The organism is Micromonospora sp. NPDC000316 (genome assembly GCF_042898885.1).
GTDB lineage: Bacteria > Actinomycetota > Actinomycetes > Mycobacteriales > Micromonosporaceae > Micromonospora.
The window spans coordinates 56,017-112,146 of record NZ_JBIAZG010000010.1 but is presented as its reverse complement, the minus strand read 5'-3'; the positions used below and the strand labels follow the sequence as shown (position 1 = coordinate 112,146).

At 71.1% G+C, this 56,130-nt stretch carries 56 protein-coding genes (2 of these 56 cut by a window edge); 31 read left to right on the top strand and 25 right to left on the bottom strand.

Annotated elements, in window-relative coordinates; all coding sequences use genetic code 11:
- From ACFY2Q_RS20205 to ACFY2Q_RS20180, 6 genes are all read right to left on the bottom strand, one after another.
- Positions 1–2,682: the 5' portion of a PQQ-dependent sugar dehydrogenase gene (locus ACFY2Q_RS20205; RefSeq protein ID WP_387132354.1), read on the bottom strand. 147 nt of this gene lie to the left of the window's left edge; 2,682 of the gene's 2,829 nt are visible here — the first part of the coding sequence; the start codon lies at positions 2,680–2,682; the stop codon falls past the left edge of the window.
- A gap of 87 nt (positions 2,683–2,769) precedes the next feature.
- Entirely contained in the window at positions 2,770–3,906 is a 1,137-nt protein-coding gene (locus ACFY2Q_RS20200) for a ThuA domain-containing protein (RefSeq protein ID WP_387132523.1), read from the bottom strand.
- Between the two features lie 330 nt (positions 3,907–4,236).
- The gene (locus tag ACFY2Q_RS20195) at positions 4,237–5,052 is read right to left on the bottom strand and encodes a type II CAAX prenyl endopeptidase Rce1 family protein (protein ID WP_387132352.1); all 816 of its coding nucleotides are present in this window, start codon (positions 5,050–5,052) and stop codon (positions 4,237–4,239) included.
- 37 nt (positions 5,053–5,089) lie between these two features.
- On the bottom strand, positions 5,090–5,833 hold the full coding sequence (locus ACFY2Q_RS20190) for an SAM-dependent methyltransferase (RefSeq protein ID WP_387132350.1): 744 nt from the start codon (positions 5,831–5,833) through the stop codon (positions 5,090–5,092).
- A gap of 184 nt (positions 5,834–6,017) precedes the next feature.
- The gene (locus tag ACFY2Q_RS20185; RefSeq protein ID WP_387132348.1) at positions 6,018–6,533 is read right to left on the bottom strand and encodes an SRPBCC family protein; all 516 of its coding nucleotides are present in this window, start codon (positions 6,531–6,533) and stop codon (positions 6,018–6,020) included.
- On the bottom strand, positions 6,530–6,892 hold the full coding sequence (locus tag ACFY2Q_RS20180) for an ArsR/SmtB family transcription factor (protein ID WP_387132346.1): 363 nt from the start codon (positions 6,890–6,892) through the stop codon (positions 6,530–6,532). The genes ACFY2Q_RS20185 and ACFY2Q_RS20180 overlap by 4 nt, the downstream gene beginning before the upstream one ends.
- Positions 6,893–7,004: 112 nt before the next feature.
- Here ACFY2Q_RS20180 and ACFY2Q_RS20175 point away from each other — a divergent pair, with 112 nt between their 5' ends.
- The 4 genes from ACFY2Q_RS20175 to ACFY2Q_RS20160 all read left to right on the top strand — a co-directional run bounded on the left by ACFY2Q_RS20175 (position 7,005) and on the right by ACFY2Q_RS20160 (position 10,860).
- Entirely contained in the window at positions 7,005–8,105 is a 1,101-nt protein-coding gene (locus ACFY2Q_RS20175) for a calcium:proton antiporter (RefSeq protein WP_387132344.1), read from the top strand.
- Positions 8,106–8,235: 130 nt separating this feature from the next.
- Positions 8,236–9,036, top strand: a complete 801-nt coding sequence (locus ACFY2Q_RS20170) for a neutral zinc metallopeptidase (RefSeq protein WP_387132342.1) — start codon at positions 8,236–8,238, stop codon at positions 9,034–9,036.
- Between the two features lie 121 nt (positions 9,037–9,157).
- Complete coding sequence (locus ACFY2Q_RS20165; RefSeq protein ID WP_387132522.1) at positions 9,158–9,820, top strand: HAD family hydrolase; 663 nt, start codon at positions 9,158–9,160, stop codon at positions 9,818–9,820.
- A 254-nt stretch (positions 9,821–10,074) separates the two neighbouring features.
- Positions 10,075–10,860 carry a hypothetical protein gene (locus ACFY2Q_RS20160; protein WP_387132340.1) on the top strand — a complete coding sequence of 262 codons (786 nt, stop codon included), beginning with the start codon at positions 10,075–10,077 and terminating at the stop codon, positions 10,858–10,860.
- Positions 10,861–10,929: 69 nt separating this feature from the next.
- On the opposite strand, the gene ACFY2Q_RS20155 is transcribed toward ACFY2Q_RS20160, so the two are convergent.
- The 4 genes from ACFY2Q_RS20155 to ACFY2Q_RS20140 form a co-directional block, all read right to left on the bottom strand.
- Positions 10,930–13,485, bottom strand: a complete 2,556-nt coding sequence (locus tag ACFY2Q_RS20155) for an ABC transporter permease (protein ID WP_387132338.1) — start codon at positions 13,483–13,485, stop codon at positions 10,930–10,932.
- Positions 13,485–14,252 (bottom strand): ABC transporter ATP-binding protein, encoded by a 768-nt coding sequence (locus ACFY2Q_RS20150; protein WP_387132336.1) that lies wholly within the window; start codon positions 14,250–14,252, stop codon positions 13,485–13,487. The genes ACFY2Q_RS20155 and ACFY2Q_RS20150 overlap by 1 nt, the downstream gene beginning before the upstream one ends.
- 351 nt (positions 14,253–14,603) lie before the next feature.
- The gene (locus ACFY2Q_RS20145; RefSeq protein ID WP_387132334.1) at positions 14,604–15,335 is read right to left on the bottom strand and encodes a response regulator; all 732 of its coding nucleotides are present in this window, start codon (positions 15,333–15,335) and stop codon (positions 14,604–14,606) included.
- Positions 15,336–15,484: 149 nt separating this feature from the next.
- On the bottom strand, positions 15,485–16,399 hold the full coding sequence (locus ACFY2Q_RS20140) for a RecB family exonuclease (RefSeq protein ID WP_387132332.1): 915 nt from the start codon (positions 16,397–16,399) through the stop codon (positions 15,485–15,487).
- Between the two features lie 79 nt (positions 16,400–16,478).
- Between ACFY2Q_RS20140 and ACFY2Q_RS20135 the strand changes: the two genes are divergently transcribed.
- The 3 genes from ACFY2Q_RS20135 to ACFY2Q_RS20125 are packed head-to-tail and all read left to right on the top strand — an operon-like array spanning position 16,479 to position 19,244.
- Complete coding sequence (locus tag ACFY2Q_RS20135) at positions 16,479–17,633, top strand: site-2 protease family protein (RefSeq protein WP_387132330.1); 1,155 nt, start codon at positions 16,479–16,481, stop codon at positions 17,631–17,633.
- Positions 17,630–18,631: a tRNA (adenine-N1)-methyltransferase gene (locus ACFY2Q_RS20130; RefSeq protein WP_387132328.1), complete on the top strand. Its 1,002-nt coding sequence runs from the start codon at positions 17,630–17,632 to the stop codon at positions 18,629–18,631. The genes ACFY2Q_RS20135 and ACFY2Q_RS20130 overlap by 4 nt, the downstream gene beginning before the upstream one ends.
- Before the next feature lie 40 nt (positions 18,632–18,671).
- Entirely contained in the window at positions 18,672–19,244 is a 573-nt protein-coding gene (locus tag ACFY2Q_RS20125; protein ID WP_387132326.1) for a hypothetical protein, read from the top strand.
- A gap of 50 nt (positions 19,245–19,294) precedes the next feature.
- On the opposite strand, the gene ACFY2Q_RS20120 is transcribed toward ACFY2Q_RS20125, so the two are convergent.
- A complete protein-coding gene (locus ACFY2Q_RS20120) occupies positions 19,295–19,588 on the bottom strand; it encodes a ferredoxin (protein WP_387132323.1) in 294 nt (97 codons plus the stop codon).
- Between the two features lie 179 nt (positions 19,589–19,767).
- Here ACFY2Q_RS20120 and arc point away from each other — a divergent pair, with 179 nt between their 5' ends.
- From arc to prcA, 7 genes are all read left to right on the top strand, one after another.
- Positions 19,768–21,552 carry a proteasome ATPase gene (gene arc / locus ACFY2Q_RS20115; RefSeq protein WP_387132321.1) on the top strand — a complete coding sequence of 595 codons (1,785 nt, stop codon included), beginning with the start codon at positions 19,768–19,770 and terminating at the stop codon, positions 21,550–21,552.
- A gap of 143 nt (positions 21,553–21,695) precedes the next feature.
- Positions 21,696–23,660: a hypothetical protein gene (locus ACFY2Q_RS20110; RefSeq protein ID WP_387132319.1), complete on the top strand. Its 1,965-nt coding sequence runs from the start codon at positions 21,696–21,698 to the stop codon at positions 23,658–23,660.
- Positions 23,661–23,768: 108 nt separating this feature from the next.
- Positions 23,769–25,286 carry a depupylase/deamidase Dop gene (dop, locus tag ACFY2Q_RS20105; protein ID WP_387132317.1) on the top strand — a complete coding sequence of 506 codons (1,518 nt, stop codon included), beginning with the start codon at positions 23,769–23,771 and terminating at the stop codon, positions 25,284–25,286.
- A 104-nt stretch (positions 25,287–25,390) separates the two neighbouring features.
- Positions 25,391–25,606: a ubiquitin-like protein Pup gene (locus tag ACFY2Q_RS20100; protein WP_030332902.1), complete on the top strand. Its 216-nt coding sequence runs from the start codon at positions 25,391–25,393 to the stop codon at positions 25,604–25,606.
- Between the two features lie 186 nt (positions 25,607–25,792).
- Positions 25,793–26,314 (top strand): endonuclease VII domain-containing protein, encoded by a 522-nt coding sequence (locus ACFY2Q_RS20095; protein WP_387132314.1) that lies wholly within the window; start codon positions 25,793–25,795, stop codon positions 26,312–26,314.
- On the top strand, positions 26,233–27,072 hold the full coding sequence (gene prcB, locus ACFY2Q_RS20090; protein WP_387132312.1) for a proteasome subunit beta: 840 nt from the start codon (positions 26,233–26,235) through the stop codon (positions 27,070–27,072). The genes ACFY2Q_RS20095 and prcB overlap by 82 nt, the downstream gene beginning before the upstream one ends.
- A gap of 61 nt (positions 27,073–27,133) precedes the next feature.
- Positions 27,134–27,964 carry a proteasome subunit alpha gene (gene prcA, locus ACFY2Q_RS20085; RefSeq protein ID WP_387132310.1) on the top strand — a complete coding sequence of 277 codons (831 nt, stop codon included), beginning with the start codon at positions 27,134–27,136 and terminating at the stop codon, positions 27,962–27,964.
- A 100-nt stretch (positions 27,965–28,064) separates the two neighbouring features.
- Here prcA and ACFY2Q_RS20080 read toward each other — a convergent pair whose 3' ends face one another.
- From ACFY2Q_RS20080 to rfbB, 9 genes are all read right to left on the bottom strand, one after another.
- Positions 28,065–28,841: a sulfite exporter TauE/SafE family protein gene (locus ACFY2Q_RS20080; RefSeq protein WP_387132308.1), complete on the bottom strand. Its 777-nt coding sequence runs from the start codon at positions 28,839–28,841 to the stop codon at positions 28,065–28,067.
- A gap of 69 nt (positions 28,842–28,910) precedes the next feature.
- On the bottom strand, positions 28,911–29,498 hold the full coding sequence (locus tag ACFY2Q_RS20075; RefSeq protein ID WP_387132306.1) for a rhodanese-like domain-containing protein: 588 nt from the start codon (positions 29,496–29,498) through the stop codon (positions 28,911–28,913).
- 36 nt (positions 29,499–29,534) lie between these two features.
- Positions 29,535–30,923, bottom strand: a complete 1,389-nt coding sequence (locus ACFY2Q_RS20070; protein WP_387132304.1) for a rhodanese-like domain-containing protein — start codon at positions 30,921–30,923, stop codon at positions 29,535–29,537.
- A 323-nt stretch (positions 30,924–31,246) separates the two neighbouring features.
- The gene (locus ACFY2Q_RS20065; RefSeq protein ID WP_387132521.1) at positions 31,247–31,498 is read right to left on the bottom strand and encodes a metal-sensitive transcriptional regulator; all 252 of its coding nucleotides are present in this window, start codon (positions 31,496–31,498) and stop codon (positions 31,247–31,249) included.
- 351 nt (positions 31,499–31,849) lie between these two features.
- On the bottom strand, positions 31,850–33,157 hold the full coding sequence (locus tag ACFY2Q_RS20060; protein WP_387132302.1) for a polysaccharide biosynthesis protein: 1,308 nt from the start codon (positions 33,155–33,157) through the stop codon (positions 31,850–31,852).
- Complete coding sequence (locus ACFY2Q_RS20055) at positions 33,154–33,855, bottom strand: glycosyltransferase family 2 protein (protein ID WP_387132300.1); 702 nt, start codon at positions 33,853–33,855, stop codon at positions 33,154–33,156. Before ACFY2Q_RS20055 ends, ACFY2Q_RS20060 begins: the two co-directional genes overlap by 4 nt.
- Positions 33,848–34,219 carry a DUF2304 domain-containing protein gene (locus tag ACFY2Q_RS20050; RefSeq protein WP_387132298.1) on the bottom strand — a complete coding sequence of 124 codons (372 nt, stop codon included), beginning with the start codon at positions 34,217–34,219 and terminating at the stop codon, positions 33,848–33,850. Before ACFY2Q_RS20050 ends, ACFY2Q_RS20055 begins: the two co-directional genes overlap by 8 nt.
- Complete coding sequence (locus tag ACFY2Q_RS20045) at positions 34,216–34,482, bottom strand: hypothetical protein (RefSeq protein ID WP_387132296.1); 267 nt, start codon at positions 34,480–34,482, stop codon at positions 34,216–34,218. Before ACFY2Q_RS20045 ends, ACFY2Q_RS20050 begins: the two co-directional genes overlap by 4 nt.
- On the bottom strand, positions 34,479–35,480 hold the full coding sequence (rfbB, locus tag ACFY2Q_RS20040; protein ID WP_387132294.1) for a dTDP-glucose 4,6-dehydratase: 1,002 nt from the start codon (positions 35,478–35,480) through the stop codon (positions 34,479–34,481). Before rfbB ends, ACFY2Q_RS20045 begins: the two co-directional genes overlap by 4 nt.
- 90 nt (positions 35,481–35,570) lie before the next feature.
- On the opposite strand from rfbB, the gene rfbA reads away from it, so the two are divergent.
- From rfbA to ACFY2Q_RS20020, 4 genes are all read left to right on the top strand, one after another.
- Positions 35,571–36,458, top strand: a complete 888-nt coding sequence (gene rfbA, locus ACFY2Q_RS20035; RefSeq protein ID WP_387132292.1) for a glucose-1-phosphate thymidylyltransferase RfbA — start codon at positions 35,571–35,573, stop codon at positions 36,456–36,458.
- Complete coding sequence (gene rfbC / locus ACFY2Q_RS20030; protein WP_387132290.1) at positions 36,455–37,078, top strand: dTDP-4-dehydrorhamnose 3,5-epimerase; 624 nt, start codon at positions 36,455–36,457, stop codon at positions 37,076–37,078. The genes rfbA and rfbC overlap by 4 nt, the downstream gene beginning before the upstream one ends.
- A 68-nt stretch (positions 37,079–37,146) precedes the next feature.
- Positions 37,147–38,505 (top strand): Pup--protein ligase, encoded by a 1,359-nt coding sequence (gene pafA / locus ACFY2Q_RS20025; RefSeq protein WP_387132288.1) that lies wholly within the window; start codon positions 37,147–37,149, stop codon positions 38,503–38,505.
- Positions 38,506–38,572: 67 nt separating this feature from the next.
- A complete protein-coding gene (locus ACFY2Q_RS20020) occupies positions 38,573–38,767 on the top strand; it encodes a hypothetical protein (protein ID WP_387132286.1) in 195 nt (64 codons plus the stop codon).
- Here the strand turns inward: ACFY2Q_RS20020 and ACFY2Q_RS20015 are convergent.
- Both ACFY2Q_RS20015 and ACFY2Q_RS20010 read right to left on the bottom strand, forming a co-directional pair.
- On the bottom strand, positions 38,744–39,886 hold the full coding sequence (locus ACFY2Q_RS20015) for a DUF3866 family protein (protein ID WP_387132284.1): 1,143 nt from the start codon (positions 39,884–39,886) through the stop codon (positions 38,744–38,746). The two genes, ACFY2Q_RS20020 and ACFY2Q_RS20015, sit on opposite strands and share 24 nt — an antisense overlap.
- A 53-nt stretch (positions 39,887–39,939) precedes the next feature.
- Entirely contained in the window at positions 39,940–40,947 is a 1,008-nt protein-coding gene (locus tag ACFY2Q_RS20010) for a cation diffusion facilitator family transporter (RefSeq protein ID WP_387132282.1), read from the bottom strand.
- A gap of 129 nt (positions 40,948–41,076) precedes the next feature.
- Between ACFY2Q_RS20010 and ACFY2Q_RS20005 the strand changes: the two genes are divergently transcribed.
- The 6 genes from ACFY2Q_RS20005 (at position 41,077) to ACFY2Q_RS19980 (ending at position 45,969) form a co-directional block, all read left to right on the top strand.
- Entirely contained in the window at positions 41,077–42,075 is a 999-nt protein-coding gene (locus ACFY2Q_RS20005) for a helix-turn-helix transcriptional regulator (protein WP_387132280.1), read from the top strand.
- Entirely contained in the window at positions 42,072–43,175 is a 1,104-nt protein-coding gene (locus ACFY2Q_RS20000; RefSeq protein WP_387132278.1) for a helix-turn-helix transcriptional regulator, read from the top strand. Before ACFY2Q_RS20005 ends, ACFY2Q_RS20000 begins: the two co-directional genes overlap by 4 nt.
- Positions 43,176–43,185: 10 nt before the next feature.
- Positions 43,186–43,431: a hypothetical protein gene (locus ACFY2Q_RS19995; protein WP_387132276.1), complete on the top strand. Its 246-nt coding sequence runs from the start codon at positions 43,186–43,188 to the stop codon at positions 43,429–43,431.
- Positions 43,432–43,635: 204 nt separating this feature from the next.
- Complete coding sequence (tatA, locus tag ACFY2Q_RS19990) at positions 43,636–43,950, top strand: Sec-independent protein translocase subunit TatA (protein WP_387132274.1); 315 nt, start codon at positions 43,636–43,638, stop codon at positions 43,948–43,950.
- An 18-nt stretch (positions 43,951–43,968) separates the two neighbouring features.
- Positions 43,969–44,922, top strand: coding sequence for a twin-arginine translocase subunit TatC (gene tatC, locus ACFY2Q_RS19985; protein WP_387132272.1), 954 nt, complete (start codon positions 43,969–43,971; stop codon positions 44,920–44,922).
- A gap of 108 nt (positions 44,923–45,030) precedes the next feature.
- A complete protein-coding gene (locus ACFY2Q_RS19980) occupies positions 45,031–45,969 on the top strand; it encodes a diacylglycerol kinase (RefSeq protein WP_387132270.1) in 939 nt (312 codons plus the stop codon).
- Here ACFY2Q_RS19980 and ACFY2Q_RS19975 read toward each other — a convergent pair.
- Positions 45,932–46,843 (bottom strand): DMT family transporter, encoded by a 912-nt coding sequence (locus tag ACFY2Q_RS19975; protein WP_387132268.1) that lies wholly within the window; start codon positions 46,841–46,843, stop codon positions 45,932–45,934. The genes ACFY2Q_RS19980 and ACFY2Q_RS19975 overlap by 38 nt on opposite strands.
- Positions 46,844–46,960: 117 nt before the next feature.
- Between ACFY2Q_RS19975 and ACFY2Q_RS19970 the strand changes: the two genes are divergently transcribed.
- On the top strand, positions 46,961–47,266 hold the full coding sequence (locus ACFY2Q_RS19970; RefSeq protein ID WP_387132266.1) for a hypothetical protein: 306 nt from the start codon (positions 46,961–46,963) through the stop codon (positions 47,264–47,266).
- On the top strand, positions 47,263–47,661 hold the full coding sequence (locus tag ACFY2Q_RS19965) for a hypothetical protein (protein WP_387132264.1): 399 nt from the start codon (positions 47,263–47,265) through the stop codon (positions 47,659–47,661). The genes ACFY2Q_RS19970 and ACFY2Q_RS19965 overlap by 4 nt, the downstream gene beginning before the upstream one ends.
- Positions 47,662–47,677: 16 nt before the next feature.
- On the opposite strand, the gene ACFY2Q_RS19960 is transcribed toward ACFY2Q_RS19965, so the two are convergent.
- Complete coding sequence (locus tag ACFY2Q_RS19960) at positions 47,678–48,355, bottom strand: HAD family hydrolase (RefSeq protein ID WP_387132520.1); 678 nt, start codon at positions 48,353–48,355, stop codon at positions 47,678–47,680.
- Between the two features lie 179 nt (positions 48,356–48,534).
- On the opposite strand from ACFY2Q_RS19960, the gene ACFY2Q_RS19955 reads away from it, so the two are divergent.
- On the top strand, positions 48,535–51,336 hold the full coding sequence (locus ACFY2Q_RS19955) for a DEAD/DEAH box helicase (RefSeq protein ID WP_387132262.1): 2,802 nt from the start codon (positions 48,535–48,537) through the stop codon (positions 51,334–51,336).
- A gap of 164 nt (positions 51,337–51,500) precedes the next feature.
- A complete protein-coding gene (locus ACFY2Q_RS19950) occupies positions 51,501–52,382 on the top strand; it encodes an MHYT domain-containing protein (protein WP_387132260.1) in 882 nt (293 codons plus the stop codon).
- 100 nt (positions 52,383–52,482) lie between these two features.
- Here the strand turns inward: ACFY2Q_RS19950 and ACFY2Q_RS19945 are convergent, their stop codons facing one another.
- Entirely contained in the window at positions 52,483–53,715 is a 1,233-nt protein-coding gene (locus ACFY2Q_RS19945; RefSeq protein ID WP_387132258.1) for a trypsin-like serine peptidase, read from the bottom strand.
- Positions 53,716–53,877: 162 nt separating this feature from the next.
- Here ACFY2Q_RS19945 and ACFY2Q_RS19940 point away from each other — a divergent pair, with 162 nt between their 5' ends.
- The 3 genes from ACFY2Q_RS19940 to ACFY2Q_RS19930 all read left to right on the top strand — a co-directional run.
- Positions 53,878–54,729 (top strand): fumarylacetoacetate hydrolase family protein, encoded by an 852-nt coding sequence (locus ACFY2Q_RS19940; RefSeq protein ID WP_387132256.1) that lies wholly within the window; start codon positions 53,878–53,880, stop codon positions 54,727–54,729.
- The gene (locus ACFY2Q_RS19935) at positions 54,726–55,475 is read left to right on the top strand and encodes an SDR family NAD(P)-dependent oxidoreductase (protein ID WP_387132254.1); all 750 of its coding nucleotides are present in this window, start codon (positions 54,726–54,728) and stop codon (positions 55,473–55,475) included. The genes ACFY2Q_RS19940 and ACFY2Q_RS19935 overlap by 4 nt, the downstream gene beginning before the upstream one ends.
- Positions 55,476–55,542: 67 nt before the next feature.
- On the top strand, positions 55,543–56,130 hold the 5' portion of the coding sequence (locus ACFY2Q_RS19930) for a (Fe-S)-binding protein (RefSeq protein WP_387132252.1). It continues 186 nt past the right edge of the window; only the first 588 of its 774 coding nucleotides appear in the window; it begins with the start codon at positions 55,543–55,545; its stop codon lies off the right edge, out of view.

Genomic DNA, 56,130 nt, shown 5'->3' with positions numbered 1-56,130 from the left:
GAACGTCTCCCACGCGCCGACCGTCGTGCGGTTGGCGACAAGCGGGTCGGCGCCCGCGTTCTCGGCGCAGACGTACAGGCCGGTGGCGCGGGACCGCAGGGCGATGGTGCCGTTGCCGGCGTCCACCCGGTCGAACTGCTCGGTCGACCCGACGGTGGCCTTGTTGGCGATCAGCGCGGTGGTCGAGTTCGGCGCGCTGACGTACTGGTTGTTGACCTGCGCCCGCAGGCTGATCCCGGCGGTGCCGCCGGTGCCGGTGGTGAAGGTGAACGCGTCGACGTCGAACAGGTAGCCCGAGCCGCCCTTGAACACCAGGTACAGCGTGGTCGTCGAGGCGGGTGGGTTGGTGATGGCGCCGGACACCTCGGTGAAGGTCTCCCAGTTGCCGGTCACCGGCACCGCGACGGTGCCCAGCAGGGTGCCGGTGGCCGACCCGGCGCGTACCTCGATGGTGCCGCCGGCGCCCGCCGAGGACGCCCGCACGGTGAAGCGCGTCGCGTTCGACAGGTTGTACGGCTGGTACGAGATCCAGTCGTTGTTCTCGATGAATCCGGCGGTCCGGCCACCCTCGGCGCTTGTGTGCTCGGTGGCCTGGACACCCGACTGGGCGCCGAAGTGCTCACCCTGGCGGTGTTTCGGTTGCAGGGTCTTGATGCTGTGCGTGGTGAGCGCGCCGTTGTCGGTGTAGGCGGCGTCGAAGACGCCGTAGATGTTGGCCGCCGCGTCGTGCTCACCGTCCGTGGGTACGGTGATCGTGCCGCTGCACCCGTTCTTCGAGGTGATCTGGTGGGCGTGGCTGTCGTGGCCCAGCGCGTACGTCAGGCTCACCTTCGAGCAGTCGATCGTGCCGTCCTGCGGGTCGCTCACCGTGATCTGGTACGGCACCGTGTCACCGAAGCTGAACAGCTGCCCGTCGGCGGGCAGGGTGAGCGTCACGGTCGGCGCGGTGTTGCCCACGGTGACGACCAGGCTCGCTGTGCCGGACAGACCGGTCGGGTCGGTGACCTTCAAGGTGGGGCTGTACGTGCCGTTCGTGGTGTACGTCTTGGTGGGGTTCGCCGCCGTCGACGTGGTGCCGTCGCCGAAGGTCCACAGGTAGCTCAGTGCCCCACCCTCGGGATCGGAGCTGCCGGCCGACGAGAAGTTGACAGTCAACGGGTTGGCCCCCGACGTGGGGTTCGCCGAGGCGACAGCGATCGGGTTGCGGTTGCCGCCGCCGATGTACTCGATCCTGAACAGCGCCTGGTTGTTGGAGCCGGTGCCGTAGTCCAGCACGTACAGGGCGCCGTCCGGGCCGAAGGCCATGTCCATGACCTGTGTGCCGCTCCACGGGAAGTTGGAGATCTCCCCACGGGAGCCGTCGGAGTTGACGGCGATGGCCTTGATCCAGCGGCGGCCGTACTCGCCGGCGAAGAACTGCCCGTTCAGCGAGGCGGGGAATTTGATGCTGGAGTTGAGCGACGCGTCGTACCGGTAGACCGGCCCGCCCATCGGGGACTCCGAGCCGCTGCCGAACTCCGACGGCGACCCGGAGTCGCCGGCGTACTTGATCCAGGCCGGCTTCGCCGCGGGCAGCGTGGTGAGGCCGGTGTTGCGGAACGAGTTGTTCGTCGGCCCGCCCGTGCAGTTGTACTTGGACTGCGACGGCCCGGACGGGAACGTGTATTCGTTGTATGTTTCCGTGCTCGTGTTGGTGCCCGTGCAGTACGGCCAGCCGTAGTTGCCGGGCGCCGTGATCCGGTTGAACTCGACCTGACCCTGGGGGCCCCGGCTGGAGTTCGTGGACCCGGCGTCCGGCCCGTAGTCGCCGAGGTAGACGACGCCGGTGGCCTTGTCGACGCTCATCCGGAACGGGTTGCGCAGGCCCATCGCGTAGATCTCGGGGCGGGTGTTGGCAGTGCCGGGCGCGAACAGGTTGCCGGCCGGGATCGTGTACGTGCCGTCGGTCTGCGGCTTGATCCGCAGCAGCTTGCCCCGCAGGTCGTTGGTGTTGGCCGCCGTGCGCTGGGCGTCGAACTGCGGGTTGCGGTTGGTCCGCTCGTCAAGCGGCGCGTAGCCGGACGACTCGAACGGGTTGGTGTCGTCGCCGGTGGTCAGGTACAGGTTGCCGGCGGCGTCGAAGTCCAGGTCACCGCCGACGTGGCAGCACTGCCCACGGTCGTTGGCGACCTGGAGCACGATCTTCTCGCTGCCCATGTTGAGCGTGTCGTCGGTGTTGAGGGTGAACCGGGACAACCGCAGGTGCCCCTTCCACCGGTCCCAGTCCGACTGCGAGCCGGTGGTGGGGGCGTCCCCGGACGGGGTGCTCAACGTGGGGGAGTAGTAGAGGTAGATCCACCGGTTGGTGGCGAAGTTGGGGTCGACGGCGACGCCCTGCAACCCCTCCTCGTCGTGCGTGTAGACCGACAGCGTCCCGGAGACCTTTGTGTTGCCGGCCACGTCGGTGACCCGCAGGACGCCGTTGCGGGCGGTGTGCAGCACCGAGCGGTTGGGCAGGACGGCAAGGGACATGGCCTCACCGAGCTCCGCCGAGCCGGTGGCGAGTTTGACCTGCTGGTAGTCGGATGCGGGGATCACCACCGCCTGGGCGGGGGTTGGTGCGGCAACGGCCAGGAGCACGCCCGCGGCGGCGGTGAACGCCGCGACGAGGGCCCGGGGCCAGCGCCGGGGGTACGAGAGCATGATCGTCCTTCCTCGACGACCAGGGCCGGGCGTGCGGGGGCGCACCACGGCCGGGTGGGGGTGGTGAGAGGCGAACCGGGGGTGGGGTCAGCCGGTGACGAGGTCGAACTTCTCCCACTGGCCGATCGAGGTCCGGTTGGCGATAAGCGCGGACGCGCCCGCGTTCTCGGCGGCGACGTAGCGGTTGTTCACCGTGGCCCGCAGGCTGACCGTGCCGTCGGAGTTGCGCACGAGCTGGAACGTCTCCCACGCGCCGGCGCTGGCCCGGTTGGCGATCAGCGCGGCGGCGCCGGCGTTCTCGGCGGCCACGAACTGCCCGTTGCTCTTGGCGCGCAGCGCGACGTTGCCGTTGCCCAGGTCGACCAGGTCGAACCGCTCGCTGGTGCCGATGGCGCTGCGGTTGGCGATCAGCGCGGTGGTCGAGTTCGGGGCGCTGACGTACTGGTTGTTGGCCCGTGCCCGCAGGCTCGATCCGCTGGGCGGAGGCGGCGGGGTGGTGGTGCGCGGCGAGCAGTCGGCCGTGACCGCGCCCGCGGCGACGCGGAGGCCGCCGAGCAGCATCTGGGTGAAGTTGGGGTCGCTGTACGACGCCTCGGTGTGCCCGAGACCCGTGTACCAGGCCCGCCCGCCGCCGTACGCCTTGCACCAGGTGATCGGGTGGTCGCCGCTCATGTTGCCGCCGCTGTAGGACGACTCGTCGAGGCTGGCCAGGACCCGCACGCTCGACCGGGGGTTGGTGCGGTAGTTGTACCACTCGTCGGAGCGGACCCAGGTGTCGCCGAGGTGGGCGGTCGACGGGTTCGTCCGGTCCTCGATCCGTACGGTCGCGGTCTGGATCGCCGGGTGCGAGTCGAAGTACGCCCCGACCAGCCCGCCGTACCACGGCCAGCTGTACTCGGTGTCGGCGGCGGCGTGCACGCCGACGTACCCGCCACCGGCGGCGATGTACGCCTCGAACGCCGACTGCTGGCTGGCGTTGAGGACGTCGCCGGTCGTCGACAGGAAGACCACCGCCTGGTATTGGGCCAGGTTGGAGGTGGTGAACTGGCCGGCGTCCTCGGTGGAGGTCACTGTGAACCCGTTGGCGGCGCCGAGTTGCTGGATGGCCGCGATGCCGGTGGGGATGGACGAGTGGCGGAACCCGGCGGTCTTGCTGAACACCAGGACCTTGGTCAGGGGGGCGGCCGAGGCCGGGGCCGGTAGGGCGACGAGGCTGGCCAGCATCACGGCCAGGCCGGTGACGAGTGCCAACACACGGGGACGGGAACGCATGCGCGTGCTCCTCTGCTGAGCGGCGACCCCGGGATGTGCCCGCGGGCACGCCAGGGCCAGGGTGGCGGTGGTGCGGAAGCCAAGCCGCCGATGCTCGGCCGAGGTGGTGTGGTCGTGTCCGGATGGTGCGTGGAGCCAGCCGACGACTCCGAGCGACAAGTGTGAGCGCTCACACTATATCGATTACCATCGCTGACGCAGTAAACCTCTGATGTATGAGCGTCGTCAAGCGGTGCGCCCGGCTGCGTCCACGGGCTGGAATCCGGTCGTCGCCGGGACGCCTCAGGAAACGGTCTCCGGGCGGACGGCCCGCCACGCCAGGCGGTCCCGGTAGAGGTGTCGCACGACGGTCCAACCGACGGCGAACGGTATGGCCCCCATCGCGACGCCGCCCAGGACGTCGGCGCCCCGCACGTCGAAGACGCCGCCGACGTCGCCGAACAGTTGGGCGACCGTCTGGAAGGCGACGTGGAAACCGATGCCCGCCCAGATGTCACCCGTGGCGGCCCGGAAGCCACCGAGTAGCAGCGCGAAGACGAAGAACAGCGCGAGCCGATCGGGGGAGCGGGCGGCCCCGACAAGAAACCCGAACAGGGTGAACAGCGCGGCCTGCCCGACGGCCGCCTGCCAGGCCGGCAAGCGGGTGGCGACTGTGTGTTGCAGGTAGCCACGGAAGACCAGTTCCTCCGGCAGTGCCTCGTACAGGAAGACGAGCACGACAAGTAGGGCCGCCACGCGCACGGCGTCGCCCGGTGACGTCCGCAGGCTGATCTCGACCCAGCCGAGGCCGAGGCAGAGCGCGAACCCGATCGCGGCCGGAACGAGCCAGCAGACCATGCCGAGCAGCAGGCGCCGCCAACCGGCCCGCAGCGGGGGCAGTCCGAGCCCGGCCCACGGACGCCGGTCCAGCAGACGCCGGGCGGCCACCACAAGGGGTACGACAAGCGCCGTCGTGAGGACAGCCCGGGCGACGTGGGTCGTGCGGCTGTAGTCGCGGCCGAGCAGGGCATCGTGAGAGAGGAACAGCCACACCAGCACTGTGCCGGCGAACACGACGACGATCCGCCAGTGCAGGGCGAGGCGAGGTCGGCCGCTCACCCCGCGCAGCGTAGCCATCGAGGTCAACGACAGAGGGTCAGTGACCCAGGACGAGGTAGGCGAGGCCGACGACGTCGCGGTAGCAGCCGACGTACTGGCGTAGCCGGTCGTCGAGTTCGGCGCGGACCTGCGCCGCGCGGGGATCCTGCGGGTACGTCAGCAGCCACTCCTGCCGGCCCGCGAGCCAGGTCGACTCGAAGTTGTCCCACTCCCGCTGGTCGGCGGTGCTCACGTGCAGCAGCCGCCAGCCCCGCTCGCGGGCAGCCTCGACGAGGCCCGCGAGGTCCGTGATGTCCGCGCCGAAGATCTGCTCGGCCTCGGCCGTGGGCTGGCGCTGCCAGTACGCCGTGCCGAACAGCAGTCGACCGCCGGGCCGGACCACCGAGGCGAGCGCGTCGAGGGCCGCGCCGGCGCCGCCGAAGGCGTGCGCCGCGCCGATGCACAGGACCCGGTCGGCCGGCTCCTGCCAGGCCGCCGCTTCCCCCATCACGAAGGCGACGTGTCGGTTCAGCGACCGGCTGGCGGCGAGTGCCCGCCCTCGGGCAAGGGCGGTCTCGTCGGTGTCGACGCCGACGCCCCGCGTCGCGACCGGGCCGGCCACGCCACCGGCGGCGACGGCCCTGAGCAGCAGCTCGCCCCAGCCACACCCCAGGTCGAGCACGCGTGCGCCGGGGCGGACGTCGAGTCGCCGCAGCAGCAGCGCGGCGTGCTCCTCCGACAGCGGCGTGTTCCACCGCATCCGCGCGTAGCGGCTGGTGGCGAGGTGGTCGGTGGATCGCATCCGATCAGGGTGTCAAGGCGTGATCGTGGGCGCGCACCGGGTCCGCTGTGTCGCGTACGGCCAGCACGTCGCGGCCGGACGGCGCGGCGTACGGCAGGATCGGTGGGGTGGACGTGGACGCGTCGGGACGGTGGCGGAGGCCGACCCCGCAGGAGGTCGCGGCGCTGCGGCGGGAGGTCGGCCGCTAAGCGTGTGGTGCGGCGGCGTCGGCGGCCAGCGCCTGGTAATAGGGCTGCATCGCCGGGTGGTAGTCGTCGAACTCCGGCCGGGGCGAGCCGTCGCGGGAGGCGACGAGCATGTCCAGGTAGTACTCCCAGCCGGCGCCCACCTCGGCGATGCCGTCGAGGGTGGTGAGGTGCTGGGCGAACCGCAGTTCGGTGGTGCCGTCGGTCTCGGTCAGCGCCATCTCCAGCAGCCAGGTGCCGTAGCTGTCGATCATCGACACGGCGAGGCGCTGCCGAGGCTCGCACTCCTCGATGCGGACCTCGCACCAGGGCTGCTGCTCCTCGTACGCCAATTGGACCCGGATGGTCCGGCCGGGCGCGGCGTCGCCCTCCCAGGGGCCGAACCAGCGGGCGGTGCGCTCCGGCTCGGTCAGGCTGGCCCACACGTCCGCCGCCGGGGCGCGGAACGTGCGGGTGAGGACGAGATCGTGGCCGGTGGCGGTGCGAAACAGACGTCCGGCGGGTGTACGGGTCATGCCGTGTGCTCCCTTCGGTGCTCCGCCGGGCCGCGGGTGCGGCTCTCTCGGCGGGTTCGATAGACCTCGGTCTCCAACGCGTCGAGGTGCCGTTCCCACGGGGCCGGTGAGGCGAGTTCGGTGAGCCAGTCGACAAGTGCGGCGAGCGGCCCGGGGTCGAGTCGGTAGATCCTCTTGCGGCCTACCAGGTCGTCGCGGACCAGCCCGCTCTCGCGCAGCACCCGCAGGTGTCGGCTGATCGCGGGTCGGCTGATCGCGAACCGCTCAGCGATGTCGCCCGCGGGCAGCGGCGTGCCGCGCAGCAGGGTCAGGATGCGCCGCCGCACCGGATCGGCGATCGCGGAGGCCACCTCGTCCACGTCGGAAGCGTAACCTATCGGTTACGAATCATGCTCCGCCGAGATTCCTGACACTCCTGCCGATGTGGTCGATGGTGGCGACATGATCACGTGACCTGGCACTCTTGAAGGCATGCCAGCCCTGCGTCGATTCCGCCTGTCCGACTGGACTGTTGTCGTACCCGTGCTCGCGGTGCTGATGCTGATCGCGACATGGGGACGAGAACTTCCCGGTCCTATCGTGGTGGTGGTCGCGGCACTGTTGGGTGGCGCGGTGCTGGCGGCAGTGCACCACGCCGAGGTGGTCGCGCACCGGGTGGGGGAGCCGTACGGGTCGCTTGTGCTCGCCGTCGCGGTCACCGTTATCGAAGTCGCACTTATCGTCACGCTGATGATCAGCGGGCCGGAGAAGACCCAGTCGCTTGCCCGTGACACCGTCTTCGCCGCCGTCATGATCACCTGTAACGGCATACTGGGCCTGTCGCTGCTGCTCGGCGCATTGCGCCGGCGGGTGGCCGTGTTCAACCCGGAGGGCACCGGCGGGGCGCTGGCCACCGTGATCACCCTGGCCACGCTCAGCCTGGTCATCCCGACCTTCACCACGGCCCGCCCGGGCCCGGAGTTCAGCCCGGCCCAGCTCGTCTTCGCCGCCGTCGCATCGCTGGCCCTGTACGGGCTGTTCGTGCTCGTGCAGACCGGCCGGCACCGCGACTACTTCCTGCCGGTCGACAGCCGGGGCAAGGTCATCGAGACCGAGGAGCACGCCAAGCCGCCCACCAACCGCGCGGCGCTGGTCAGCCTGGGCCTGCTGCTTGTGGCACTCGTCGCGGTGGTCGGTGACGCCAAGACCGTCTCGCCGACCATCGAGGCAGGGGTCGCGGCGGCGAACCTGCCGCACGCGTTCGTCGGCGTGATCATCGCCCTGCTGGTGCTGTTGCCGGAGACCCTGGCCGCCGGCCGCGCCGCCCGCCGCGACCGCGTCCAGATCAGCCTCAATCTCGCGCTCGGCTCCGCGATGGCGAGCATCGGCCTGACCATCCCGGCCATCGCGATCGCCTCGATCTGGCTGGACGGCCCGCTGCTGCTCGGCCTCGGCGGCACCCAGCTGGCACTGCTCGCGCTCACCGCGGTGACCGCCGTGCTGACAGTGGTGCCGGGCCGGGCCAACGTGCTGCAGGGCGGCGTACACCTGGTGCTGCTGGCCGCCTTCGTCTTCCTGGCCGCCAGCCCCTGACGGCCCCACCCTCTACCCCCGGGGATCATGAAGTTATTGCTGCGACCCGCCGATCCTGAGATCGCTAACGTCATGATCACCGATGGCTGTGAACCGCGGCGCCCCGGTGAACGTGCAAGGGGTGACGGGCATGGTGGTCTCGTTGTGGGGGTACTGCTCCGTTCGGTACGGACAGCAGGGAGGCTCAGTGAGGGCACGGGCGGGTCGCGGCGCGCGGGGTGCACTTGTGGGTCTGCTGGCCGCCGCGCTGGTGTCGCTCGCCTGCGCCGGCGGCGGGCTGGCCGAGCCGCAGGGGGAGCGTCCGGCACCGGGCCAGTCGCAGGCGTCGCCGGGCGCGGAGACCACGAGGGCCGACAGCACCACGAGCGTGGCCGAGTTCGAGCAGGACGTCGCCGACGCGCAGTCGGTGGCCGAGCGGTACTGGGCCGCGCAGTTCAAGGCGTCGGGGCAGCGGTTCGAGCCGATCCGGCGGATCGTCCCGTACCAGCGGGCCGGCGAGGTGTCCTGCGGCGGCCAGCCGTTGCCCCGCAACAACGCGGTCTACTGCTCGCGGGGCGACTTCATCGCGTACGACGTCAACTGGTCGGTGGCGGCGTTCCGCCAGGTCGGTGACGCGTTCGTGTTCTATCTGCTCGGCCACGAGTACGCCCACGGCATCCAGGTGCGACTCGGCATCAACTACAGCTTCACCATCCAGCAGGAGTTGCAGGCCGACTGCATGGCCGGGGCGTACCTCGGCGACTCGGTGCGCTCCGGCGCCCTGACCCTGGCCGAGGGCGACCTGGAGGAGTTCCGGGAAGGGGTGGCGGCGGTCGGTGACGACCCCGACCAGCCGTGGTTCGCGGAGGGGTCGCACGGCACCTCCGAGCAGCGCACCGACTCGTTCTTCCGCGGCTACGAGCGTTCGCTGGAGGCCTGCGGCCTGGGCTGAGCGGCGTAGCCCGTGTCACCCCGGTGCCCGTCGGCGGCACGGACCGCGTCCGGCCCTGGCAGGATCGCGGGTGCCGACCACGACCCTGGAGGATCCGCTGAGCAGCCATCACCCCGCCGCCGTGCTCTTCGACATGGACGGCACGCTTGTCGACAGCGAGAAGCTGTGGGACGTCGCGCTGCAGGAGTTGGCCCGGGAGTACGGCGGCGAACTGTCCGAGGATGGCCGCCGGTCGATCACCGGCACCAGCATGGCCGAGTCGATGCGCATCCTGCACGACGACCTGGGCCAGCCCGAGCGGGATGCCGACATCAGCGCGGCGTGGATCAACGCCCGGATCCTTGAGCTGTTCCGCACCGGGCTGCGCTGGCAGCCGGGCGCGTTCGCCCTGCTGGGCGCGGTCCGCGCGGCGGGCATCCCCACGGCGCTTGTCACCTCCAGCGGCCGGGCGCTCGTCGAGATCGCCCTGGACACCCTGGGTCGGGACAACTTCGACGCGGTTGTCTGCGGCGACGAGGTGGTGGCCGCCAAGCCGCATCCCGAGCCGTACCTGACGGCGGCTCGACTGCTCGACGTGCCGATCGAGCGGTGTGTGGCGATCGAGGACTCTCCGACGGGGGTGGCCAGTGCGCTCGCCTCCGGCGCGGCGGTGCTTGCCGTACCCGCGGAGGTGCCGCTGGCGAGCACTGTCGGCGTACACCAGGTGGAGAGCCTGACCGGCGTGGACCTGGAGGTCCTCGCGGATCTGCTTGTCGATCGGGCCGGAGCGCGTCCGGAGCGCTAGAGCGGGCTTGCGGTGACCGCACGGCCCGAGCGGATCGAAAAGAGTCAGGTCGGGGTGTGCCTGGCCCACGCCAGCCTCGGCGGGCACACCTTCATCGATCCAAGGGTGAACCGGTACGTGGTTGGTTGCGTAGGGGTGGTGGTCATGCCGGTTGGCGTCCGGTGCCCAGCCGGGGTGTCGTGGCCACTGGTTCTCAGATTACGAAACTGAGAACGGCTCTTTTCCCTAAACCCTTGTCGTAAGGCAGGAGAATCGTGTCCGAAGAGCAAAGCCCCCAGTATCAGGACGTAGGCAACTCTGTCGAGGGTCCCGCTGAATGGGACGAAAACTCTTCCGTTGAAACTCCAATGCCCTATTCGCCGCAACACTTCGACACAGTCCTGAGTAGGGACCGTCAGCTCTTCTTTCAGCTCACCACCGCCAACGAGAACATCGGCGCACAGTTCCCAACGCCGCTGACGGCCGCAACTCTCCAGGTCAACGCCAGTCCGGCGCAATGGCTTTACGCGCAGGCCCAACCTGATCGCTCCACGATCGAGCGCCTCACCGTGGATGCCTTGAGTGCCGGAGGAAGCGGAGGGGCGCTGACCTTCCTGGAGAGCGTCGGCGGGCAGGGAAGTGAGACTTACCTATACCTTCGGCAAGTCGAAGGCACCTCTCAATCAATGAGGACCAGCGATCATCTCGCCACCAGCCGACGCCTGCTCGAAGGTGATCGGGACGTAACGGCGAACCGGCAGATGGAACACGTTATCCACGCTTTGAGCGACAACACGCGCAGTGTTCCCGCTGCGGCGCAGACTGCGAGGACCAGAAGCGTACGGATGACCAGCCGGCGGGAGATCAACCGGGAAACTCCATGGGTAAGAGAACTCGATAGGCAGCACAGCCGGCACATACGTCTTGAGCAACAGAGTCGAGCGCAGGCCGCCAGCTTGGCACCGAGCTCGAGCGTGCCCGCACAGGCGCCGGCACCCGCTGAGCGACCGAGGAACGGCGGGCAGGCACAGAACAACGGCCGTGGCCGACAGCGCCGCTGACAACTCCGAGTTATGAGACGGGCTCCTGCTGACGCTGTGTGCGGCAGCAGGAGCCCGTCGTCCGGAGGCTCAGTCGTGGGCGATGGCGCCCAGGACGTTGATCCGGGCCGCCCGGACGGCCGGGAGGACCGCGGCCACCACCCCGATGATCGCGGCGAGACCGAGGAAGACACCCATCTGCCCCCAGGGCAGGATCAGGTCGGTGATCCCCTCGTCCTTGAGCGCCTCGACCACCGCGGCGCCGAGACCGGTGCCGACCACCACGCCCAGCAGCGCGCCGAACACGGAGATCACCACCGCCTCGACCGTGATCATGGCCATGGTCTGGCCACGGCGCAGGCCGATCGCCCGCAGCAGGCCCAGCTCGCGGGTCCGCTCCAGCACCGACAGCGCCAGGGTGTTGATGATGCCCAGCACGGCGATCACGATGGCCAACGCCAGCAGGATCTGGATCATCGTGAGCAGCCCGTCGAGCTGACCGGTCTGCTGGTCGATGAACGCGTTCCGGTCGGCCACCGACACCTCGGGGCTGTCCGCGAGCAGCGACTCCACCTGCGGCTGTACGTCGGCCACCGCAGTGCCGGGCGCCAGCTGGATGTAACCCTGGAAGGGCTGCGGGATCGCGAAGTCCTTCGCCGCCGTCACCGGCAGCACCACCGGGTTCAACAGCTGCCCGGACTCGTAGATGCCGCTTACCGTGTACGTCCGCGCCTCGCCCCGGGTCAACTGCACGTTCACCGTCGAACCCACCGACCAGCCACGCGCGGCGGCGGTGTCCGAGCTGGCAAGCATCTGCGTCGGTGAGAGCCGGTCGATGTCACCGGCGGTGGGCTTGGCGCTGAAGATCTGCCGCAGCGACGCGATGTCGCTGCTCGCACCGACCCAGGTGCTCTCGCCGTCGAGCTTCGCCATGTCGCCGTACTCGCCGTCGACCATCTGCACGCCGGGCAGGGTCTTGGCCTGGTCCAGCACTCCCGGGTCGAAGCTCGGCGGACGCGGGCCGCCCTGCGCCCCGGCGATCACCAGCTCGGCCTTGATGTTGTCCTGGGCGAGCGCGCCGAGGCTGCCCTTGGCCGAGTCGAGGATCACCGTGACGCCTGTGACAAGCGCGATGCCGACCATCAGCGCGGCAGCCGTGATCGCGGTGCGCCGCGGGTTACGCCCGGAGTTGAGCCGGCCCAGCTTGCCCGGCACCGACCAGGAGAACACCGCCCCGAGCAGGCTCACCACCGGCCGGCTGAGCAACGGGGTCAGCAGCGCCACGCCGATGAAGGCGAACAACACCCCACCCAGGATGGTGGCCAGGGTCTGGCCGCCCGCGTTGCCGCTGAGGCCGAGGAAGAGCAGTACGGCGCCGATGCCGGTGACCACCGACCCCGCCACGGTGACCTTCGTCAACGGCCGGTCCGGGGTGGCCACGTCCTGCATCGCCGCGATCGGCGGAATCCGGGAAGCCCGCAGCGCCGGCAGCAGCGCCGCCACCACGGTGATCACCAGACCGACGGCGAACGAGCCGATCACCGCCGCCGCCGGCACGCCGATGCCGGCGAGGGTGAGGCCGCCGGCCAGCTTGCCGAACAGGAACGCCAGCAGCGCGCCGATCCCGATGCCAGCGGCCAGGCCGAGCACCGAGGCGATCAGCCCCACGGCGATCGCCTCCAGCACCACCGAGCCGATGATCTGTCGGCCACTGGCCCCGATGGCCCGCATCAGGGCCAACTCCCGGGTGCGCTGGGCCACGATGATCGAGAAGGTGTTGAGGATCAGGAAGGTGCCCACCAGCAACGCCACCGCGGCGAACCCGAGCAGGATCTTGTTGAAGAAGGACAGACCCTCCTTCAGGCCGGCGGCGGCGTCGGCGGCCACCTGCTCGCCGGTCTTCACCTCGAAGTCGCCGCCGAGCGCGCGGGCCACGTCGTCGCGCAGCGCCTCGTCGGAGACCCCACCGGCCCCGCGCACGGTGATGCTGCTGAACACGTCCGGCTCGCCGAGCATCAGCCGCTGCGCCACGGGCGTGGTGAAGTAGACCTCGTGGGCGCCACCGATCGAGTCGCGGTCACCGCTGTAACCGAAGACGCCTACCAGTGTGAAGTCCCGCTTCTTCGACTCGAACGCGGTGAGCACGCCGACCTTCTGGCCGACCTGCACCTTCGCCGCCGTGGCAAGCGCCTTGTTGATCACGATCTCGTCGTCGGCCTGCGGGGCGCGCCCCTCCCGCAACGTGAGCAGCGACCCCTCGCCGGTCCAGTTCTGGCCCAACTGCGGCGGACCGAACGAGGTCACCACCTTGCCGTTGCTGCCGATCAGCCGGGCGCCGTCGGCAGCCACGACGCCGGTCGCGGACGCCACCCCCGGCACCTGCGTGACCCGCTCCACCACGGAGGCGGGCAGCGGGTTGGCGGTCTGCTCGCCCTCGATCTCGTTGACTTCCACCTTCGGCTTCGCCGCGACGTTCACGTCGATCTCCGAGGAGGCGTCCGCGAAGATCGAGTCGAAGGAACGGCCAAGCGTGTCGGTGAGCACGAAGGCACCCGAGACGAACATCACCCCGAGCACCACGGCCAGCCCGGACAGGATCAGCCGGACCTTGCGGGCCAGCAGACTCTTCAGCGTCGCCCGGAACATCAGTTGCCCACCTCGGTGGGAGTGTCCAGCTTCTTCATGGTGTCCAGCACCGTCTCGGCCGTCGGCTCGATCAGCTCCGAGACGATCTCCCCGTCGGCGAGGAAGACCACCCGGTCGGCGTACGCGGCGGCGGTCGGGTCGTGGGTGACCATCACGATCGTCTGCCCGTGCTCGCGGACCGAGTTGCGCAGGAACGCGAGCACCTCCGCGCCGGAACGCGAGTCCAGGTTGCCCGTCGGCTCATCGGCGAAGATCACCTCAGGGCGGGAGACCAGCGCCCGCGCGCACGCCACCCGCTGCTGCTGGCCGCCGGAGAGCTGCGCCGGCCGGTGGTCCAGCCGGTCGCGCAGACCGACCGTTTCGATCACCGTGTCGTACCAGGCCGGGTCGGGCTTACGACCGGCGATCGACAGCGGCAGCAGGATGTTCTCCTTGGCGGTGAGCGTGGGCAGCAGGTTGAACTGCTGGAAGATGAACCCCACCTTGTCCCGGCGCAGCTTCGTCAGCCCCGCGTCGCCCAAGCCCGTGACAGTGGTCTCACCGATCGCCACCTCGCCCCGGGTCACCGAGTCCAGGCCGGCCAGACAGTGCATAAGCGTCGACTTGCCGGAACCCGACGGGCCCATGATCGCGGTGAACTGGCCGCGTTCGAACTCCGCGCTGACCCCCCGCAGCGCGATGACCTGCGCCTCGCCGCTGCCGTACACCTTCCACACGTCGTTCGCCCGGGCCGCGGCCTGCGCCTGCTGGCCTACCGTCGCGGTCACGTCATATACCTCTTCCGTCTGTTCCGTCTGTCCGAATCTCACGCCGCCCCCCATGGCCCGGCGTGACAGCTCAATCATCAGCGCTGTTCGCGCCGAACCCGTCCGCCCACGGGCGGACCCGGAGCGGATTTTCGGCTGCGGGTGCACCCCCACGCCGGGTCAGGGTTGCCCCTGAGGTGACGGCCGGTCGAACCGTTTCTCAGCACCAGAGACGAACCTTCCGCCTCACGTCACAGGAGGGTCAACCGCGTTGAGCTGTCTCCGGTCACGGTAGGTGACCACGGCAACAGGGCCGTCCCCCCCACGGAGGGATCCTCGGGTACGCCGGGCGGGGTAGCCGCCGGGCGACGGCTACGACCCGGGTCGCACGAGCCCCGACTCGTACGCCAACACCACCGCCTGCACCCGGTCACGCAGCCGCAGCTTGGTCAGCACGTGCCCGACGTGAGTCTTGATCGTCGTCTCGCTGACCGACAGGACCGCCGCGATCTCGGTGTTGGACAACCCGCGCGCCACCTGCACCAGGACCTCGCGTTCCCGGTCGGTGAGCGCGTCGAGCGCCGCAGCCGGTGTCGCCGCCGGGTCGGGTAGCAGGTCGGCGAAGCGTTCCAGCAGCCGCCGCAGGATCCGGGGCGCCACCACCGCGTCCCCGCCGGCGACCGTGCGGATCGCCGCGATCAACTCCTCGGCGGGCACGTCCTTGGCCAGGAACCCGCTGGCACCGGCGCGCACCGCGCCCACCACGTACTCGTCCAGGTCGAAGGTGGTGAGCACAAGCACCCGAACCGGCAGCCGGGAGTCGACGATGGCACGGGTCGCGGCGATCCCGTCCATGCGGGGCATCCGGATGTCCATCAGCACCACGTCGGGCAGCAGCCGCCGGGACAGCTCCACCGCCTCCAGCCCGTCGCCGGCCTCCGCGACCACGTCCAGGTCGTGCTCGGCGCCCAGCACCATGCGGAACCCGGTGCGCAGCAGTGGCTGGTCATCGGCGAGCAGGATCCGCACCGGCCGCACCGGGGCCACCCGATCGGTCATCTCGTCTCCCGTTTGCGCGTCGACGCCTCGTGACGCACCGGTCATCGCCTCGACGCGGCGATGCGTCGTGGGACGCGTACCGGTGCGTCGCGGACCACCGTAGAGGCCGGCCGCTCGTCGTGCCCCGACCGGCGCGGCGTCGTCTCAATCGGGCGCGCAGGCGCCCTTGTGTGGTGGGCGCCCGCGGCGGACCGTCACTCGTCGGCGCCGGGCGCCACCGGAGCGCTCCGGGCGTCGCGTAGCGGATCGGGGGCGGCAAGCGCCACCGGGAACGGCGGCGGAGTGCCCCCGAAGCTGGGGCACAACGCCTGGTGGCTGCACCAGTCGCAGAGCCGACTCGGCCGCGGCCGGAAATCCTGCCGGGCGGTGGCCTGCTCGATCGCCCGCCACAGCGCCACCACAGTGCGCTCGAAGCGAACCAGCTCATCGGCGTCGGGCGTGTAATCCAACACCTCGGCGTCACGCAGATAGAGCAGCCGCAGCACCTTGGGCACCACCCCCCGGGTGCGCCACAGCACCAGGGCGTAGAACTTCAGCTGGAACAGCGCCCGCGCCTCGAACGCCTCGCGCGGAGCGCCACCGGTCTTGTAGTCGACCACCCGCAGCGCGCCGTCCGGAGCGACGTCCAGGCGGTCGAGGTAGCCCCGGATCAGCAACTCGTCGTCGACCACCGCGGAGATCAGGCTCTCTCGCTCGGCCGGCTCCAGTCGGGTCGGGTCCTCCACCGCGAAGTAACCCTCCAGCAGCCCCGTCGCCGAGCGCAGGAACTCCACCGGGCCGGCCGGCTCCCCGCCGTCGAAGATCGCGGCCAACTCCGGCTGCTCGGTGACCAGCCGGTCCCACTGGGGGGCCACCAGGTCACCGGCCGCGGTAGGCGTGCGGGCCTGGGCGGGCAGGTCGAACAGCCGCTCCAGCACGGCGTGCACAAGGGTGCCCCGGGCCTGCTCGACGGTCGTCCGCTCGGGCAGCCGGTCGATGCTGCGGAACCGGTAGAGCAGCGGGCACGTCTTGAAATCCGCAGCCCGCGACGGGGACAGCGATGCCCGCACCGTGGGTGGCGTCTCTGCCGGGAAGGGGAGTTTGGGGGTGGTGACCGGTTCCGCCGTCATATTCGCAAAGGGTAGGGCACCGGTATGACAGCGACCGCCGCCCGGCCCCGCCCCGCCGACGGTCCGTAGCATCGTGGCGATGGAGCAGACATCCCGGCCGCAGCGCCGGCCCGACCGGCGTCCCGGCCTGAGCGTGGGGCGGGTGTTCGGGGTGCCGCTGCACCTCAACGCCTCGATGGTCCTGCTCACCGTGCTGGTCGCCGTGCTCTACGCCGAATTCGCCCGCCGGCAGCTGGATCTGCCGCAGATCAGCGGCTACCTCATCGGCTTCGGATTCGTGGTGTCACTGCTCGGCTCGGTGCTGCTGCACGAGCTGGGCCACGCGCTCACCGCCCGGCGCTACGGCATCGGTGTGCGCGGGATCACCCTGGAACTGCTCGGCGGGTACACCGAGATGGATCGGGACGCCCCGACGCCCCGGGTCGACCTGCTCGTCTCGCTGGCCGGTCCGGCGGTCTCCGCGGTGCTCGCCGTCATCGCGGTGGCAGCCACCCTCGCCCTGCCGCAGGGCACGGTGGCGCACCAGCTAGCCTTCCAGCTCGCGCTGAGCAACATCATCGTCGCGCTGTTCAACATCCTGCCCGGGCTGCCGCTGGACGGCGGTCGGGCGCTGCGCGCCGCCGTGTGGGGCCTGACCCGTGACCGGCACCGTGGCACCGAGGTCGCCGGCTGGGCGGGCCGCGTGGTCGCCGTCGGCACCGCCGCCCTGGTCCTGCTGCTCACCCTCGCCGACTATCTGGCGCCGCTGGCGCTGCCGTTGATGCTGCTCGTCGCCGTCACCCTCTGGCGGGGCGCCGGGCAGTCGATACGGGCCGCCCGGGTCAGCCGCCGGTTCCCGCTGATCGACCTGTCCCGGCTGGCGCGGCCGGCCTGGCCGGTGGCGACAGGCACACCGCTGTCCGAGGCCGAGCGGCGGCGCGCCGAGGGCGGGCAACCCGCCGCCGCGCTGCTGGTCACCGACTCCACCGGCCGCCCGGTCGCGCTTGTCGACCCGGCCGCCGCCGCAGCCGTGCCCGCCGAGCGTCGCCCGTGGCTGGCGGTGGACGCTGTCGCCCGGTCACTGGGCACGCTCCCGACCCTGCCGGTCGGGTTGGACGGGGAGCGGGTGATGGAGGCCGTGCAGACCCACCCGGCCGCGCAGTACGTGGTGACGGCAGGCGAAGATGTCGTCGGCATTCTGCACATCGCCGATCTGGCGCAGCTCCTCGAACCCAACCGGAAGATGACATCGTGACCGCAACTCCCTCCACCGTCGCAGCCGACGCCGCCACCCCGGCGCTGACACCCGTGCACCGGGGCCCGTTCCGGCCCGGCGACCGGGTGCAGCTGACCGACCCGAAGGGGCGGATGCACACAGTGACGTTGGAGCCCGGCAAGGAGTTCCACACCCATCGCGGCATCCTGGCGCACGACGCGCTGATCGGGCTGCCCGACGGCAGCGTGGTGACAACTACCGGCGGCGGCACCGCCTTCCTCGCGCTGCGACCGCTGCTCTCGGACTACGTACTGTCCATGCCGCGTGGCGCGCAGGTGATCTACCCGAAGGACTCGGCGCAGATCGTCGCGATGGGCGACATCTTTCCCGGCGCGAAGGTCCTGGAAGCCGGCGCCGGCTCGGGCGCGCTCAGCTGCTCGCTGCTGCGGGCCGTCGGCAGCGAGGGCGAGCTGCACTCGTTCGAGCTGCGCGACGACTTCGCCCAGATCGCCAAGCGCAACGTCGAGGCGTTCTTCAACGGGCCGCACCCGGCGTGGAACCTGCACGTCGGTGACGTCGCGCAGTGCCAGGAGACCGGCTTCGACCGGATCATCCTGGACATGCTCACCCCCTGGGAGACCCTCGACATGGTCGAGCGGGCGCTGGTGCCCGGCGGCGTGTTCATCGGCTACGTGGCCACCACGCCGCAGCTCTCCGAGCTGGTCGAGGCGTTGCGCGAGCGCGGCGGCTGGACCGAGCCGCGTGCCTGGGAGTCGCTGGTGCGCGACTGGCACGCCGAGGGCCTCGCCGTCCGCCCGGACCACCGGATGATCGCGCACACCGCGTTCCTGGTCTCCGCGCGCAAGCTCGCCCCGGGCGTCACCGCGCCGCCGCGTCGGCGCAAGCCCAGCAAGGGCACCGAGGCGTACGCGCAGCGCCGCCAGGACCTGCGCGAGGCGCAGGCGGCCCGACAGGCCGCCGCCGCGCAGGCGGCAGGCGCACAGCCCGACGTGACGGGGGAGATGGACAGGCCGTGACCATCGAGCAGGGCGCCGGCGACCGGGGGGAGGCGGCGGCATGAGCCGACCGGGCTACGGCGGCGGTGATCTTCCCGCGGTCTTTCCGGACTGGTCTCCCTACCAGGACCTGGAGTCGGCGGCGCGGGCCTACCTGCGCGACCCGGATGTCGCCCTTGAGGCACTCGGCGGCGTGCTGCGCGGCGCGTCGGTGCTCGGCTTCACCCTGGAACGCTTCGTCAACGAGGTGAACGGCGTGTGGCAGGAGGTCGTCGTCTGCGACGGCAGCCGGCTGATCCTCTGGCACGGCGAGGACGTGCCGCCGGGGGAGGGGCCGCCGGGGTCGATGACCTCGTCGCTGCGGGTGGTGCCGGTCTCCACGGTGACCGAGGTCGGCTGCCGGCGGCGACTCAACCGCCTCGAAAGCGGCGAGATCCGCGTCGACAGCATCGACGTGTACCTGCTGCTCACCTCGCTTGACGAGGCACCGCCGAGCGAGGACATGGCGGGCACGCCGCGGCACGACGCGCTGCGCTTCGGCAAGACCCTCGACGACGGCGGGGCCGGGCAGATCGCCCGGTTGGAGGAGTTCGCCCGGCTGGTCGCCTCGGTGGTCGGCCGCCCCATGCTCTGAGGCGTACCCCTTTCGGGTCCGGCCGGGCCGTGCGGCCCGGCCGGCGTGGCTCAGTCGTCCTCGGCGTCCGGACCGGCGACCTCGACGCCGTCGCCGCGGACGACGTGGATGCAGTCGCCCGGGCACTCCTTCGCGGAGTCGATCACTTCGAGTCGCAGGTGCTCGGGCACGTCGACCCGGCTGCCCGGCGCCATCCGCAGCTCACCGTCGGCGCCCTTGACGTAGGCCAGACCGTCGATGTCGAACTCGAAGACCTTCGGCGCGTACTGCACGCAGAGCCCGTCACCCGTGCAGAGATCCTGGTCCACCCAGACCTGCAACTGGTCGGTCGCGACCTCGGCCATTGGTGCACCCCCCATGTTCTCCCGTCCCACCACCCGACGGTACCCGAACGCCCGTACCGACCCGGCAGACCACCCCTTGGCGATCAAGGTTCAGTGACGAGGGTGTTGCGTGGGACCGAATCGGGCTCATAGCGGCTAGTGTTAGCTCAGTACGTTCAAGCCCCCCGGGGAGGTGGGACGTGGCAGCACGCAGCGACGACGCGGACTCGCGCGCCGCACGGTGGGAGAAGGAAGCCCACGATCTCTCCACGCAGGTCGCGTTCCTTCAGGAGGAACTCGCTCTGGTGCGGCGTAAGTTGACCGAAAGCCCCCGACACGTCCGGCAGCTCGAAGAGCGGCTGGCGGCCACCCAGGCACAGTTGGCGCGGCTGACCGAGAACAACGACCGGCTGGTGAGCACCCTCAAGGAGGCTCGCACGCAGATCGTCACGCTCAAGGAGGAGATCGACCGCCTCGCGCAACCGCCGAGTGGCTACGGCGTCTTCCTGGCCAAGCACGACGACGGGACGGTGGACGTGTTCACCGGCGGCCGCAAACTGCGGGTCGCGGTCTCGCCCTCGTTGGACACCGCCGAGCTGAGTCGTGGCCAGGAGGTCCTGCTCAACGACGCGCTCAACATCGTCGACGCGTTCGGGTTCGAGCGGGTCGGCGAGGTGGTGATGCTCAAGGAGATCCTGGAGGGACCCGACGGCGGACCGGGTGACCGGGCGCTTGTGGTGTCCCACTCGGACGAGGAGCGCATCGTGCACCTCGCCGAGACGCTCATCGGCTCGGCGATCCGGGCCGGCGACTCGCTCATGATCGAGCCCCGCTCGGCGTACGCGTACGAGCGGATCCCGAAGAGCGAGGTCGAGGAGCTGGTCCTGGAGGAGGTGCCGGATGTCGACTACAGCGACATCGGTGGCCTCCAGTCGCAGATCGAGCAGATCCGCGACGCGGTGGAGTTGCCGTTCCTGCACGCGGACCTGTTCCGCGAGCACCAGCTCCGTCCGCCCAAGGGCATCCTGCTCTACGGCCCGCCCGGCTGTGGCAAGACGCTCATCGCCAAGGCGGTGGCCAACTCGTTGGCCAAGAAGATCGCCGAGCGGCAGGGCAAGGAGAAGCACACAAGCTTCTTCCTCAACATCAAGGGCCCGGAGCTGCTCAACAAGTATGTCGGCGAGACCGAGCGGCACATCCGGCTGATCTTCCAGCGAGCCCGGGAGAAGGCCGGCGAGGGCACTCCGGTGATCGTGTTCTTCGACGAGATGGACTCGATCTTCCGGACCCGTGGCTCCGGTGTCTCGTCCGACGTGGAGAACACAATCGTTCCGCAGCTGCTCAGCGAGATCGACGGCGTGGAGGGGCTGGAGAACGTCATCGTCATCGGCGCCTCCAACCGGGAAGACATGATCGACCCGGCGATCCTGCGCCCCGGTCGGCTCGACGTGAAGATCAAGATCGAGCGGCCGGACGCCGAGGCGGCGAAGGACATCTTCTCCAAGTACATCCTCTCCGGGCTGCCGCTGCACCCGGACGACCTCGCCGAGCACGGAGCCGACCCCCAGGCCACCGTCGCGGCGATGATCGACGCCGTGGTGCTGCGGATGTACTCCGAAACCGAGGAGAACCGCTTCCTCGAGGTCACCTACGCCAACGGTGACAAGGAAGTCCTCTACTTCAAGGACTTCAACTCCGGCGCGATGATCCAGAACATCGTCGACCGGAGCAAGAAGATGGCCATCAAGGAATTCCTCACCTCCGGTCGCAAGGGCCTGCGCCTGCAGCACCTCCTCGACGCCTGCGTCGACGAGTTCCGCGAGAACGAGGACCTCCCCAACACCACAAACCCCGACGACTGGGCCCGCATCTCCGGCAAGAAGGGCGAGCGGATCGTCTACATCCGCACGCTCGTCTCCGGCGGCAAGGGCGCCGAGGCCGGCCGGTCCATCGAGACCGCCAGCAACACCGGCCAATACCTCTGAGTCAGCGGTAGCACCACCGAGGCCCGGGACGCGACGCGTCCCGGGCCTCACCGGTCACCCCCCCACGACGCGCCGGCCCCCACGCGTACCCATATGACCGTTACGCTGTGGCGTTCCAACTCTCCGAACCGTCGAGGATCCGCGTGTCGTCCGAGCTCACCGTCACTGACCCGTCGGCACCTCCGACGGTCGACAGGGGCAACCCGTCGCCCGTCCGCCCGTACCGTCGGCTCCTCGTCGCGCTCGTGGCGGCCTGGCTGGTGCCCGCGACGGCGTACCCCCTGCACCTGGCCTGGTTGCTGCCCCCGCTCGTGCTGCTGGCCACGGCCAGCCTGCTGCGCGGCGGCCGCACCCTGCTCGACCGGCTGCTGCTCGCCGCGCTGCTGCTCGTCGGCGCCAGCACCGCCGCCGGCCTGCTCTTCACGGTCTGGCCCTGGGGGCTGCACCCGGTAGCGGTCGGCGGCACGGCGCTCACAGTGCTCACCCTCACCGCGGCGGCCACCGGCCGACGCCCCACCCTGCCCCGCCCCGGCTGGGCCGACCTGCTGCCGATCGTCGCCTCGATCGCCACCGTCGGCTACCTCGCCCTGCCCTGGCTACGTGCCGGCACCCTCGCCGGGCGCCTCGGCCTGCTCGGCCTCGGCGAGGACAACTTCCGCCACGCGGCACTCGTCGACGCCGTCGGCCGCCTCGGCGGGTACGTCTTCCTCGACCCGGCCGCCGCCCGCGACGACATCGTCTCCCTGCTCACCCGCTACCCGCAGGGCTGGCACCTGACAAGCGCGCTGCTCGACGCGAACCTGCGCTCGGCCACCGGCACGCCTGGCGGCATCAGCAGCCTCACCCACTACGCGTGGTGGTGCCTGGCCACCGTCGGCCTGCTCGTGCTCACCCTCTTCTGGGCCGCCCAACGGCTGCCCGGCCCGTCGCATCCGCTGCACCGCGTCGTCCTCACAGTTGTGGTCGGCGCGCTGTTCCTCGGCAGTCAGATGCCCCGGCTGCTGATCGCCGGCTACCCCAGTGAGGTGCTCGGGCTCATCCTCGCCGTCGCCCTCGCCGCCCTTGTCGTACGCCCGCTGGCCGGCAACCGCGAACAACTCGTCCTGCTCGGCGCCCTGCTCACCGGGATCGGCTTCACCTACTACCTGTTCCTTCCGCCGGCCGGGCTGCTGGTGCTCGGCTGGCTGATCGGGCACCGCCGGGAACTCGTCCAGGTCCGCCGTACGCTGCTCACCGTCGGCCTGGTGACCGCAGTGCTCGCGCCCCTGCCCCTGCTACTCGGCGTGTTCGGCGCGGGTCAGACCGAGGCGCTCGACGCGAGGGCGGGCCGGGAACTCGTCGAGGCGTGGCGGGCACTGCTCGGGCTCACCCCGATCGTGCTGATCGCCCTGGCGATCCAGGCCCGCCGCGCCGACCCGGCCTGGCGCCGGCACCTCGCCGCCGTGCTGGTGGCCGTCGGGTTCGCTCTCTCCATCGCACTGGTGAACGTCCTCACCGGCGTCGAGCCCGGGTACTACTTCATGAAGGGCGTCCACCTCGCCACCGTGCTGCTGATCGTCGGCAGCGCCGCCCTGGTCCGGCTGCTGCCCGTCCCGGCCCCTGCCGTCCGGTCGTCGCCGATCCGGGCCACCGCGATTCCCGTGCTCGCCGCCGCCCTGGCCGTGCTCACCGCCGTGACCCTCTGCGGGCTCACCGGCTGGCGCGGCAGCCTGCTCGTCGTCGACAAGCACAGCTGGGCCCACCTCTGGGTCCAGATCGACGCCGATAAACCGTCGAGAGTGGGCAAGGTCTGCGCCGCCGCGTACCGCCGCCACCCGGCCGTACCGGGCACGGTCACCGTGGTCCTGGACCGCACCGGCTACCGCGGCTACGCCGAGTCCATCTGCCTGTCCGCCCTGCAGGGCACCACCGCGCAGACCGAACCGGCCATCTACCTGCCGATCTTCGACGAACCTGATCGCACGAGCAGCATCCTGCGCGAGACCAGCGGCCCGATCCGGCTGCTGATCAGCGATCCGGCCGCGCAGCGACGTGTCGATGAACTGCTGACCACGCACCCCGAACTCCGCACCCGGGTCAGCACCGTACCCATGATCATCAAGCAGTGACGGGGCGACACCGGGAAACCCGCTGCACCGGCGCGCCCCCGTCCCCGAACTGTCGGACTACGCTCGACGTGACGGGGGACTGGTCGGGCGAGCGAAGCGGGTAGGTCGATGAGCGTAAGACGGATCATGGGCACCGAGGTCGAGTACGGCATCTCCGTGCCCGGCCAGGCCGGAGCCAACCCGATGGTCACCTCGTCCCAGGTGGTCAACGCCTATGGGGCCCGGCCCGAGCTCAACCGGGGCGGGCGCGCCCGCTGGGACTACGAGGAGGAGTCGCCGCTGCGCGACGCCCGCGGCTTCACCTACTCCGGCGCCGCCTACGACCCCGCCGAAGCCCTCGCGGACGAGGACCTCGGCCTGGCAAACGTGATACTCACCAACGGCGCACGGCTCTACGTGGACCACGCCCACCCCGAATACTCCACCCCCGAGGTCACCACGCCCCGCGACGTGGTGCGCTGGGACAAGGCCGGCGAGCGGGTGATGGCCGAGGCGTCCCGCCGGGCCGCCACCATCCCCGGCAGCCAGCCGATCCACCTCTACAAGAACAACACCGACAACAAGGGCGCCAGCTACGGCGCCCACGAGAACTACCTGATGCGCCGGCAGACCCCGTTCGCCGACATCGTGGCGTACCTGACGCCGTTCTTCGTCACCCGGCAGATCGTCTGCGGCGCCGGCCGCGTCGGCATCGGGCAGGACGGCGGGCAGAGCGGCTTCCAGATCTCCCAGCGCGCCGACTTCTTCGAGGTCGAGGTGGGCTTGGAGACAACGCTCAAGCGGCCGATCATCAACACCCGCGACGAGCCGCACGCCGACGCCGACAAGTACCGCCGGCTGCACGTCATCATCGGCGACGCCAACCTCTCCGAGATCTCCACGTACCTCAAGGTCGGCACCACCGCGCTGATCCTCGCCATGATCGAGGAGAAGGCGCTCCCCGCCGACCTCGGCATCGCCGACCCGGTCAGCGAGCTGCGCGCGGTAAGCCACGACCCCTCCCTGACGCACCGGATGCGGCTGCGCGACGGTCGCCGGCTCACCGCACTGGACCTGCAGTGGGCGTACCTGGAGCGGGCGCGGTCCTTTGTCGACGACCGCTACGGCACAGACGTCGACGAGCAGACCGCCGACGTGCTCGACCGCTGGGAGAGCGTCCTGCACCGGCTCGGCCGGGACCCGATGCTCTGCGCCGACGAGCTGGACTGGGTGGCCAAGCTGCGGTTGCTGGAGGGTTACCGCGAGCGGGAGAAGCTCGGCTGGGGCGCGCACAAGCTCCAGCTCGTCGACCTGCAGTACTCCGACGTCCGGCAGGAGAAGGGCCTCTACAACCGGCTGGTCTCGCGGGGGGCGATGAAGACGCTGCTCACCGACGACGAGACCCGCAGCGCGATGACGGAGCCCCCGGAGGACACGCGGGCCTACTTCCGTGGCCGCTGCCTCGCCCAGTACGCCTCCGAGGTGGTCGCCGCCAGCTGGGATTCGGTGATCTTCGACGTGGGCCGGGAGTCGCTGGTCCGGGTGCCGATGATGGAGCCGGAGCGGGGCACCCGCGCGCACGTCGGGGCGCTGTTCGACAAGTGCGCAAGCGCCAAGGACCTGCTGGAGACGTTGACCGGGGGCTGAACTCGCGTCCGGATGCCCGTCGTGTGCCGCAACCCGGCGCGCGGCGGGCTTTTCGTCGTCCGGGCGAGGTAAGTTCATCGCAGACGATCGTGGAGGAGGCAGCAATGGCCACTCATGACAGCGGCGGCCAGTCGCAGTCCGGCAAGTCCCGCCAGGGCGAGGAGATCGAGGACGTCACCACCGAGGCCAACCCCGAGGTGGCCGAGCGGCACGCCGAGATCACCGAGGACGTCGACGACCTCCTTGACGAGATCGACTCCGTCCTCGAAGAGAACGCCGAGGAGTTCGTGAGGGGTTACGTACAAAAGGGAGGTCAGTGAGCATATAGGGTTAAATCGGACATGTCGCGAACGAGTGATGATCGAGACGGCCTTCGTCGCTGCCGAGATTGCGGCGAATGGAAGGCGCTCGATCAGTTCTGTGCGAGTTCGAAGAGGCCTGGCGGGCGGGGCAGCTACTGCAAGCTCTGTTTCAACGAGCGGTCCAAGGCAAGCTACGCGCGTCGGGTGAGGGCGAAGTTCGACCGCGAGGTGCGCGAAGGTCGCGTGGTGCCGGAGGGGCACAGATATTGCCCGGCCTGCGGCGCGGTCCAGCCGTTCGATGCCTTCCCCCGCAACCGGGCCGACACCTCCGGCTATGCCACCTACTGCAAGCCCTGCCACAACACCAAGACCAGGAAGACCAAAGAGCGGCTGTACGGGGGTAACCGCGAATACCACCTGCGGCGGCGTTACGGCGTCGGGGAGAAGGAGTTCCAGGAGCTCCTCGCCGAGCAGGGCGGTGTCTGCGCCATCTGTGAGCGCCCCGATCCGGAACATCTGGACCACGATCATCGCACCGGATGGGTGCGCGGGATACTCTGCTTCAACTGCAACGGTGGTCTTGGCCAGTTCCGTGACAGTCCCATGAGGCTGGCCAGGGCGATCACGTACCTGAGAGGAACCACGTGGCAGCGGGCTTTGATCCATCCGGGCGTCTACCAGATGTGTTCACCAACGCGGGGACGTCCTCCTTCACCACGTTTCTGAGCCGGGTGGCCCCCGAGATGCTGCCCGGTCGGCGACCGCTGCCGCCGGGCATGGCCGCCGACCTGGCGCCGCACGCGACAACAATCGTGGCCATCTCGGCCGCCGGTGGCGTGGTGATGGCCGGCGACCGTCGGGCCACCATGGGCAACCTGATCGCCCAGCGCGACATCGAGAAGGTGCACCCCGCCGACGCGTACTCGCTTGTCGGCATCGCCGGCACCGCGGGCATCGGCATCGAGCTGATGCGACTGTTCCAGGTGGAGCTGGAGCACTACGAAAAGATCGAGGGCGCGATGCTCTCGCTCGACGGCAAGGCCAACCGGCTGGCCTCGATGATCCGGGGCAATCTGGGCGCGGCCATGCAGGGCCTCGCTGTGGTGCCGCTGTTCGCCGGCTTCGATCTGGCCGGCGCCGACCCGGCGAAGGCCGGGCGGATCTTCAGCTTCGACGTCACCGGTGGCCCGTACGAGGAGACCGGCTATGACGCGATCGGCTCCGGTTCGCTCTTCGCGAAGTCGGCCCTGAAGAAGCGTTTCCGGGCCGGGCTGTCCGTCGAGGACGCGACACGTCTCGCGGTCGAGGCGCTCTACGACGCGGCCGACGACGACACCGCGACCGGCGGGCCGGACCTGACCCGCCGGATCTATCCGGTGGTGATGACCGCCACCGCCGAGGGCACCCGCCGGCTGACCGACCCCGAGACGGCGGCGATCGCCGAAGGTGTGGTCAGTGGCCGGATGGAGAACCCGGGCGGTTGAGCCCCGTCCACCCCCACCCGTCAGCAGTCGTCAGCACAGCGCCGTAAGGAGAACCGCCGCCGTGGCCATGCAGTTCTACGCCTCGCCCGAACAGATCATGCGCGACCGTTCCGAGTTGGCCCGCAAGGGCATCGCTCGGGGCCGCAGCGCGGTGGTCCTGAGCTACTCCGGCGGCGTGCTCTTCGTCGCGGAGAACCTCTCCAGTGCCCTGCACAAGGTCAGCGAGATCTACGACCGGATCGGCTTCGCCGCGGTCGGCCGCTACAACGAGTTCGAGAACCTGCGCCGGGCCGGTGTGCGGATGGCCGACCTCAACGGGCTCAGCTACGACAGGCGTGACGTCACCGGCCGCGCGCTTGCCAACGCCTTCGCGCAGACCCTCGGGGCGATCTTCACCGAGCAGTCGAAGCCGTTCGAGGTGGAGATCTGCGTGGCGGAGGTCGGGGCGACCGCCGAGGATGACGAGCTGTACCGGCTCACCTACGACGGCTCGGTCAACGACGAGCCGGGGCGGATGGCGATGGGTGGCCAGGCCGAGGCGATCACCGGTGTGCTGAAGTCGCAGCACCGTCCGGACATGTCTCTCTCCGAGGCCGCCCGGGTGGCGCTGCAGGCGTTGAGCGCCGTCGGCGGGGAGGGCGGCGCGGCCCGCACGATCGCCGCCAACCAGCTCGAGGTGGCGGTGCTGGACCGCCAGCGGGTGGGTCGTACGTTCCGGCGGATCACCGGCGCGGCCCTGACGGCGCTGTTGGACGGCGATGTCGCCGCCGCCGAGCAGCCCGGCGCGGCGGGTGGCCCGGACACGCCGGCGGTGCCGGCGACGGAGTCGCACAAGCCGACGTCGTCGGCGGGCTCCGCCGACCTGGAGGACAAGCCGGCCGACGGCAAGTAGATCGGCCGGCGGTGCGACATGCGCCGCCGGCCCGCAACGCGGCCGGCGGGCGGGCCGGGCTCGGCCGTGCCGGCAGCACCGGCCCGCGGCGAACCGGGGATCAGACCCCAGCGGGGTTGACGAGCGCCTGGGTGGCGACGAACGCCGCGACGGCGAAGACGAGCCAGGCGAACGCGCGTTGCAGCCGGTGGGTGGGCAGCCGGGTGGCGATCCGGCTGGCGGCAAGTGAGCCGGCGATGGCGGCGGCGGTGAAGGCCGTGGCGATGCCGTAGTCGATGGTGGCGTCGCCGACGTGGGCGGCGAACCCGGCGGCCGAGTTGATGACGATGATGGCCAGTGAGGTGGCGACGGCAGCCGGCATGCTCAGCCCGAGCAGCAGGACCAGGGCGGGGATGATGAGGAAGCCGCCGCCGACGCCGAACAGGCCGGTCAGGAAGCCGACGGTGAGCCCGGCGGCGGCGGCTTTCGGGAGACAACCGCGCCAGTTGACGCCGCCGTCGGGCAGCGCGCAGTCGCCGCCGGAGTCGTCGGTGTCGCGCAGCATCCGGACGCCGGCGACGACCATGAGGACGGCGAAGCCGCCGAGGACGACGCGAGGGTCGAGGAGCCGGTTGACGGCGGCGCCGGCGAACGTCGCCGCTGCGCCCGTGCCGCCGATGATGGCGGCCAGGCGCCACCGCACCAGGCCGGCGCGCAGCCGGGGGAGCAGTGCGGTGGCCGACGAGATGCCGACCACGAGCAGTGAGGTGGGTACGGCCGCGGCGAGGGTGAGGCCGGCGCCGTAGACGAGGGCGGGGACGGCCAGGATCGAGCCGCCCCCGCCGAGGAGGCCGAGCAGGACACCCACGAGGGCGCCGAACCCGATCGCGGCGATCATGCGTCACCCCCTCCCGGCCGACCCGTACCGGTCGGCCGGGAACGTGTGCTGCACGGACAACGCATGGTGCTACCGCTGGTCCGCGGCGATGGCCCTGACGACCTGGTCGAGGCTGGTGCGGGGGCCACGGTTGTACGGGAGTTTGGCCAACATCATGCCCATGGCGCAGGTGTTGCTGAGCGCGGCGAAGGTGAGGCCGGCGCCGATGAACGCGGCGACCCACTTGACCGGCTCGACAAGGGCGCTGACGAGGACGGCGACCAGGACGATGCTGCCGGCGACGAGGCGTACCTGCCGTTCGAGATCCCAGCGGGGCCTGCCGGTGTTGATCGGCGCGCGGGCCGCCTGCCAGGCGGTGATGCCGCCGGTGAGGACCCGCACGTTCGGCAGGCCGGCAGAGGCGAGGGCCTGCTCGGCCTGGGCGGCACGCTGCCCGGAGCGGCAGACGAGCACGACCTGCTCGTCGAGGTGGGCGCGGAGTTCGTCGCGGTGTTCGCGCAGCAGGTCCAGCGGCACGTTGTAGGAGCCGGGGATGTGTGCGCTCTCGAACTCGGCAGGGGTGCGCACGTCGATCAGCCGAGGCGCGTGGACGGTGCCGACGAGGTCTTGCAGGGCGGCGACGTCGAGGCTGGCCGGGGTGCTTGTGGGCGTGGTCATGTGGTGCGGGTGCTCCTGTTCGGTTTCGGGGACGGGTCAGTTTCCGGGGACGGTGGGCAGGCCGGCGTCAGCGGCTGCGGCGTACGCGTCGTCGATGTGCACGACCTCGCGGCCGGCTCGTTGCAGCAGGCTGCTGGCGGCCGCCGCCCGGTAGCCGGAGCCGCAGTGCACCCACACCGTGCCGGCCGGTACGTCGTCGAGGCGGTGCGGCAGGTCGGGCAGCGGAATGTGGGCCACGCCGTCGATGTGCTCGGTACGCCATTCGTTTGTCATCCGTACGTCGAGCACCACGTCTGCGGCGGGCAGGTCGGGGTTGCCGGCGCGGGCGGCGGCGAGGTCGGCGAAGGTCGCCGTGGTGAGGGTGGTCAGCCGGTTGTCGTCGTCGGCCGCCCACTGCTCGGGGCTGCCGGTCGCCGCGGCGGCGGGCCTGTCGATCCCGATGCGGGCCAGTTCCCGTTGCGCGTCGGCGACCTGCTGCTCGCTGTCGCCGAGCAGGGTGATCGGTGTGCCCCACGGTGCCATCCAGCCCAGCCAGGTCGACATGGGGCCGTCGAGGCCGAAGCTCAGGGTGCCGGTGAGGTGTCGGTGCGCGAACGCCTTGCGGGAGCGCAGGTCGACCACCCACTCCCCGTCGGCGATCCGCTGAGCAAGCGCGGCCGGGTCGGCGGCGGCGACCGGGGTGAGGTCGATGAGGTCGGCCCCGGCGGTGTTACGGGCACCCATGTGCGCGTAGTAGGCCGGGTAGGCGTCCAGCCCGGCGAGGGTCTCCTGGACGAAGTCGTCGGCCTCGAGGCGTAGCGCCGGGTTGGCGGTGCGCTCCCGACCGATCGTCGACTCCGGGGCGTCGGATTGGGTGGCGGAGCAGAAGCTGCCGAAGCCGTGGGTGGGCCACACCTGGGCGCCGTCGGGCAGAAGGTCGGCCAGCCGGTGCGCGGAGGCGTACTGCTGCTCGGCGAGGGTGTGGGCGTGCTGCTTGCCGAGGAGGTCGGTGCGGCCGGTGGTGCCGAACAGCAAGGATCCGCCGGTGAACACCCCTACCGGGCCGGCGTCGCCATCGAGGACGTAGGACAGGTGGTGGAAGGTGTGCCCGGGGGTGGCCACGACCCGCAACCGCATCCGCTCCGACACAGTGATCGCGTCACCGTCGGTGACCGGCCGCCGCTCGAAGTCGACGTCGTCGTCGCCCGCGACCAGGTACGTCGCGCCGGTGAGCCGGGCGAGGGCGAGCCCTCCGGAGACGTAGTCGTTGTGCAGGTGCGTTTCGGCGACGTGGGTGATGCGTACGCCGAGGCTGCCGGCCAGCGCCAGGAGACGGTCGATGTCGCGTTGCGGGTCGACGACGATGGCCACCTGGCCGTCGTGGGCAAGATAGCTGCGGTCGCCCAGGGACGAGGTCTGCACGACCTCCACACTCAGGTCAGTCACTGCTCTATCTCCTCGCTCGATTGCGGTAATGGTCAGCGCGCGGTGTCGGCCCGAGCCGGGCCTCAGGGCGACCGGCCGGGCAGCGCCGGTGCCTGTCGTCGCCATCGGGCGTACGACCAGCCCGCCGCAGTGGCACACCGTCACTAGGACGGGCGTCCCAAGGGGCGGCGGCGTGGATGGGCACGCTTCACCCAGTGGCAGGCTGGCTCGGCGGTGTGCCCTCGTCTCGCCGGCTCTTTCAACCCCTGTCGCACAGGCGGCGTACCCAGGGGGACGTGGAATGCACCGGGGCGTCCCCCCGGCGCGCGACGATCTCCGGTAGGTCAGGAGAGGGCCAGGAACAGCTTCTCGAGCTCTTCTTCACTCATCGGCGGCTCCTCGCCGCGCCCACGGGCAGCCTGGCACTCCCGCATGCCAGTAGCGATGATCTTGAAGCCCGCTCGGTCGACAGCGCTGGACACGGCGGCAAGTTGGGTGAGGACCTGCTTGCAGTCGTCACCGTTCTCGATCATCGCGATCACGGCGCCGAGTTGCCCCTGCGCCCGCTTCAGTCGGGTCAGCGCGTCCTTCAGCATGATCGGACCCATCTCCATGTGCACCCACCTCCTTCGCCAACATACCCCCGGGGGTATGTTCCACACCCTACTGTCTCGGTCCAACATACCCCCGGGGGTATCTGTTCCGACGCCACGGTGCGGTGCGTCACCCCAGAACAGCCATGATCGGCTCGCGTTCCTGGAAATCGGGGCATCCGACGTGCTGGGACACCCCGACTTCCAGGGAACCGAGTCGATCACCCGTCAGAACACCGCGCTGCGCGACGCCCACCCCCACCCACCACGCTGAGCCCGCGGCAACCGCGAGGTGCGGACCAGGTCGAGGTGATGATGGACCCGGCGACCAGTGTGACCACTGACCTCGAGGGGTCAGGCCCCTCCGGGCACTCCCGGCGTGACAGCCTCGCGGGTCGGCGACGGGACGGAATCCGCATTGGCGGTGCGGGCGCGAAGCAGGACGATCATGGTGGCGGCGACCACCACGGAGCCGATGGTGTAACCGAGCTCGACCCGCAGCGCGGTGGAGACCGGGGCGAGGGTGGCGACGACGAGCGCCGCCACGCCGACGGCCCACGCCGCGGCCTGGGCCCGGTGCCTGTCGAGGGCGAGCAACCCCTGGCCGAGCACCATCGCCCACAGGTAGGCGAGGGTGGCTGCGGCGAGCCACGCGAAGTCGCCGTGGCCGAGGACGTCCGGCGCGTCGAAGAGGGTCTGCACCAGCCATGGCCCGAGCAGCACGGCGACCACGGCGCCGGTGAGGCCGAGCGCGGTGACCACACCAAGTGCCCGGCGCAGCAGGCTGTGGAAGCCGGTGCGGTCGCCGGTGGTGGCGCTCGTGGCGAGGCCGGGCAGCAGGGAGGCCTGGAGCGAGGCGAAGACGAACAGCGGGATCCGGACGAGCACCAGCGCGGAGAGCAGCGCACCGGCGGTGGCGACGTCGGACGGGTCCAGCACCCGAACGTTGATCACGCCGATGTTGACCACGACCTGGGAGAGCAGGCTGGACACGATGAGCAGGCCGAGGCCGCGCAGTATCGGCGCCCAGGCCATCGGGACGCCACCGCCGAGGGCACGCAGCACCGGCGGGGCGGTGAGCGCCACCCCGATCAGCGGCGCGACGATGAGCACCGCGCCGAACCAGATGGGGGAGGTGACGCCGGTCAGGCCGAGTACGGCGACGAGAACGATGCGCAGACCGCCGTCGACGCCGAGTTGGGTGCCGTACCAGGGGAACAGTTGCAGGCCGGAGAGCACACCGCGGGTGGTGTGCGCGACGGCGAGCGCGGCGAGCGACCCGATCAGCACGGTGACCATGCGGCTGTCGCCAGCGAAGAACCGGTCGGTGAGCGGCCCCCGCGCGGCGATGATCAGCGCGACGATGGCGACGAGCAGGCCGAGGGCCAGAGCGGCCCCCCGCGCCAGCACCGGCCCGGGCGGCAGGCCCTGGCTGTGTCGCCCGGCCACGAGCCGGGCGACCTCCTGCTCGACGGGCATGAACAGGCCGATGCCGAGGGTGAAGACGATCGTCCAGAGCACCGACAGCGACGAGTAGTCCGCGACGGTGAGGCTGTGCCCGGCGACAGCCAGGTGAACGTAGGAGGCGAGCCCCAGAAGGGCCAGGCCCGCGCCGACGGCGAGGGTGCCCGGTGGGACCAGACTCAGGAGCCGCCGGATCACCTGCGGATGAGCGCCAACGTGAGCACGGCGAACGCGCGGCCGAGGTAGATCATGGCCTTGGCGGGGGAGTGGCTGGGGGTGCCCGCCATCCGCTTGCGCATGGCCACCGGCACCTGCCGGATGGTGTAACCGCGCCGGGCGGTGTGCACGAGCGTCTCGACGGTGTCGCCCAGGTATTCCACCGGATACCACGTGGCGAACATGTCGATCACCCGACGGTTGGCGGCCCGGAACCCGGAGGTGGTGTCGGTGAGCTTGGTGTGGGCGACGCGGGACAGCACGCCGGAGAGCATGACCATGGCCCAGCGGCGGGGGCCGCGGACGGTGTAGTCGCCCTCACCGGCGAACCGGGCGCCGATCACCAGATCCGTCTCGTCGAGCAGGTCGACGAGCTTCGGCACGTATCGGGGATCGTGCTGGCCGTCCGCGTCGATCTGGATGGCCACGTCGTAGTCGTGGTCCCGGGCGTAGCGGTAGCCCAGCCGCATGGCGCCGCCAACACCCAGGTTGTAGGGCAGTTTGGCGACCCGGGCGCCAGCGGCGGCGGCTACGGCGGCGGTGCGGTCGGTGGAGCCGTCGTCGACGACGAGCACGTCGACACCCGGCAACTCGCCTCGGACCTCGCCGACCACCTCGGCGATCGAGCCGGACTCGTTGAGCGCCGGGATGATGATCAGGACCCGCTTGCCGTTAACCATCGTGCGACACCAGTTCGTCTCGGGCCGCCCGGTCCGCGTCGATCTCGGCGCGGAGCAGAGCGAAGTCTTCGGCCAGGGTGCGGGTCTCTTCCTCCAGGGCGCTGACCTCCCAGCTGAGGTGCACGCAGACCAGCAGCAGGAAGACGATGCCGAGGAAGAGCACAAGGCTCACGCCGGAGGCGACTCCGAGCAACTCGGCGACGTTGTCCAGCAGGCGGGGGAACAGCGACAGCGGGATGACGATCACCAGGACGCCGAGCCAGAGCATGCCGTACTTCTCGCGGAGCTGCCGGCGGCGCAGCAGCTCGACGATCGTGGCCAGCAGTATCAAGCCGGTCAAGCCGGTGACGAGGGTGAGCTTCATGCGACCTTCCACGAGGAGGGTGGAGCGGCGGAGGCGAACGCGGCGGCCAGGGTGGTGCGCCAGCCCTCGAGGGGTGGCACACCCATGGCGGCCCAACGGCCGTGCCCTAGCAGACTGTACGCCCGTCGGGGGACGGAACGGGAGGACAGGTCGTCGCTGATCGGCCGGAACCGGTCGGAATCCCAGCCACCCAGCGCTAACACCGACCGGTGCGGGCCGGGCCAGATGGCACGGCCGACGCCGGTGACGAGCGGTCGGGTCATGCGGTCGGTGCCGCCTTCAGCGGCTCCCACCAGGCCCGGTTGTCGCGGTACCACTGCACGGTCTGCGCCAGGCCGTCGGCGAGGTCGATGCTGGGGGCGTACCCCAGCTCTTGATTGATCTTGGTGATGGCCAGCGAGTAGCGGCGGTCGTGGCCCTTGCGGTCGGCGACCGGGACGACCCGGTCCCAGCCGGCGCCGCAGGCGTCCAGGAGCAGGCCGGTGAGCTCCTTGTTGGTCAGCTCGGTGCCGCCGCCGATGTTGTAGACCTCGCCCGCGCGGCCCTTCTGCTGGACCATCGCGATGCCCCGGCAGTGGTCGTGCACGTGCAGCCAGTCGCGGACGTTGCCACCGTCGCCGTAGAGCGGAACGGTGCCGCCGTCGAGCAGGTTGGTGACGAACAGCGGGATGACCTTCTCCGGGAACTGGTACGGCCCGTAGTTGTTGGAGCAGCGGGTGACCACCACGTCCATGCCGTGGGTGCGGTGGTAGGCCAGGGCCAGCAGGTCCGAGCCGGCCTTCGAGGCCGAGTACGGGGAGTTCGGGGCGAGCGGCCACGTCTCGGTCCACGAGCCCTCGTCGATCGAGCCGTACACCTCGTCGGTGGAGACGTGCACGAAACGGGAGGTGCCGTGTCGCAGGGCGGCGTCCAACAGCGTCTGGGTGCCCAGCACGTTTGTGGTGACGAAGGGCGCGGCGCCGGCGATCGAGCGGTCGACGTGCGATTCGGCGGCGAAGTGCACGATCACGTCGTGCCCGGCGACCACCTCGTCGACGGCGGTCGGGTCGCAGATGTCGCCCTGCACGAAGCGCAGCCGGGGGTCGTCGCGCACCGGGTCGAGGTTCGCCAGGTTGCCCGAGTAGGTCAGTTTGTCGAGCACTGTCACGGTGGCGGGATCGACCGCGGGCACGCCCGAGGCGCTGCCACCAGGCACGCCCAGCAGCATGCGGACGTACTCCGAACCGATGAAGCCGGCACCGCCGGTGACGAGGATCCTCACGGGTCCAGGAGTGTACGCGAACCGATGGGTTGGCTGACGGCGGCAGACCGCCGACATGCCGGAGCTTGGTGGTGCGGCTAAGCTCCCCCGGTGCGCGGAATCCTACTCGCTGGCGGCACTGGTTCCCGGCTCTGGCCGATCACCCGGGCAGTGTCCAAGCAGCTGATGCCGGTGTTCGACAAGCCGATGATCTACTATCCCCTCTCCACCCTGGTGATGTCCGGGGTTCGGGAGATCCTGGTGATCACCACACCGGAGGACCAGGACCAGTTCCGCCGGCTGCTCGGCGACGGCAGCCAGTTCGGGCTGCGGCTGGAGTACGTCACGCAGGCCCGCCCGGAGGGCATCGCGCAGGCGTTCGTGCTGGGCGCCGACTTCATCGGCGACGAGTCCGTCGCGCTGATCCTCGGCGACAACATCTTCCACGGCGTCGGCCTGGGCCGGCAGTTGGCCGCACACGGCGACCTGGTCGGCGGCCGGGTGTTCGCGTACCCGGTGGCCAACCCCGAGGCGTACGGCGTTGTCGACTTCGACGCCGACGGCCGGGTGCTCTCGATCGAGGAGAAGCCGGTCCGGCCGAAGTCCCGCTACGCGGTGCCCGGCCTGTACTTCTACGACAACCGGGTGGTCGAGATCGCCAGCAAGCTCACCCCCAGCGCCCGGGGCGAGCTGGAGATCACCGCGATCAACGAGACGTACCGGGAGAACGGCGAGCTGTCCGTCACGCTGCTCGACCGGGGCACCGCCTGGCTGGACACCGGCACGTTCAACTCGATGATGCAGGCCGGCGAGTTCGTCCGGGTCATCGAGGAGCGGCAGGGCCTGAAGATCGGCTGTGTCGAGGAGGTGGCCTGGCGGGCCGGCCTGATCGACGACGACCAGCTGCGCGCTCTCGCCGAGCCGCTGATCAAGAGCGGCTACGGCGACTACCTGCTCGGCCTGCTGGCCGAGAAGCACGAGCGGCAGGTGGGCCGGTGAAGATCCGCGAGCTGGGCATCGAGGGCGCCTGGGAGATCACCCCCCAGCAGCACGGCGACCCGCGCGGCATGTTCATGGAGTGGTACCGCTTCGACAGGCTCGCCGACGCCGTCGGCCACCCGCTGCGCCTGGCCCAGGCCAACATGTCGGTCTCGGCGCGCGGCGTGGTGCGCGGCATCCACTTCGCCGACGTGCCGCCCGGCCAGGCCAAGTACGTCACCTGCGTCCGCGGCGCCGTCCTCGACGTGATCGTGGACCTGCGGGTGGGCTCGCCTACCTTCGGCAGGTGGGAGGGCGTCCGGCTGGACGACACCGACAGGCGGGCGGTCTACATCGGCGAGGGCCTCGGGCACGGCTTCTGCGCGCTTACCGACGACGCGACGCTCAGCTACCTCTGCTCGGCCACGTACAACCCGACCGGCGAGCACGGGGTGCACCCGCTGGACGAGGAGCTGGGCATCGACTGGCCGGCCGACGTCCCGCTGCTGTCCGCCCGCGACGACGCGGCGCCGACCCTCGCGCAGGCCCGGGAGCGCGGCATGCTGCCGGAGTACGACACGTGCCAGCGGTTCGTGGCGAGCCTCGGGCCGGACGGAATGTCGCACTCAACCGGTATGTGACCACGCCCGGCGTACCACCTGTGGTGTGACAGTGACAAACGGGGCCTCCGGGCGGCTAATGTCACACCATGGAGCGGCGAATCTTCGGCCTCGAGACCGAGTACGGCGTCACCTGCACCTATCGCGGGCAGCGGCGGCTGTCCCCGGACGAGGTCGCGCGGTATCTGTTCCGACGCGTCGTGTCCTGGGGCCGGTCGAGCAACGTGTTCCTGCGCAATGGGGCCCGTCTCTACCTGGACGTCGGGTCGCATCCGGAGTACGCCACACCGGAGTGCGACTCGGTGACCGACCTGGTCGCCCACGACCGGGCCGGCGAACGGATCCTGGAGGGGCTGCTCGTCGACGCGGAGAAGCGTCTGCACGACGAGGGCATCGCAGGTGAGATCTACCTGTTCAAGAACAACACCGACTCGGCCGGCAACTCGTACGGGTGCCACGAGAACTACCTGGTCTCCCGGCACGGCGAGTTCGGCCGACTCGCCGACGTGCTCATCCCGTTCCTTGTCACCCGGCAGTTGATCTGCGGGGCCGGCAAGGTCCTGCAGACCCCGCGCGGTGCGGTCTACTGCCTGTCACAGCGGGCCGAGCACATCTGGGAGGGCGTCTCGTCGGCGACCACCCGCAGCCGCCCGATCATCAACACCCGGGACGAGCCGCATGCCGACGCCGAGCGGTACCGGCGGCTGCACGTCATCGTCGGCGACTCGAACATGAACGAGGTCACCACGCTGCTCAAGGTCGGCACCGCCGACATCGTGCTGCGGATGATCGAGGCCGGGGTGGTGATGCGCGACCTGTCGCTGGAGAACCCGATCCGGGCGATCCGCGAGGTGTCGCACGACATCACCGGCCGGCGCAAGGTGCGGTTGGCCTCCGGCAAGGAGGTCAGCGCGCTCGACATCCAGCAGGAATACCTGGCCAAGGCCACCGAGTTCGTCGAGCGCCGGGGTGGCGACCAGGCCGCCAAGCGGGTCGTCGAGCTGTGGGGCCGGGTTCTGCGCGCGGTGGAGACCGGCGACCTGGAGCCGGTGTCCCGGGAGATCGACTGGGTGAGCAAGCTGCGGCTGATCGAGCGCTACCAGCGCAAGCACGACCTGCCGCTGTCGCACCCCCGGGTGGCGCAGTTGGATCTGGCCTACCACGACGTGCGTCGCGGTCGCGGCCTCTACGGGCTGCTGGAGCGCCGCGGCGAGGTCGACCGGGTGGCCACCGACCCGGAGATCTTCGAGGCCAAGGAGACCCCGCCGCAGACCACCCGGGCGCGGCTGCGCGGCGAGTTCATCAGGCACGCCCAGGAGAAGCGGCGGGACTTCACCGTCGACTGGGTGCACCTGAAGCTCAACGACCAGGCGCAGCGCACAGTGCTCTGCAAGGACCCGTTCCGCGCGTACGACGAGCGGGTGGAACGGCTCATCGCCAGCATGTGACGGGTGTGTCGGCCCTGCCGGTGGTCATCACCGGTGGGGCCGACCGGCCCGGTAGGCTGGGCGCGCCATGACGACTTCTGGACCTTCCGACCGCCCCGACAGCGGCACCGCGCGGCAGAACTGGGTCGAACGCCGGCGGGAGAAGATCCGCGCCGAGATCGACCGCAACCGACGCGGCGAATACACGGTGCCGACGTGGGTGCTGGCCCTGGCCCTGGCGCTCCTCGTCGGCGGTTGGCTAGCCCTGATCTTCCTCTCCTGACCGCCCGACTCTTTCCCCGTCCGTGATCGACGGGTGGGGGAGGTGGGCTGCCGCGTGGCGGCCGGCGGCGGCTGCCGCCAGGAAGTAGGCGTGGTCGGCGTCGAGGCCGCGGCCCATCGTGGACAGCGGCACGGTGCTGGCCCGCAGCGCGGCGTCGAGGCCGGCGGTGGGCACCCGCACGATCCGGTGCCGGGCCGCGAGCGGCGCCAGCGCCCTGTCCACCTCGGCGGCCAGCGCCGGGGCCAGGCCCTCCGGCACGACCAGATCCGCGGGAGCAAGCGCCACCCGGCCGTACGCGGTGAGGCTGTGGTGCGACACGCCCCGGTGCCGGGGGCGGGCGTCGGCGTCGGAGATCCGTAGTGAGCCGACCGCCCGACCGCCGAGCGTGACGATCGCGTTGACGGCCTCGCCGACGGCCACTCCGGAGAATCCCCACCGGGTGCCGGTGCCCAGGTTGCCCGGCCCCTGCGCCACGATTGCCACGTCGGCGTCGAGCACGTGGCGGGCGGCGAGCAGCCCGCCGTGCAGGGTGGTGGCCTCCAGATCGCCGCCGAACGCCTGCCCGACGGTGATCGTGCCCGCCAGGTCGGCGCGCAGCCCGGCCAGGGTGCGGGAGAACCAGGCCGGCAACGCCCCGCCGTCGGTCAGCAGGTACGCCACCCGGGCCTGTGGAGCGTCGGCCCGGATGCCGGCCAGGATCGCCGGCAGCGCCGAGTGCAGATCGGCGGTGACCACGGGCATCCCGCCCAGGTCGTCGGCGTCGGCGAGCACGTCACGGTGCGGCGACGCCTCCTCGTCGACGCCGAGCAGGATCGGTTGCAGCGGCGTGTAGCGGGCCTTGACGAGGTGCCCGGCGTCGCGGGTGTCGAGGGCCTGCGGCGGGTCGGGCGGCAGTCGGTCCGGCAGGGCCACCACCAGGGCGTACCCGCCGGTGCCCAACCCCATCAGCAGCGCGCCGGCGTTGAGCAGCACCCGGTCGCCGGGCTCGGGCGTGCCGACCAGCTCGGGATAGGCGAGCGCCCGCATCCGGGTGCCGTCGGGCAGGTCGACGTCGAGCTCCACCGCCCCGGTCCACTGCCGTCGCAGCCCCGCCACCGTCCCCGCCCGCCATCGCACCATGACGGGCACGCTAGCGGCGGGTGCCCGCCGTCCCGCGTCCGGGTGCCGCCGGCTCAGGTCGGGTCGGGTTCGCCGCCGGCGTCCTCGTTCGGCCGGGCCTGGGTGTCGCGGGCCTTCCCAGCGGCCCCGGGCAGCGAGCGGGTGGGGTCGAGGAAGACGTAGCGGATCTCCGGGTACCGCTCGGTGAGCCGCCGCTCGGCCTCGTCGGCGGTGGCCTCGATGGCCGCGCCGGTGGCCTCGTCGCGGAAGTCGACCTTCGCGGCGACAAGCACGTCGTCCGGGCCGAGTTGCATGGTCAGCAGGGTGTCGATCCGCTCGACCTCGGGCAGGCCGGCCAGGTCGTGTTCGATCTCGCGGCGCAGCCGCTCCGGGACCGCCCGGCCGACAAGCAGCGACAGGTTGTTGCTGGCCAGGATGGCGGCGACGATCAGCAGCAGCACCCCGATCAGGATCGAGGCGATGCCGTCCCACACCTCGTCGCCGGTGGCCTCGGACAGGCCCACACCGAGCGCCGCCAGCAGCAGCCCGATCAGGGCCGCGCTGTCCTCCAGGAAGACCGCCTTGACTGTGGTGTCGGCGGTCAGCCGCAGGAACCGCCGGGGGGTGGTCTGCCAGCGCCGGGACTCGCGGCGGACCTGCCGCACGGCCCGCGCCAGCGAGATCGACTCGATGACGAACGACACGGCCAGCACGACGTACGAGATCAGGTAGTCGCCGCTGTGCTCGTGTACGAGGATCGTGGTGACGCCGTGGGTGACGGCGAAACCGGCGCCGGCCACGAATGTGAACATCGCGGCGAAGAACGCCCACACGTAGCTTTCCTTGCCGTACCCGAAGGGGTGGCGGGGGTCCGCCGGCCGGGCGCCCCGGCGCAGCGCCTGGAAGAGCAGCACCTCGGTGGTGGTGTCGGCGATCGAGTGCGCCGCCTCGGAGAGCATCGCCGCCGAGCCGGAGATCAGCCCGGCGACCAGCTTGGCGATGGCGATGGCGAGGTTGGCGGCGCCGGCGACGACCACCGTGCCGACGCTCTCGCTCTCGGTCTTCATCTCCGGTTGTGCCATGAGGGCCACACTATGGCCGGCGTCAGTGCCGCGCCCGGTAGGCGCGATGATCACCACCGATCCGAACAAGTGTGCGGCACACCCCGCGCGGGTGCACGCCTCGGCGGTGTCGGCTGCTAGCGTCTACCCGTGTCGCGGACCCGCACCGAACGCCTGGTCAACCTGGTGATCTGCCTGCTGTCCACGCGACGGTTCCTGACCGCCGCGCAGATCGCCGCGACCGTGCCCGGTTACGAGCACGATCCGGACGACGCGCGTGACCACGAGGCGTTCCAGCGCAAATTCGAACGGGACAAGGCCGAGCTGCGCGAGCTGGGTGTTCCGTTGGAGACCGGCACGGCAAGTGTCTTCGACGCCGAGCCCGGCTACCGGATCGCCCACCGTGAATACGCGTTGCCCGACATCCCGCTCGAGCCGGACGAGGCCGCCGCGGTGGGCATCGCCGCTCGCCTGTGGCAGCACGCCGGGTTGGCGGCGGCCGCGTCGTCCGGGCTGGCCAAGCTACGCGCCGCGGGGGTGGACGTCGATCCGCAGGCCACACTGGGTCTGGAGCCGATGGTCACCGTCGACCCGTCGTTCGCGCCGCTGACCACCGCCGCGCGGGACCGTCGCGAGGTGGGGTTCGACTACCGCGTACCCGATCGGGACGCGCCGAGCCGTCGGCGGTTGCAGCCCTGGGGCGTGGTCTGCTGGCGTGGCCGGTGGTATGTGGTCGGCCACGACCTGGACCGCGAGGCCGCCCGCTGCTTCCGCCTGTCCCGCGTCGTCGGCGCGGTCCGGGTGACAGGCGCGCCCGGCGCCTACGAGCCGCCGGCCGGCGTCGACCTGATCAGCCACGTGGCGCGCTGGTCGGGCCCGGTGGAGCGCACCGGCCGTGCGACAGTGCTCGCCGCGCCGGGCCGGGCCGCCGGTCTGCGTCGCTGGGCGGTGGAGGTGACCGCCGGTCCGGACGGCGACCGGCTGGTCCTGCCGTACGCCGACCCGGACGGGCTTGCCGGTCAACTCGTCGGTTACGGCCCGGACGTGCGGGTGCTCGACCCGCCGGAGGTCCGCGAGGCGGTCATCCAGCGGCTCAAGGAGATCGCCGCCCGACACGACGAGCTGGCCGCCACGGGAGGTGCCCGGTGACCCGGCCGGCTGCCCGGGGCGGTTCCCGGGCCTCCGCCGACCGGCTGGCCCGGCTGCTCAACCTGGTGCCCTACCTGCTTGCCCGGCCCGGCATCGAGATCGCCGAGGCGGCCGGTGACCTGGGTGTCACCGAACGCCAGCTCCGGGAGGACCTGGAGCTGCTCTGGGTGTGCGGGCTGCCCGGCTACGGCCCCGGTGACCTGATCGACATGGCGTTCGACGGTGACCGGGTGACAATCACCTACGACGCCGGGATCGACAGGCCGCTGCGGCTCACCCCCGACGAGGCCCTCGCGCTCGTGGTGGCGCTGCGGATGCTCGCCGAGACGCCCGGGGTGGCCAACCGGGACGCCATCGAACGGGCCCTCGCCAAGATCGAGGACGCCGCGGGCGACCTGGTGGGCGCGCCGGTGGCGGTGCGGCTGCCCGGCGACAACCGGCGCGTCGAGGCGCTGCGCGCCGCCGTGGAGGGCGGCCGGGCGCTGCGGATCACCTACTACACGGCAGCGCGGGACGAGACCACCGACCGCGTCATCGACCCGCTGCGCATGCTGATGGTCGGCGGCCGGGCGTACGTGGAGGCGTGGTGCCGGCGTGCCGAGGCGGTCCGGCTGTTCCGCGCCGACCGGATCGACGCGATCGTCGAGCTGGAGGAGCCGGCCGCCGTTCCGCCGCAGGCCGTCCCGCACGACCTCAGCGAGGGCGTGTTCCGCCCGTCGCCCGACCTGCCGCTGATCACCCTGCGCATCGGGCGGGGCGAGCGGTGGATCACCGAGTACTACCCGTGTGAACGGGTGGAGGCCGGTGACGGCGACCAGTGGCTCGTCTCGCTGCGGGTGACCGACCTGGGCTGGGCTCGCCGGTTCGTGCTCGGTCTCGGCCCGGACGTCACTGTGGTCGCCCCCGTCGAGTTGGCCGAGCAGGTCCGGGCGACCACCGCCGCCGCGCTCGACGCGTACGCCGTGCCCGTGCCCACCGCCACGCCCCGGCGGCCGGAGGCCGACCTGGCCACGCCCGGCGCGGCTACCTCCGCCGCCGCGACGTCCGGCCCGCTCGGCGTGCCGTCGGCCGATCCGGCGACGGCCGGCCGCACACAGTAGGCTGACCGGCGTGTTGACGTGGATCGTGCTCGCGGTGGTGCTGCTCCCGCTCGTGGTGCTCGCGCTTGCCGTACGACCGGTGCTGACCCGACTGCCCCAGTTGCGACGCGCCTCGGTGGCGTTGCAGCGTCGGGCCGGCGAGGCCGAGATGCTGCGGGAGACCGCCGAGGCGTTGCAGCAGCGCGCCGAGGGGGTCCAGCGGCAGCTCGACACCGCTCAGCAACGCCTCGCCCTGATCAAGGCCAAGCGCGGCTGATCGACGCGCGTCAGCGCCCTTGCCGCACAGGGCGAGCAGGAGGCCCGGAGCGACCGTTCGGCGTCGGTTGACGGATCATCGTGGTTGGTCAAGACTTCACCCGACCGGGCCAGGACCATCACAGCCCCGCAGGTGGCAATCGGCTCGTCCGCACGTACGATGGGCTGCGTACCACCCCCGGACACAGACCGACTGGAGCTTCTCATGGGTGCCCTCAAGCCGTGGCACATCGCGGTTCTCGTGGTTGTGCTGATCCTGCTCTTCGGTGCGAAGCGGCTCCCCGACGCGGCCCGCTCGCTCGGCCGTTCGCTGCGGATCATCAAGGCCGAGACCAAGAGCCTGCAGGACGACGACCGCGACAACCTCGCCGAGAAGGCGGACGCGCAGGCCGGCTACCAGCCGCTGCCGCCGAACGCCGGGCAGCAGGCACCGTACGTCGGTCAGCCGCAGCAGGCGCCGTACCAGCAGGCGCCGCAGCAGCCGGTCGCCGACCCGGTGCACCGCGTCCGCGACAACTGACCGAGAGGCCCCACCACCGTGGCCTTCGCACTGCGTAAGCGCGGCCCAAAGGCATTCGAGCGGGCCGCCGACGGCTCGATGACGCTCATCGAGCACGTCCGCGAGCTGCGTGACCGACTGTTCCGCGCCTCGCTGGCGATCGTCGCCGGCCTGATCCTCGGCTTCTTCCTGGCCCAGCCGGCGTTCAACCTGTTGAAGGAGCCGTACTGCAGCCTTCCGGACGCGCGGGACGCGTTCGGTAACTGTCAGCAGTTCCTTCAGCTGTCACCGGCGGACGGCTTCATCCTGAAGCTGAAGCTGGCGCTCTGGATCGGCTTGATCGCCGGCTCGCCGGTCTGGCTCTACCAGCTCTGGGCGTTCATCGCTCCCGGCCTGCACCGGCACGAGCGTAAGTGGGCGTACGTCTTCGTCGCGATCGCGGCCCCGCTGTTCGCCGGTGGTGCCCTGCTGGCGTACCTCGTCGTGGACAAGGGCCTCGCGTTCCTGTTGGAGGCGGGCGTAACGGGCCTCTCCACCCAGTTGGAGGTCACCCGCTACATCTCGTTCGTCACGAACATGATCCTGCTGTTCGGGGTGGCGTTCGAGTTTCCCCTCATCCTGCTGATGCTCAACTTCACCGGGGTGGCCAGTGCCCGCCGGTTGCTGAGCTGGTGGCGGGCGGTGATCTTCATCTGCTTCGCCTTCGCTGCCATCGCTACCCCTGATCCGGGTCCGTTCGGCATGACGCTGCTGGCGCTGTCGCTGTCGCTGCTGTACTTCGTGGCGGTGGGCATCGCGTTCCTCAACGACAAGCGGCGTGGGCGCGGCAAGGAGGTCTACGCCGGCCTCGACGACGACGAGGTGTCGCCGTTGGAGTTCGACGCGGATCCGGTCGTGGCCGGGCAGCGGGTGGACGCGACCGCACCGATCGGCGCCCCCGAGCCGATCGCCAAGCCGGCGCCGATCGAGCGTCGCTACGACGACATGACCTGACGGCCGCGCGCCGACTGGTTCCGCTGACGCCGTCCCCGCCTGCCGGGGGCGGCGTCGCCGTGTCAGCCCGCCACCGCCCACCGCCACGACCGGCGGGCGGGCGGTACGGTGCTGCCCGTGACCGCAGACGATCACCAGCCCGGCGCGCTCGCCGGTGGCCCCGTCGCCGTGCTGGCGAACCCGACGGCCGGACGGGGACGGCACCGCGCGCTGCTGCCCCGCCTGCTGGACGGGCTGGCCGCCGCCGGCCGACAGGTGCGGCTCCTGTCGGCGTCGGGGCCGGGCGAGGCGGAGGCGGCGTGTCGTGTCGCGATCGCCGAGGGGGCCGGCGCGCTTGTCACGATCGGTGGGGACGGCACTGTGCACCAGGCGTTGCAGGCGGTCGCCGGCACCGGCGTGCCGTTCGGCCCGGTGCCGGCGGGCACCGGCAACGACTTCGCCGTCGACACCGGGTTCCCGGCCGACCCTCTCGCGGCGGTGGCGGTGATGGTCGACGCGCTGCGCTCCGGGCGGACCCACGCCGTCGACCTGGCCCGGATGGTCGACGGCGAGGGCACCGAACGCTGGTTCGGGGCGGTCCTCGCGGCGGGATTCGACGCGATCGTCAACGAGCGGGCCAACCGGATGCGGTGGCCGCGCGGCCCTCGCCGGTATGACCTGGCGATACTTGTCGAGTTGGCCCGGCTGCGACCCCGCCGGTACACGCTGCGCCTCGACGGGGTGCCGCACGAGGTGGACGCGGTTCTCGTGGCAGTGGGCAACTGCCCGACGTACGGCGGTGGGATGCGGATCTGCCCGGACGCCGACCCGACCGACGGGCTGCTCGACGTGGTGGTGGCCGGCCGGGCCGACCGGCTGACCCTGATCCGGGTCAAGCCGCGCATCTACCAGGGCACCCACGTCCACCACCCGCTGGTGACCAGCTACCGGGCCCGCACCGTGGAGTTGGCGGCCGAGGGCATCGTTGGGTACGCCGACGGGGAGCGGTCGCTGGCCCTGCCGGTGACGATCAGTGCGGTGCCGGGCGCGGTGCGGCTGCTGCGCTGACCCGTACCGCACCGATGCTCGCCGCGATGACAAGCACGATGGCGGCGCACTCCAGCAGCGTCAGCGCCTGCCGCAACACCAGCCAGCCGGCGAGCGTGGCGATCGCCGGGCCGAGGCTCATCAGCACCGCGAAGGTGGCGGTGGGCATCCGGCGCAGCGCCAGCAACTCCAAGGTGTAGGGCAGCCCGGAGGCGAGCACCGCGAGGGCCGTGCCGAGCGCCAGCACCGCCGGATCGAGCAGCGCGGCACCGCCGTCGACGATCCCGAGGGGGAGGGTGACAAGCGCGGCGAGGGTCAGTGCCAGCGCCAGGCCGTCCGCGCCCGGGAACCGGCCGCCGACCCGGGCGCTGAGCACGATGTACGCGGCCCACATGGCTCCCGAGCCGAACGCGAAGGCCACGCCGACGGGGTCGAGCCGGTCGAAGCCGCCCTGCCCGAGCAGCGCCACCCCGGCCAGCGCCAGGCCCGCCCAGCACCAACTGGCCAGCCGGCGGGCGCTGAACACCGACAGCGCCAGGGGGCCGAGCACCTCCAGGGTCACCGCCGGGCCGAGCGGGATCCGTTCGATGGCCTGGTAGAACAGCGAGTTCATGCCGGCCAACGCCAGCCCGAAGCCGCCCACCGCGAGCCACGCCGACCTGTCGTGCCCGCGCAGTCGGGGGCGGCACACGACGAGCAGCAGAACGGCCGAGATCGCCAGCCGGAGGGTCACCGCGCCGGCCACCCCGGTGCGTGGGAAGAGCAGCGCGGCCACGGCGGAGCCGAACTGCACCGACAGCGCCCCGCCGAGCACCAGGCCCACGGCGACGACGCCGCCGCGCCGCTCGGGCGGTGCGTTGCCCGCGTGTGGGGCGGGCAGCAGGGTCTCCGTCACGGCATGACGCTAGGCGATCGGCGGCTGCCGCTCTCAGGCGGCTTCCGATGCCTGTCGTTCGCACCGACACGGCAGTAGTGGTCGCCAACGCGGTGCTACCGGCGTACCGTCGCGGGTATGACCAGCGCGATGCGGAAGCTGTCGATCTCCGTACCACCCGACGTGGCGGAACGCCTGGAGCGCGAGGCCAACGCCAGCGCCTACATCACCCGGGCCGTCCGTGACCGGATGCGTCTGGACGCCCTCGACGCCGAGTTGGCCCATCAGGGCATCGAGATCACCGAGCAGGGCGTGGCCGAGGCACGTGCCCGTCGTGCCGCGGTTGAGGCCGAGTGGTCGCCGGAGCGCCGCAGCGCCCTTCGGGAGCGGGCACGTCAGCACGCGCTGGACGCCGCGGGCACGCTCGACCAGCCGGCCGCGTGACGCACGAGGACGACCGGCCCGTTCGGCTCGTGCTGGACCGGTCGGCGTTGCTGGCGTACCTGGCGGGGTCGGTGCATGTCGGGGAGCCGCTGCACGAGGTCATCCAGGACCGCAACAGGTTCGGCGTCACCGCTGTGACAGCGGCGGAGGCCATGGCGATCGTCAGCGACCCGAAAGACCGGGCGACCCTGCACCGGCTGCTGACCCTTGACGCCTGCGAGATGATCTCCACGGCGGGGCATTCCTGGCACGAGCTCAGCTTCTGGCGGACGGTGACGGGCCGCGCCGACCTGGCGACCACGGTGCTCGCCGTGCTCGACCACGACGCCTCGATCCTGACCGGCGAGGACCGCTACGGCGACGGTGACCTGCCGGTGATCCGCATCCCGGACTGACCGGGGGCGAATCGGTTCAGGCCGGCAGGGCCAGGTCCAGCACCGCGCCCAGCCCGTTCTCCCGGCCCGGGTCGGCGGCCGGCAGGACCAGCACCGCGCAGCCGGCGGCCACCGCGCCCGCGTCCGCAGGCGTGTCGCCGACCATGAGTGTCTGCTCCGGGTCGACGCCGAGCATCCCGCAGGCCCGCCAGAAGATCGCCGGGTCGGGCTTGCAGCGACCCACCTCGTACGACAGCACGAACGCGTCGACGAGGTCGGTAAGCCCCCAGGTGTCGAAGTGTGGCCGCAGGTCGAACCCGATGTTGCTGACCACCGCCACCCGCACGCCGGCGTCGCGCAGCGCGGCGAGCGTGGGGGCGGTGTCCGGGTAGGGCAGCCAGCCCTCGGCGGTCAGCAGCCGCTCGTAGAGCGCGTCGGCGAAGCCCTCGATGCCGGCGTCCACCGTCTCGGCCAGCCCCGTGTACGCGGCCCGGTGGGCGTGCGCGTAGAGATCCCGATCGGCCCACAACTCGGCCAGCCGGGGTGGCACCCGTGCCGGCAGCGGCCCGCCGGCCCGTCCGGCGGTCAGGAGTCGGTCGGCGAGCGAGGTGGCGCGAACCCGGTCCAGAGTGACCCCGCACGCTGCCGCGGCCTCCAGCACCCATTGCCGGGGCTCCTCCACCTGGGCCAGAGTGCCGTGGAAGTCGAAGAGCACCGCCTTGACGGGCCGTCGGGACGCCCGGGGGGCAGCGGCGTCCTCGACACTGCCCGGCGGACTGGTCTGGGGCGATTCGGCGTGGTCCGGCACGTCGTGCACCCTACCGACCGCCGCCGACGACCCCTCCGGACGGCCTTGTCGGGTGTCGTGTGCCGGCACGCACTAATCTTGGTGCCATGTCGAGCCCCGCCGAGCGGTACGCAGCGGCGCGCCGCCGGGCCGCGCAGGCCTCACAGTTCCCGGCGCTGGACGAGTTCGCCCTTGACCTGGGGTTCGACCTCGACGACTTCCAGCGGGAGGCGTGTCAGTCCCTCGAACGGGGCAGCGGGGTGCTTGTCTGCGCCCCGACCGGCGCCGGCAAGACGGTGGTCGGGGAGTTCGCCGTACACCTGGCGTTGCGGGGTCGGCCCGACGACCCGGCGGCGGCCGACGACGCGTCGACGCCACCGACGCGGCGCAAGTGCTTCTACACGACGCCGATCAAGGCCCTGTCCAACCAGAAGTACCACGACCTGGTCGCCCGGTACGGCGCCGAGCAGGTCGGCCTGCTCACCGGCGACAACGCGATAAACGGCGACGCGCCGGTGGTGGTGATGACCACCGAGGTGCTGCGCAACATGCTCTACGCGGGCTCCAGCACCCTCAAGGGGCTGGCGTACGTGGTGATGGACGAGGTGCACTACCTCGCCGACCGCTTCCGTGGCGGGGTGTGGGAAGAGGTGATCATCCACCTGCCCGCCTCGGTGACACTGGTGTCGCTGTCGGCCACGGTGTCCAACGCCGAGGAGTTCGCCGACTGGCTTGTCACCGTGCGCGGCGAGACCGCTGTGGTGGTCAGCGAGCACCGGCCGGTGCCGCTGTGGCAGCACATGCTCGTCGGCAAGCGGATGTTCGACCTGTTCCACGACGCCGACGCCGCCCGCAAGCACGACGTGCACCCGGAGTTGCTGCGCTACACCCGCGACACGGTGCGCCGCCTGGAGTTGGGGGAGGGGCGCAGCGCGGGGCCGGGCGCCGGCCGCCGTGGCCCGCGCTGGCGTGGCCCGATGCGTCCCGACATCGTCGACAGGCTGGACCGCGAGGGTCTGCTGCCGGCGATCCTGTTCATCTTCAGCCGGGCCGGCTGCGCCGCCGCCGTGCAGCAGTGCCTGGCCGCCGGGCTGCGGCTCACCTCGCCCGACGAACGGGCCGAGATCCGCCGGGTGGTCGAGTCGCGGGTCACCGCCATCCCGGGCGAGGACCTGACGGTGCTTGGCTACTGGGAGTGGCTCGACGGGTTGGAGCGCGGCCTCGCGGCCCACCACGCCGGGATGCTGCCGGTGTTCAAGGAGATCGTCGAGGAGCTGTTCGTCCGTGGCCTGGTCAAGGCGGTCTTCGCCACCGAGACCCTCGCCCTGGGCATCAACATGCCGGCCCGCTGCGTGGTCCTGGAACGGCTCGTCAAGTACAACGGCGAGGCGCACGTCGACCTGACCCCGGGGGAGTACACGCAGCTCACCGGCCGCGCCGGTCGGCGGGGCATCGACGTCGAGGGGCACGCCGTGGTGGTGTGGTCCCCGGAGACCGACCCGCGCCACGTGGCCGGGCTCGCCTCCACCCGCACCTATCCGCTGCGGTCCAGCTTCCGGCCGTCGTACAACATGGCGGTGAACCTGGTCGGCACGGTCGGCGCGGAGCCGGCCCGCGCGCTGCTGGAGTCGTCGTTCGCCCAGTTCCAGGCGGACCGGTCGGTGGTCGGCCTGGCCCGGCAGGTGCAGCGCAACACCGAGACCATCGAGGCGTACGGCGCGGAGGCCGCCTGCCACCACGGCGACTTCGACGAGTACTTCGCGCTGCGGGTGGCGATCGCCGACCGGGAGAAGGCCATCGCCCGGCAGGGCCAGACCCAGCGCAAGGCCGCCGCCGTGGCCTCGTTGGAGCGGCTGCGGGTCGGCGACGTGATCCGGGTGCCGTCGGGTCGGCGAGCCGGGCTGGCCGTGGTGCTGGACCCGGCGACCGGCGGGTTCGGCGAGCCGCGCCCGCTGGTGCTCACCCAGGACCGCTGGGCGGGGCGGGTCAGTCCCGGCGACTTCACCACACCGGCCGAGGTGCTGGCCCGCATCCGGGTGCCCAAGCACTTCAACCACCGCTCGCCGGGGGCCAGGCGCGATCTCGCCGCCGAGGTCAGTGGCACCGGCCTGGACCGGCACGGCGGTCGGCGCGGTGGCCGGTCCCGGCAGGCGTCGGGCGAGGACCACCAGCTCACCCAGCTCCGCACCGAACTGCGTCACCATCCCTGCCACGCCTGCCCGGAACGGGAGGAGCACGCCCGCTGGGCGGAGCGCCGCCGACGCCTGGAACGGGATACCGAGGAGTTGCGTGAGCGGGTGTCCGGGCGTACGGGGTCGCTCGCGCGGACCTTCGACCGGATCGTGTCGTTGCTGACCGAGCGCGGCTACCTGGCCCGCGACGGTGCGGTCACCGACGCGGGTCGGATGCTCGGCCGGATCTGGACCGAGGCGGACCTGCTGGTGGCCGAGTGTCTGCGCCGGGGCGTGTGGAACGGGCTGTCGCCGGCCGAGTTGGCCGCCGCGGTGTCCGTTGTGGTCTTCGAGGCGCGCCGCGACGTCGACGAGCGGGCGTCGCTGCCGCGCGGCCCGGTGGCCGACGCGGTGGACGAGACGCTGAAGCTGTGGGGCGAGATCGAGGCCGACGAGGCGGCGCGCGGTCTGACCGCGACCCGGGAGCCGGATCTGGGCTTCGCCTGGCCTGTCTACCGCTGGGCGCGGGGTGAGGCGCTGGCCAAGGTGCTCGGCAGCGGGCACGAGATCGACGGTGAGATGCCGGCCGGCGACTTCGTCCGGTGGGCGCGGCAGGTCGTCGACCTGCTCGGTCAACTTGCCGACTCTGGCGGTGCGGCACCGGAGCTGCGCTCGACGGCCCGGCAGGCAATAGCGGCCATCAACCGGGGCGTACTCGCGTACCACACCTCAGCCTGACGATCGTTTTCGGTCAGGGCCGCCGGTGAATCGACGCATCGGACGGTCACCACAACAACACCCCCCGGATAGCCCGGGGGCACTGTTGCGCCTGCTCCCAGCACCCCTGATCATTGCCCGAGCGCCGCACATACGCGCGGGTAACGAGTGGGGAGCAGACCGCCATGGCGGAGATCAATCATTTTGAGTACGGGTGGATCACACCCGCGTTGAGTTACGCGCTGTCCGTCCTCGGTTCGATCCTCGGGCTCGTGTGCGCCGGCCGCATCCGTACGGCCCGCACCGGCGGCCAGCGCGCCTGGTGGGGGCTCCTGTCGGCCTGGGCCATCGGAGGCACCGCCATCTGGGCGATGCACTTCATGGCCATGCTCGGCTTCGCCGTCGCCGGTACCCGCATCCGGTACGACGTGCCGCTCACCGCCGCCAGCACCGCGATCGCCATCGTGGCGGTCGGCATCGGCCTGGCCATCGTCGGCACCGGCCGGCTGAACCCGGTGCGGCTGATCGCCGGCGGTGTCTTCACCGGCGCCGGTGTCGCGGCCATGCACTACACGGGCATGGCGGCGATGCACCTCAACGGCAGCCTCCGCTACGACACTGTCCGGGTGGTGCTCTCGGTGGTCATCGCTGTCGTCGCGTCCACAGTCGCGCTGTGGCTCGCCATGACCGTCCGGCGTGGCCTTGTCATCTTCGCCTCCGCCCTGGTCATGGGCATCGCCGTGAACGGGATGCACTTCACCGGCATGAGTGCCCTCTCGGTGCACCTGCACGAGGGGCAGGGCAGCGTGGCCGGCGCCGGGGTGAGCGCATTGCTGGTGCCGATCGTCCTGGCGGTGGTCTTCGGAGTGGTCGGGCTGCTCTACGCCCTGCTCGCCGCGCCGACCGACGACGACCGGGCCGCAACGGCGTACCTGCAGGCACGCCGGATTCCGGAGCAGCCGGCGGCGCCGGTGGCCGCGCCGGACCCGGTCGGGCTGCGCGCCCGCTCCACCCTCGGCCAGCCCGGCACCCCGTTTCCGTCGCGCCGGGACAACCCGCCCCGCTGACTCGACAGTCAGCTCACCAGGCCGGTCTCGCACGGGGACGAGCGGTCGCCGAACGGGCCGCCAAGGGCGCGTGCGCGCACCCCCGACGGCCCGTGGGCTGTCAGCCGTTGTTGTCGATCAGGCTGGCGATCTCGTTGTAGATGAGGTGTGCCTTCGCGCCCTGGTTGGACGGGCAGCCGCCGAGGTGGTGCAGGGCGATCACCCGGTGGCCGGCGTTGAGCACCGGCGAGCCCGAGTTGCCGCCGGAGGTGTCACAGCTGTAGCTGATGTTCCAGGTGTTGTAGTTGGCGTTCTTGACGGTGCACGTCGCGCCGCCCTGGGTGTCCTCGTAGATCGACAGTCGTTTCGGGCTGCCGTCGCCGTGGCCGGGGACGTACATCCGGGTGCCGGTGGTGGTGGCGCTCGTCGCCAGGTACAGGGTGCCGAAGCTCTGGATGCTTGCGAAGTTGTTCACCGAGTAGAGGGCGTAGTCCAACTGGTTGGAGCCGCCGCTGCTCACCTTGTAGAGGGTGGCGCCGCTGACCTTGGTGCCGGCGCCCGGGTTCGCGCCGCCGCAGGTGGCGCACTGGTAGTTGAACTGCATCTCGCTGCCGCTCACGGCGGCCTGGGTCGAGAAGCAGTGCTTGTTGGTAAGCATCCGGTTGGTGTTGCCGACGCGCCAGGTGGTGCACATCCCGCCGCCGCTGATCAGCAGGCGTGCCACCGCCCGGCCACGGGCGTACTCGGTGGGGTGGCTGCTCTGGTAGCAGACCGCGTCGCGGCGGGCGTCGGTGCTGCAGACCGACTGGGTGGAGAAGTTGCGCTGGGTGATCTCCGTGGGGTCGTAGCCGCGCCAGAACCTGTCGATCGTCGCCGCGGTGCCGCGCGAGGGGCCGCTGCTGTGCAGCGTCACCACTGCCGTGTCGCCGTCGACCGACATCGCCCAGAATCCCGGCTGCCCGTCGGTGGTGTAGGGCGATCCGCTCGACCGGCTCAGTTCCCTGTCGTACCGGTAGCTCTCCCGTCCGTCGGGGCTGGACACGGTGACGTAGTCGGCAGGGCCCAGGCGCAGCGCGCTGAAGTGCACCTTGATGTACGTCGCGCCGGGGTGCCGGATGACCTGCGTCCGGTCGTCGCGTGCGTCGGAGAGGGCGCCGGAGACGGTGCGGAGTTCGCCGACGGTGGTGACACCCTCGGCCGAGAACTGGCTCGACTCGGGTGCCCGCTCGGATCGTGGCGCGAGAGGCTGGACGGGCGCCTCGGCGGCGGCGGGCGACGGCAGCAGGGTGAACCCGAACGCGCAGGCGCCGAGCGCTACCGCGACGGTTCGCAGGCGGCGTAGAGCGTGTTTCATCGTTGCTCCTCCCCAGGAAACAGCACCCGATGGTGCTGAGGTCTTCCTACACGAGCCGACGCAAGACATGCAAGAGCGTCGATATATGGCGTCACTGTTCGGGTACGCGACGCCGGGGCGATCGGTGTTGAATGATCGCGAACGTTCACAGAGGAGATGGCGATGAACTTCCAGCGGCTCGGCCCGACCGGTCGGGAGATCCCGGTGGTCCAGCACGACGGCACGACCTACGACCTGCGGTCGCTCACGGCCGATCTGGACGGGGCGTTCTGGGCGTCGGAGGGGATCGCGCGTACTCGTGCCGCGCTCGGTCGCGGCGACCTGGCCGAGCTGCCCGACGCCGCCGCGCTGCGCGTGGGCGCGCCCGTCGCCCGGCCCAACAAGATCGTCTGCATCGGCCTCAACTACCGCGACCACGCGGCCGAGACCGGCGCGCCGCTCCCCGCCGAGCCCGTGGTGTTCATGAAGGACCCGATGACGATTGTCGGGCCGTTCGACGACGTCCACGTCCCGCGCGGCTCCACCCGCACCGACTGGGAGGTCGAACTCGCCGTCGTCGTCGGCACGACAATCCGGTACGCCGACTCGCCCGAGCAGGCTATGCGGCACGTCGCCGGGTACGCGCTGTCACACGACGTCTCCGAGCGCGAGTTCCAACTCGACAGGGGAGGCCAGTGGGACAAGGGCAAGAGCTGCGAGACGTTCAACCCGCTGGGGCCGAGCCTCGTGCCGGCCGACGAGGTCGACGACCCGCAGTCGCTCGCGCTGCGGCTGTGGGTCAACGGGGTTCTGCGCCAGGACGGGTCCACCAGCGACATGATCTTCCCGGTCGCGTACGTCGTCTGGTACCTCAGCCAGTTCATGGTCCTGTACCCCGGCGATGTGATCAACACGGGCACTCCGGCCGGGGTGGCGCTCGGCCTTCCGGATCACCCCTACCTGCGCCCCGGTGACGTGGTGGAGCTGGAGATCGCCGGCCTGGGCCGCGCCCGCCAGACGATGGTGGCGGCATGACCGAGGAGTTCGCCGGGCTGGCCGCGATCGTCACCGGCGGCGCGTCCGGCATCGGTCGCGCCACCGCCGTGCAACTGCTCGCCCGGGGTGCCCGGGTGGCGATCCTGGACCTCGAGGCGAGCGGCATGGACGAGGGCATCGCCTGCTACACCGCAGACGTGACCGACCGTGCGTCGGTCCAGGAGGCGGTGCGTGCGGCTGCCGCCGCGCTCGGTGGCATCGACGTGGTCGTCAACAACGCGGGGGTCGGCGCGACAGGCACGGTGGCCGACAACACCGACGACGAGTGGCACCTGGTGCTCGACGTCAACGTGGTCGGCATGGCCCGGGTGGTCAGCGCCGCCCTGCCGTGGCTGCGCCGCTCGGAGCACGCGTCGGTCGTCAACACCTCGTCCATCGCCGCGCTTAATGGCCTGCCCAACCGGGCGCTCTATTCGGCCAGCAAGGGCGCCGTGCTGTCGCTGACCCTCGCCATGGCCACCGACCACGTCCGCGAGGGCATCCGGGTCAACTGCGTGTGCCCCGGAACGGCCGACACACCGTGGGTCGGTCGCCTGCTGGCGCAGGCCGACGATCCGGCCGCCGAGCGCGTGGCGTTGCAGGCACGCCAACCCATCGGACGACTTGTGACACCCGAGGAGGTCGCGAACGCGATCCTCTACCTGGCGTCGCCCCGATCGGGATCCACCACCGGCACGGTGCTGGATGTCGACGGCGGTGTCACCCACCTGCGCGTCCGACCATGACGGCGACACCCCGCCCCGTGCTGCCGGTGCCGGTGGCGCAGAATGGCCTGACAGGTGGAGGTGGCCCGTGCGGATCGCGCTGTTCGTGACCTGCCTGGCCGACACCATGTTCCCGCAGGCGGCCATCGCGACCGTGCGGTTGTTGGAGCGGCTCGGGCACGAGGTCGTCTTTCCGCCGGGTCAGACCTGCTGCGGGCAGATGCACGTCAACACCGGCTACCAGCGCGACGCGGTGCCGTTGGTGCGCAGGCACGTGGACGTCTTCGACAGCTACGACGTGATCGTCGCGCCGTCGGGATCCTGCGTCGGGTCGGTGCGGCACCAGCACGCGATGGTGGCCCGGCGGGCGGGTGACGAACGGCTCGCCGGGCGAGCCGAGTCGGTGGCGGGGCGGACGTTCGAGCTGTCCGAGTTGCTTGTCGACGTGCTCGGGGTGACCGACGTGGGCGCGTACTACCCGCACCGGGTCACGTACCACCCGACGTGCCACTCGTCGCGGATGCTGCGCGTGGGGGACCGGCCGCGACAACTGTTGAGCGCGGTGCGCGGCCTCACCTTGGTCGAGTTGCCGGCCGCCGACCAGTGCTGCGGGTTCGGCGGCACCTTCGCGGTGAAGAACGCGGAGACCTCCACGGCGATGTTGGCCGACAAGATG

Coding starts and splice junctions, on each gene's coding strand:
- ACFY2Q_RS20170 (WP_387132342.1), top strand. CDS start 8,236: ATGGTGGTCTCGTTGTGGGGGTACTGCTCCGTTCGGTACGGACAGCAG.
- ACFY2Q_RS20045 (WP_387132296.1), bottom strand. CDS start 34,482: ATGACCCGACCGCTCGTCACCGGCGTCGGCCGTGCCATCTGGCCCGGC.
- ACFY2Q_RS20175 (WP_387132344.1), top strand. CDS start 7,005: ATGCCAGCCCTGCGTCGATTCCGCCTGTCCGACTGGACTGTTGTCGTA.
- ACFY2Q_RS20065 (WP_387132521.1), bottom strand. CDS start 31,498: ATGCTGAAGGACGCGCTGACCCGACTGAAGCGGGCGCAGGGGCAACTC.
- ACFY2Q_RS20190 (WP_387132350.1), bottom strand. CDS start 5,833: ATGCGATCCACCGACCACCTCGCCACCAGCCGCTACGCGCGGATGCGG.
- tatA (WP_387132274.1), top strand. CDS start 43,636: ATGGGTGCCCTCAAGCCGTGGCACATCGCGGTTCTCGTGGTTGTGCTG.
- ACFY2Q_RS20020 (WP_387132286.1), top strand. CDS start 38,573: ATGACGACTTCTGGACCTTCCGACCGCCCCGACAGCGGCACCGCGCGG.
- ACFY2Q_RS20080 (WP_387132308.1), bottom strand. CDS start 28,841: ATGATCGCCGCGATCGGGTTCGGCGCCCTCGTGGGTGTCCTGCTCGGC.
- ACFY2Q_RS20140 (WP_387132332.1), bottom strand. CDS start 16,399: ATGACGGCGGAACCGGTCACCACCCCCAAACTCCCCTTCCCGGCAGAG.
- ACFY2Q_RS20185 (WP_387132348.1), bottom strand. CDS start 6,533: ATGACCCGTACACCCGCCGGACGTCTGTTTCGCACCGCCACCGGCCAC.
- ACFY2Q_RS20145 (WP_387132334.1), bottom strand. CDS start 15,335: ATGACCGGTGCGTCACGAGGCGTCGACGCGCAAACGGGAGACGAGATG.
- ACFY2Q_RS19935 (WP_387132254.1), top strand. CDS start 54,726: ATGACCGAGGAGTTCGCCGGGCTGGCCGCGATCGTCACCGGCGGCGCG.
- ACFY2Q_RS20010 (WP_387132282.1), bottom strand. CDS start 40,947: ATGGCACAACCGGAGATGAAGACCGAGAGCGAGAGCGTCGGCACGGTG.
- ACFY2Q_RS19950 (WP_387132260.1), top strand. CDS start 51,501: ATGGCGGAGATCAATCATTTTGAGTACGGGTGGATCACACCCGCGTTG.
- ACFY2Q_RS20200 (WP_387132523.1), bottom strand. CDS start 3,906: ATGCTGGCCAGCCTCGTCGCCCTACCGGCCCCGGCCTCGGCCGCCCCC.
- ACFY2Q_RS19940 (WP_387132256.1), top strand. CDS start 53,878: ATGAACTTCCAGCGGCTCGGCCCGACCGGTCGGGAGATCCCGGTGGTC.
- ACFY2Q_RS20125 (WP_387132326.1), top strand. CDS start 18,672: ATGAGCCGACCGGGCTACGGCGGCGGTGATCTTCCCGCGGTCTTTCCG.
- ACFY2Q_RS19970 (WP_387132266.1), top strand. CDS start 46,961: ATGACCAGCGCGATGCGGAAGCTGTCGATCTCCGTACCACCCGACGTG.
- ACFY2Q_RS20155 (WP_387132338.1), bottom strand. CDS start 13,485: ATGTTCCGGGCGACGCTGAAGAGTCTGCTGGCCCGCAAGGTCCGGCTG.
- ACFY2Q_RS19955 (WP_387132262.1), top strand. CDS start 48,535: ATGTCGAGCCCCGCCGAGCGGTACGCAGCGGCGCGCCGCCGGGCCGCG.
- ACFY2Q_RS20135 (WP_387132330.1), top strand. CDS start 16,479: ATGGAGCAGACATCCCGGCCGCAGCGCCGGCCCGACCGGCGTCCCGGC.
- ACFY2Q_RS20050 (WP_387132298.1), bottom strand. CDS start 34,219: ATGAAGCTCACCCTCGTCACCGGCTTGACCGGCTTGATACTGCTGGCC.
- ACFY2Q_RS20015 (WP_387132284.1), bottom strand. CDS start 39,886: ATGGTGCGATGGCGGGCGGGGACGGTGGCGGGGCTGCGACGGCAGTGG.
- ACFY2Q_RS20100 (WP_030332902.1), top strand. CDS start 25,391: ATGGCCACTCATGACAGCGGCGGCCAGTCGCAGTCCGGCAAGTCCCGC.
- pafA (WP_387132288.1), top strand. CDS start 37,147: ATGGAGCGGCGAATCTTCGGCCTCGAGACCGAGTACGGCGTCACCTGC.
- ACFY2Q_RS20055 (WP_387132300.1), bottom strand. CDS start 33,855: ATGGTTAACGGCAAGCGGGTCCTGATCATCATCCCGGCGCTCAACGAG.
- ACFY2Q_RS20075 (WP_387132306.1), bottom strand. CDS start 29,498: ATGACCACGCCCACAAGCACCCCGGCCAGCCTCGACGTCGCCGCCCTG.
- ACFY2Q_RS20120 (WP_387132323.1), bottom strand. CDS start 19,588: ATGGCCGAGGTCGCGACCGACCAGTTGCAGGTCTGGGTGGACCAGGAT.
- ACFY2Q_RS19945 (WP_387132258.1), bottom strand. CDS start 53,715: ATGAAACACGCTCTACGCCGCCTGCGAACCGTCGCGGTAGCGCTCGGC.
- dop (WP_387132317.1), top strand. CDS start 23,769: ATGAGCGTAAGACGGATCATGGGCACCGAGGTCGAGTACGGCATCTCC.